At 62.3% G+C, this 56941-nt stretch carries 56 protein-coding genes and 1 tRNA gene (1 of these 57 running past the window's edge); 37 read left to right on the forward strand and 20 right to left on the reverse strand.

The window, feature by feature from the left end; genetic code table 11:
* The first annotated feature begins 66 nt into the window (after positions 1–66).
* Both glpK and ACERJA_RS08825 read left to right on the forward strand, forming a co-directional pair.
* The gene (gene glpK / locus ACERJA_RS08820) at positions 67–1602 is read left to right on the forward strand and encodes a glycerol kinase GlpK (RefSeq protein WP_373607836.1); all 1536 of its coding nucleotides are present in this window, start codon (positions 67–69) and stop codon (positions 1600–1602) included.
* Between the two features lie 3 nt (positions 1603–1605).
* On the forward strand, positions 1606–2679 hold the full coding sequence (locus ACERJA_RS08825; RefSeq protein ID WP_373607837.1) for a hypothetical protein: 1074 nt from the start codon (positions 1606–1608) through the stop codon (positions 2677–2679).
* Between the two features lie 124 nt (positions 2680–2803).
* On the opposite strand, the gene ACERJA_RS08830 is transcribed toward ACERJA_RS08825, so the two are convergent.
* On the reverse strand, positions 2804–2947 hold the full coding sequence (locus ACERJA_RS08830; protein ID WP_373607838.1) for a hypothetical protein: 144 nt from the start codon (positions 2945–2947) through the stop codon (positions 2804–2806).
* A gap of 139 nt (positions 2948–3086) precedes the next feature.
* Here ACERJA_RS08830 and ACERJA_RS08835 point away from each other — a divergent pair, with 139 nt between their 5' ends.
* From ACERJA_RS08835 to ribB, 6 genes are all read left to right on the forward strand, one after another.
* Entirely contained in the window at positions 3087–3770 is a 684-nt protein-coding gene (locus ACERJA_RS08835) for an HAD-IIB family hydrolase (protein ID WP_373607839.1), read from the forward strand.
* A 40-nt stretch (positions 3771–3810) separates the two neighbouring features.
* Entirely contained in the window at positions 3811–4110 is a 300-nt protein-coding gene (locus ACERJA_RS08840; RefSeq protein WP_373607840.1) for a hypothetical protein, read from the forward strand.
* A 130-nt stretch (positions 4111–4240) separates the two neighbouring features.
* A complete protein-coding gene (gene twy1, locus ACERJA_RS08845) occupies positions 4241–5275 on the forward strand; it encodes a 4-demethylwyosine synthase TYW1 (protein WP_373607841.1) in 1035 nt (344 codons plus the stop codon).
* A 173-nt stretch (positions 5276–5448) separates the two neighbouring features.
* Complete coding sequence (locus ACERJA_RS08850) at positions 5449–6234, forward strand: DICT sensory domain-containing protein (RefSeq protein ID WP_373607842.1); 786 nt, start codon at positions 5449–5451, stop codon at positions 6232–6234.
* A 223-nt stretch (positions 6235–6457) separates the two neighbouring features.
* Positions 6458–7165, forward strand: coding sequence for a DUF120 domain-containing protein (locus ACERJA_RS08855; RefSeq protein WP_373607843.1), 708 nt, complete (start codon positions 6458–6460; stop codon positions 7163–7165).
* A complete protein-coding gene (gene ribB / locus ACERJA_RS08860) occupies positions 7162–7866 on the forward strand; it encodes a 3,4-dihydroxy-2-butanone-4-phosphate synthase (protein WP_373607844.1) in 705 nt (234 codons plus the stop codon). Before ACERJA_RS08855 ends, ribB begins: the two co-directional genes overlap by 4 nt.
* 88 nt (positions 7867–7954) lie before the next feature.
* Here the strand turns inward: ribB and ACERJA_RS08865 are convergent, their stop codons facing one another.
* Positions 7955–8335, reverse strand: coding sequence for a hypothetical protein (locus ACERJA_RS08865; protein ID WP_373607845.1), 381 nt, complete (start codon positions 8333–8335; stop codon positions 7955–7957).
* A gap of 236 nt (positions 8336–8571) precedes the next feature.
* Between ACERJA_RS08865 and ACERJA_RS08870 the strand changes: the two genes are divergently transcribed.
* The 5 genes from ACERJA_RS08870 to ACERJA_RS08890 all read left to right on the forward strand — a co-directional run bounded on the left by ACERJA_RS08870 (position 8572) and on the right by ACERJA_RS08890 (position 14342).
* Entirely contained in the window at positions 8572–9099 is a 528-nt protein-coding gene (locus ACERJA_RS08870) for a winged helix-turn-helix transcriptional regulator (RefSeq protein WP_373608469.1), read from the forward strand.
* 127 nt (positions 9100–9226) lie between these two features.
* The gene (locus ACERJA_RS08875) at positions 9227–10438 is read left to right on the forward strand and encodes a hypothetical protein (protein ID WP_373607846.1); all 1212 of its coding nucleotides are present in this window, start codon (positions 9227–9229) and stop codon (positions 10436–10438) included.
* Positions 10439–10441: 3 nt separating this feature from the next.
* Positions 10442–12460, forward strand: a complete 2019-nt coding sequence (locus ACERJA_RS08880) for a FixH family protein (protein WP_373607847.1) — start codon at positions 10442–10444, stop codon at positions 12458–12460.
* Between the two features lie 124 nt (positions 12461–12584).
* Positions 12585–13514, forward strand: a complete 930-nt coding sequence (locus ACERJA_RS08885) for a branched-chain amino acid transaminase (RefSeq protein WP_006064592.1) — start codon at positions 12585–12587, stop codon at positions 13512–13514.
* A 120-nt stretch (positions 13515–13634) separates the two neighbouring features.
* Complete coding sequence (locus ACERJA_RS08890; RefSeq protein ID WP_373607848.1) at positions 13635–14342, forward strand: phosphoglycerol geranylgeranyltransferase; 708 nt, start codon at positions 13635–13637, stop codon at positions 14340–14342.
* Positions 14343–14397: 55 nt separating this feature from the next.
* Here ACERJA_RS08890 and ACERJA_RS08895 read toward each other — a convergent pair whose 3' ends face one another.
* A complete protein-coding gene (locus tag ACERJA_RS08895) occupies positions 14398–15168 on the reverse strand; it encodes an NAD-dependent deacetylase (RefSeq protein WP_373607849.1) in 771 nt (256 codons plus the stop codon).
* A gap of 110 nt (positions 15169–15278) precedes the next feature.
* Positions 15279–15959: a helix-turn-helix domain-containing protein gene (locus ACERJA_RS08900; RefSeq protein WP_373607850.1), complete on the reverse strand. Its 681-nt coding sequence runs from the start codon at positions 15957–15959 to the stop codon at positions 15279–15281.
* 154 nt (positions 15960–16113) lie between these two features.
* On the opposite strand from ACERJA_RS08900, the gene ACERJA_RS08905 reads away from it, so the two are divergent.
* The 4 genes from ACERJA_RS08905 (at position 16114) to ACERJA_RS08920 (ending at position 20907) form a co-directional block, all read left to right on the forward strand.
* A complete protein-coding gene (locus ACERJA_RS08905) occupies positions 16114–17460 on the forward strand; it encodes a cytochrome P450 (RefSeq protein ID WP_373607851.1) in 1347 nt (448 codons plus the stop codon).
* A gap of 147 nt (positions 17461–17607) precedes the next feature.
* Positions 17608–18912 (forward strand): aspartate--tRNA(Asn) ligase, encoded by a 1305-nt coding sequence (aspS, locus tag ACERJA_RS08910; RefSeq protein WP_373607852.1) that lies wholly within the window; start codon positions 17608–17610, stop codon positions 18910–18912.
* Positions 18913–19227: 315 nt separating this feature from the next.
* Complete coding sequence (locus ACERJA_RS08915) at positions 19228–20013, forward strand: hypothetical protein (RefSeq protein ID WP_373607853.1); 786 nt, start codon at positions 19228–19230, stop codon at positions 20011–20013.
* 60 nt (positions 20014–20073) lie between these two features.
* Positions 20074–20907, forward strand: a complete 834-nt coding sequence (locus tag ACERJA_RS08920) for a pantoate kinase (RefSeq protein WP_373607854.1) — start codon at positions 20074–20076, stop codon at positions 20905–20907.
* A gap of 24 nt (positions 20908–20931) precedes the next feature.
* On the opposite strand, the gene ACERJA_RS08925 is transcribed toward ACERJA_RS08920, so the two are convergent.
* Positions 20932–21120, reverse strand: coding sequence for a hypothetical protein (locus tag ACERJA_RS08925; RefSeq protein WP_373607855.1), 189 nt, complete (start codon positions 21118–21120; stop codon positions 20932–20934).
* A 113-nt stretch (positions 21121–21233) separates the two neighbouring features.
* Between ACERJA_RS08925 and ACERJA_RS08930 the strand changes: the two genes are divergently transcribed.
* Positions 21234–24122: a DUF1508 domain-containing protein gene (locus tag ACERJA_RS08930; RefSeq protein ID WP_373607856.1), complete on the forward strand. Its 2889-nt coding sequence runs from the start codon at positions 21234–21236 to the stop codon at positions 24120–24122.
* 21 nt (positions 24123–24143) lie between these two features.
* Here ACERJA_RS08930 and ACERJA_RS08935 read toward each other — a convergent pair whose 3' ends face one another.
* The gene (locus ACERJA_RS08935) at positions 24144–25103 is read right to left on the reverse strand and encodes a hypothetical protein (RefSeq protein WP_373607857.1); all 960 of its coding nucleotides are present in this window, start codon (positions 25101–25103) and stop codon (positions 24144–24146) included.
* Between the two features lie 83 nt (positions 25104–25186).
* On the opposite strand from ACERJA_RS08935, the gene ACERJA_RS08940 reads away from it, so the two are divergent.
* On the forward strand, positions 25187–25834 hold the full coding sequence (locus ACERJA_RS08940) for a helix-turn-helix domain-containing protein (protein ID WP_373607858.1): 648 nt from the start codon (positions 25187–25189) through the stop codon (positions 25832–25834).
* A gap of 4 nt (positions 25835–25838) precedes the next feature.
* Here ACERJA_RS08940 and ACERJA_RS08945 read toward each other — a convergent pair whose 3' ends face one another.
* A complete protein-coding gene (locus ACERJA_RS08945) occupies positions 25839–26537 on the reverse strand; it encodes a class I SAM-dependent methyltransferase (RefSeq protein WP_373607859.1) in 699 nt (232 codons plus the stop codon).
* A gap of 253 nt (positions 26538–26790) precedes the next feature.
* On the opposite strand from ACERJA_RS08945, the gene ACERJA_RS08950 reads away from it, so the two are divergent.
* The 3 genes from ACERJA_RS08950 (at position 26791) to ACERJA_RS08960 (ending at position 30090) form a co-directional block, all read left to right on the forward strand.
* Positions 26791–27147, forward strand: coding sequence for a hypothetical protein (locus ACERJA_RS08950; protein WP_373607860.1), 357 nt, complete (start codon positions 26791–26793; stop codon positions 27145–27147).
* Positions 27148–27160: 13 nt separating this feature from the next.
* Positions 27161–28960 (forward strand): hypothetical protein, encoded by a 1800-nt coding sequence (locus tag ACERJA_RS08955; protein ID WP_373607861.1) that lies wholly within the window; start codon positions 27161–27163, stop codon positions 28958–28960.
* Between the two features lie 350 nt (positions 28961–29310).
* Positions 29311–30090 carry a 4-phosphopantoate--beta-alanine ligase gene (locus tag ACERJA_RS08960; protein WP_373607862.1) on the forward strand — a complete coding sequence of 260 codons (780 nt, stop codon included), beginning with the start codon at positions 29311–29313 and terminating at the stop codon, positions 30088–30090.
* A gap of 18 nt (positions 30091–30108) precedes the next feature.
* On the opposite strand, the gene ACERJA_RS08965 is transcribed toward ACERJA_RS08960, so the two are convergent.
* Complete coding sequence (locus ACERJA_RS08965) at positions 30109–30765, reverse strand: hypothetical protein (protein WP_373607863.1); 657 nt, start codon at positions 30763–30765, stop codon at positions 30109–30111.
* A 155-nt stretch (positions 30766–30920) separates the two neighbouring features.
* Here ACERJA_RS08965 and ACERJA_RS08970 point away from each other — a divergent pair, with 155 nt between their 5' ends.
* Both ACERJA_RS08970 and ACERJA_RS08975 read left to right on the forward strand, forming a co-directional pair.
* Positions 30921–31901: a tyrosine--tRNA ligase gene (locus tag ACERJA_RS08970; RefSeq protein ID WP_373607864.1), complete on the forward strand. Its 981-nt coding sequence runs from the start codon at positions 30921–30923 to the stop codon at positions 31899–31901.
* A 666-nt stretch (positions 31902–32567) separates the two neighbouring features.
* A complete protein-coding gene (locus ACERJA_RS08975; protein ID WP_373607865.1) occupies positions 32568–33506 on the forward strand; it encodes a biotin--[acetyl-CoA-carboxylase] ligase in 939 nt (312 codons plus the stop codon).
* Positions 33507–33619: 113 nt separating this feature from the next.
* On the opposite strand, the gene ACERJA_RS08980 is transcribed toward ACERJA_RS08975, so the two are convergent.
* Positions 33620–34093, reverse strand: coding sequence for a universal stress protein (locus ACERJA_RS08980; protein WP_373607866.1), 474 nt, complete (start codon positions 34091–34093; stop codon positions 33620–33622).
* A gap of 82 nt (positions 34094–34175) precedes the next feature.
* On the reverse strand, positions 34176–35198 hold the full coding sequence (locus ACERJA_RS08985; RefSeq protein ID WP_373607867.1) for an amidohydrolase family protein: 1023 nt from the start codon (positions 35196–35198) through the stop codon (positions 34176–34178).
* Positions 35199–35473: 275 nt separating this feature from the next.
* Between ACERJA_RS08985 and ACERJA_RS08990 the strand changes: the two genes are divergently transcribed.
* Both ACERJA_RS08990 and ACERJA_RS08995 read left to right on the forward strand, forming a co-directional pair.
* A complete protein-coding gene (locus ACERJA_RS08990; protein WP_373607868.1) occupies positions 35474–35920 on the forward strand; it encodes an SRPBCC family protein in 447 nt (148 codons plus the stop codon).
* A gap of 178 nt (positions 35921–36098) precedes the next feature.
* Entirely contained in the window at positions 36099–36734 is a 636-nt protein-coding gene (locus tag ACERJA_RS08995) for a DUF6735 family protein (RefSeq protein WP_373607869.1), read from the forward strand.
* On the opposite strand, the gene ACERJA_RS09000 is transcribed toward ACERJA_RS08995, so the two are convergent.
* Positions 36731–38563: a DNA mismatch repair protein gene (locus ACERJA_RS09000; RefSeq protein ID WP_373607870.1), complete on the reverse strand. Its 1833-nt coding sequence runs from the start codon at positions 38561–38563 to the stop codon at positions 36731–36733. The genes ACERJA_RS08995 and ACERJA_RS09000 overlap by 4 nt on opposite strands.
* Positions 38564–38849: 286 nt before the next feature.
* On the opposite strand from ACERJA_RS09000, the gene purF reads away from it, so the two are divergent.
* On the forward strand, positions 38850–40322 hold the full coding sequence (gene purF / locus ACERJA_RS09005) for an amidophosphoribosyltransferase (protein ID WP_373608471.1): 1473 nt from the start codon (positions 38850–38852) through the stop codon (positions 40320–40322).
* A gap of 119 nt (positions 40323–40441) precedes the next feature.
* On the opposite strand, the gene ACERJA_RS09010 is transcribed toward purF, so the two are convergent.
* Together ACERJA_RS09010 and ACERJA_RS09015 are read right to left on the reverse strand one after the other, a co-directional pair.
* Positions 40442–41005: a DUF420 domain-containing protein gene (locus ACERJA_RS09010; protein ID WP_373607871.1), complete on the reverse strand. Its 564-nt coding sequence runs from the start codon at positions 41003–41005 to the stop codon at positions 40442–40444.
* Between the two features lie 375 nt (positions 41006–41380).
* Positions 41381–41465: transfer RNA gene (locus ACERJA_RS09015), tRNA-Leu, on the reverse strand.
* Positions 41466–41579: 114 nt separating this feature from the next.
* Here ACERJA_RS09015 and ACERJA_RS09020 point away from each other — a divergent pair.
* The 5 genes from ACERJA_RS09020 (at position 41580) to ACERJA_RS09040 (ending at position 47093) form a co-directional block, all read left to right on the forward strand.
* Positions 41580–42131: a multiprotein-bridging factor 1 family protein gene (locus ACERJA_RS09020; RefSeq protein ID WP_373607872.1), complete on the forward strand. Its 552-nt coding sequence runs from the start codon at positions 41580–41582 to the stop codon at positions 42129–42131.
* A gap of 179 nt (positions 42132–42310) precedes the next feature.
* Complete coding sequence (locus ACERJA_RS09025; RefSeq protein ID WP_373607873.1) at positions 42311–43168, forward strand: alanyl-tRNA editing protein; 858 nt, start codon at positions 42311–42313, stop codon at positions 43166–43168.
* 295 nt (positions 43169–43463) lie between these two features.
* Positions 43464–44117 (forward strand): bifunctional 4-hydroxy-2-oxoglutarate aldolase/2-dehydro-3-deoxy-phosphogluconate aldolase, encoded by a 654-nt coding sequence (locus ACERJA_RS09030; RefSeq protein ID WP_373607874.1) that lies wholly within the window; start codon positions 43464–43466, stop codon positions 44115–44117.
* A gap of 619 nt (positions 44118–44736) precedes the next feature.
* The gene (locus ACERJA_RS09035; RefSeq protein ID WP_373607875.1) at positions 44737–45804 is read left to right on the forward strand and encodes a glucose 1-dehydrogenase; all 1068 of its coding nucleotides are present in this window, start codon (positions 44737–44739) and stop codon (positions 45802–45804) included.
* A gap of 50 nt (positions 45805–45854) precedes the next feature.
* Positions 45855–47093 (forward strand): mandelate racemase/muconate lactonizing enzyme family protein, encoded by a 1239-nt coding sequence (locus ACERJA_RS09040; RefSeq protein ID WP_373607876.1) that lies wholly within the window; start codon positions 45855–45857, stop codon positions 47091–47093.
* Between the two features lie 63 nt (positions 47094–47156).
* On the opposite strand, the gene ACERJA_RS09045 is transcribed toward ACERJA_RS09040, so the two are convergent.
* Positions 47157–49103 carry a glycoside hydrolase family 15 protein gene (locus ACERJA_RS09045; RefSeq protein WP_373607877.1) on the reverse strand — a complete coding sequence of 649 codons (1947 nt, stop codon included), beginning with the start codon at positions 49101–49103 and terminating at the stop codon, positions 47157–47159.
* 240 nt (positions 49104–49343) lie between these two features.
* Between ACERJA_RS09045 and ACERJA_RS09050 the strand changes: the two genes are divergently transcribed.
* Entirely contained in the window at positions 49344–50447 is a 1104-nt protein-coding gene (locus ACERJA_RS09050) for a S1C family serine protease (RefSeq protein WP_373607878.1), read from the forward strand.
* 229 nt (positions 50448–50676) lie between these two features.
* Here ACERJA_RS09050 and ACERJA_RS09055 read toward each other — a convergent pair whose 3' ends face one another.
* Complete coding sequence (locus ACERJA_RS09055) at positions 50677–50895, reverse strand: hypothetical protein (protein WP_373607879.1); 219 nt, start codon at positions 50893–50895, stop codon at positions 50677–50679.
* A 152-nt stretch (positions 50896–51047) separates the two neighbouring features.
* Here ACERJA_RS09055 and ACERJA_RS09060 point away from each other — a divergent pair, with 152 nt between their 5' ends.
* Together ACERJA_RS09060 and ACERJA_RS09065 are read left to right on the forward strand one after the other, a co-directional pair.
* On the forward strand, positions 51048–51221 hold the full coding sequence (locus ACERJA_RS09060) for a protein translocase SEC61 complex subunit gamma (protein WP_006064555.1): 174 nt from the start codon (positions 51048–51050) through the stop codon (positions 51219–51221).
* Positions 51221–51658 carry a transcription elongation factor Spt5 gene (locus tag ACERJA_RS09065; protein ID WP_373607880.1) on the forward strand — a complete coding sequence of 146 codons (438 nt, stop codon included), beginning with the start codon at positions 51221–51223 and terminating at the stop codon, positions 51656–51658. The genes ACERJA_RS09060 and ACERJA_RS09065 overlap by 1 nt, the downstream gene beginning before the upstream one ends.
* A 187-nt stretch (positions 51659–51845) precedes the next feature.
* Here ACERJA_RS09065 and ACERJA_RS09070 read toward each other — a convergent pair whose 3' ends face one another.
* Both ACERJA_RS09070 and ACERJA_RS09075 read right to left on the reverse strand, forming a co-directional pair.
* Positions 51846–53216 carry a TIGR00341 family protein gene (locus ACERJA_RS09070; protein ID WP_373607881.1) on the reverse strand — a complete coding sequence of 457 codons (1371 nt, stop codon included), beginning with the start codon at positions 53214–53216 and terminating at the stop codon, positions 51846–51848.
* Between the two features lie 156 nt (positions 53217–53372).
* Complete coding sequence (locus ACERJA_RS09075) at positions 53373–53660, reverse strand: hypothetical protein (protein WP_373607882.1); 288 nt, start codon at positions 53658–53660, stop codon at positions 53373–53375.
* Between the two features lie 212 nt (positions 53661–53872).
* Here ACERJA_RS09075 and ACERJA_RS09080 point away from each other — a divergent pair, with 212 nt between their 5' ends.
* Together ACERJA_RS09080 and ACERJA_RS09085 are read left to right on the forward strand one after the other, a co-directional pair.
* Positions 53873–54685, forward strand: coding sequence for an enoyl-CoA hydratase/isomerase family protein (locus ACERJA_RS09080; RefSeq protein ID WP_373607883.1), 813 nt, complete (start codon positions 53873–53875; stop codon positions 54683–54685).
* Between the two features lie 81 nt (positions 54686–54766).
* Positions 54767–55537 carry a PHP-associated domain-containing protein gene (locus tag ACERJA_RS09085; RefSeq protein ID WP_373607884.1) on the forward strand — a complete coding sequence of 257 codons (771 nt, stop codon included), beginning with the start codon at positions 54767–54769 and terminating at the stop codon, positions 55535–55537.
* Positions 55538–55569: 32 nt separating this feature from the next.
* Here ACERJA_RS09085 and ACERJA_RS09090 read toward each other — a convergent pair whose 3' ends face one another.
* The 3 genes from ACERJA_RS09090 to ACERJA_RS09100 all read right to left on the reverse strand — a co-directional run.
* A complete protein-coding gene (locus ACERJA_RS09090) occupies positions 55570–55725 on the reverse strand; it encodes a hypothetical protein (protein ID WP_373607885.1) in 156 nt (51 codons plus the stop codon).
* Positions 55726–56208: 483 nt separating this feature from the next.
* Positions 56209–56676 (reverse strand): hypothetical protein, encoded by a 468-nt coding sequence (locus ACERJA_RS09095; RefSeq protein WP_373607886.1) that lies wholly within the window; start codon positions 56674–56676, stop codon positions 56209–56211.
* Between the two features lie 102 nt (positions 56677–56778).
* Positions 56779–56941, reverse strand: partial view of a Mut7-C RNAse domain-containing protein gene (locus ACERJA_RS09100; protein WP_373607887.1) — the 3' portion only. 302 nt of this gene lie beyond the right edge of the window; 163 of the gene's 465 nt are visible here — the last part of the coding sequence; the start codon falls outside the window, past its right edge — the gene reads right to left on this strand; the stop codon is at positions 56779–56781.

Here is a 56941-nt window from a genome sequence, read left to right on the forward strand (position 1 = left end):
GTTTACCAGTAGCACGCAACCGTCGATAAAGACATCGCGTGAGCAGTACGATACGGGTGACTACTAGTGACAGAACATACCTACGTCGGTGCAGTAGATCAGGGGACGACTGGGACACGATTCATCGTATTCGACCACGGCGGACAGGTCGTCGCGAACGCATACGAGAAACACGAACAGGTGTATCCGGAACCCGGCTGGGTCGAACACGATCCGATGGAGATCTGGGCGAACACCAAACGCGTCATCACGCAGGCGCTCGGGCAGGCGGGCATCGCTCCCGACCAGCTCGAGGCGATCGGCGTGACCAACCAGCGCGAGACGACGCTGCTGTGGGACGCCGACTCCGGTCGGCCGGTCCACAACGCGATCGTCTGGCAGGACCGGCGCACGACCGACCGCGTCGAACAACTCGAAGACGATGAGATGGTCGACACCATCCGCGAAAAGACCGGCCTCGAGGCCGACGCCTACTTCTCGGCGACCAAAGCGGAGTGGCTGCTCGACAACGCCGATCCGATCAAACTCGAGCGGTCGCGGCCGGACGACATTCGTGACCGGGCGGAGAAAGGCGAGGTGCTGTTCGGGACGATCGACACCTGGCTGATCTACAATCTCACGGGCAACCACATCACCGAGGTGACGAACGCCTCGCGGACGATGCTCTACAACATCCACGACCTCGAATGGGACGATGAACTCCTCGCGGAGTTCTCGATCCCTGAGGCGATGTTGCCCGAAGTGCGCCCCTCGAGCGACGAGGCGACCTACGGCACGACCGATCCAGAGGGCTTCCTCGAGGCCGAGGTGCCCGTCGCGGGCGCGCTCGGCGACCAGCAGGCGGCCCTGTTCGGCCAGACCTGTTTCGACGCCGGCGACGCCAAGAACACCTACGGGACGGGCTCGTTCTTCCTGATGAACACGGGTAACGAGGCCGTCGAGAGCGACCACGGGCTGTTGACGACGATCGGCTTCCAGCGCTCGGGTGCGGACGTCCAGTACGCACTCGAGGGCTCGATCTTCATTACTGGCGCAGCGATCGAGTGGCTCGAGGATATGTCGTTGATCGACAACCCCTCCCAGACGGCCGAACTCGCCCGCAGCGTCGATACAACCGACGGCGTCTATGTCGTCCCCGCATTTACGGGCCTGGGCGCACCCCATTGGGATCAACGCGCACGCGGGACTATCGTCGGGATGACCCGCGGCACGCGGAAAGAACACGTCGTTCGAGCAACCCTCGAGTCCATCGCGTTCCAGACTCGTGACGTCGCGGAGGCGATGGAGGCTGATTCAGGCATCGAGATGACGAGCCTGAAAGTCGACGGCGGCGCGGTCAAGAACAACTTCCTCTGTCAGCTCCAGTCGGACATCATCGACTCGGAGATCGTCCGCCCGGTCGTCGACGAGACGACAGCGTTGGGGTCGGCGTACGCAGCCGGGCTCGCCGTCGGCTACTGGGACGACGTCGACAGTCTGCGCGACAACTGGCAGATCGATCGCGAGTTCGAGCCACAGATGGGGAGAGAGACGGCCGACAAGCGATATGACCGCTGGAGCGACGCCGTCGAGCGGTCACTGAACTGGGCGACGGAGGAGTGATCGATGTTTCAGGCACTCCTGCAGCTGCCGGTTATCGGGCTAGAGGTCGAGCAGTTTCTGCTCCTGTTGATCGCCGCCCTCGCCGGTGGCGCGTTCGGCGCGGCGATCGGTGCGTTGCCCGCGTTCATCTTTACGGGCTTTGTCGTCTTCCTCGGTGAAGGCGTCGCGATCCTCCAGCGAGAACTCGGCACACTCGATGCCGTCGAGACCGGTGGCCTCGCCACCGACATCACCGGCGTGATCGGCTTTGGTATGGTGACTGGTCCGCACGTCGCGTTCGCCGGCGGTGTCGCCGCAACGGCCTACGCCGGCCGGAAGTACCCCGAGATGGAGCCCGCGGGCTGGGACTACCACTTCGGGAAGAACATCCTCTACGCGTTCGGGACCAAACCCGACATCCTCGCCGTCGGTGCGGTCTTCGGCGCGGTCGGGATGCTCATCACGCAAGTCATGAACGGCGTCGGCTTCCCGACGGACAACATCGCGCTGTCGGTCGTGGCAACGGCCTTCCTGGCTCGCATCGTGTTCGACTACCCGATCGTCGGGAAAGTGGCAGGATCGAACATTCTCGACATGTCGCCGTTCGAGAACGGTGAGAAACGCGTGGCAACCGACGGCGGCACCGAGACCAGCCGACTGGCGACCGAGCCGTGGCTGCCCCACCAGTACAAGTGGTCCGGCATTATCGCTATCGGCCTCGTCGGTGGCATCCTCGGCGGCTACATCTGGCTCGAGACGGGAAGCATCTTCCTGGGCTATGCGATCTCCGCGATCAGCCTGCTGTTTCTCAACCTCGGCGTCGAGAAGATCCCCGTCACCCACCACATCACGCTGCTCGGCGCGGTGGGAGCGATCCTCGCCATGCCAGCCATCGGGAGCGAGCCGGTCGCGTTGCTCGCCGCCGGCGCGTTCGGCGCGATCAGCGGCTTACTCGCAGAAGTGACCCAGCGGATGTTCTACTCCCACTCCGCGACCCACGTCGACCCGCCGGCGATGGCGATTGCGATCTTCATGCTCGCCCTCGGTATCCTCTATCTGCTCGGACTGCTGCCCAACGCGGGCTACCTCGCGCTCTGAGCGGTCTGGGGGGTTCTTTCTCGAGGACGTACTCGCCACGGTCTCCGGCGATCCGTTTTGTAGCACTCCCGAACGAACCGCATGTGATGAGACGCATCGAGTGTCGACCACAACCGACCGACAGTCACCGGTCCGGTGGTGAAACCGTATACGAGTCGGCGTCTTCTTGCTGCCCGAAAAACGCCTCTAATGCTTTCAACACTCCGAAATAGACCGCGTACGCTGTGAGGGCGACATAAATCATGGGGACGATAATAATTTCAATCATATCTGGAATAGTATTCACAAAAACAAGTGTGTTCTGCTCGCTGGCATTCGATGGAGTGAGCGACAGTCGCGGTTGCTGTCCAGCGCTCTTGCACTCTCGAACCGACTCTTTTAGGTCACCAAGCCCTCGAGTGACGGCTATGACTGCTGATCCACCGCTCGTGCTCGATATCGACGGCACGCTGACCCGGCCCGACGGGTGGGGCATCGACCCGCGCGTCTTCGACCCGATCCGCGACTGGGAGGCCCCCGTCGTCATCGCGACCGGGAAGGCGTTTCCCTACCCCGTCGCCCTCTGTCATTTCACCGGCATTCCGGAACTCGTCGTCGCCGAAAACGGGGGCGTCGTCTACACCGGCAACGACGTCTTCTTCACAGCCGACCGTGAGGCCGCCCAAGCCGTCACCGAGGAGTACCGCGCCGCCGGCTACACGCTCGGCTGGGGCGCAGAAGACACCGTCAATCGCTGGCGGGAAACCGAGATTGCCATCAACTTAGAGCAGCCAATCGAGCCGTTGCGCGAGATTGCCGCCAGACACGGCCTCGAGGTGATCGACACCGGCTACGCCTACCACGTCAAAGACACGAACCCGACCAAAGGCGCCGGTCTCGAGACGATCGCTGACCACGTTCCGATCGACCTCGAGGCGGCCGTCGCCGTCGGTGACTCGATCAACGACGTCTCGTCGTTCGACACCGTCGGCCGGAGCTTCGCCGTCGGGAACGCCGACGAGATGGCCAAAGCAGCCGCTGATGAGGTGCTCGAGGAGGTCCACGCGGATGGGACGCTGGCGGTGCTCGAGCGTGTCCGGGGCTCGGTCTGAAACGCAGAACGCTTTTGCGGTGGCTCACTAACCACTGTGTATGGTCGTTGACTCCCTCGTCGCTGTTTTCGGACTCGTGGCGACGGGTGCGCTCTTCGGTGCGATCTACTGGGACGCCATCCGTGTCGACGTCTCGCGGCCGCTGCTGTGGGCCGCGCTTGCCGCAGGGACGTTCGCGGTTGGGGTCGGACTGTATCTGTTCGTCCCGACAGCCCCGATGACAGGCATTCTCCTGACCGCCAACACGGGGTTGGTCCTGTACGGCTTCGAGCGCGAAGTGTCGACCGAGGACGACGAGCCCGCCGAACCGGGCGAACTCCCACACAACTCCGGCAAGTAACGCAGACGGGCTGTTGCCGTTCGTGCCAGTGCATCTGCGATCGGCCTGCGGAGACAGCAAAACGGGGGCAACAGCTCGCATCAACCCACACCACACGGTTTTTGTCTGCGCCCACCCAATCGAGGGCAACATGAGCAATTCCGCCGAGACAGGCGTCGATACCGGATCCGACGCCGAACAGAACGAGGGCGACGGCGACGGCGGTGCGATGCAGGTCTCGAGTCCAGATTATCACAGCGAGAACCACACGGCTGCCCAGACGTGTGGCTGGACGGCCAACGCCCTGCGCGGCGAGGGGAAATGTTACAAGAACATCTACTACGGGATCGAGTCCCATCGCTGTATCCAGATGACGCCCGTCGTGCGGTGTAACGAGCGCTGTGTCTTCTGTTGGCGCGACCATCAGGGCCACTCGTATGAGATGGACGACGTCGAGTGGGATGACCCAGAAGCCGTCGTCGACGCCTCGCTCAAACTCCAGAAACGACTCCTCTCCGGTTTCGGTGGCAACGAGGAGGTCCCACGCGAGGTGTTCGACCAGGCGATGGAGCCTCGCCACGTCGCCATCTCGCTCGACGGCGAACCGTCGCTGTATCCCTATCTGCCCGAACTCATCGAAGCCTTCCACGACCGCGATATCACCACATTCCTCGTCTCGAACGGGACCCGACCCGAGGTGCTTCGAGAGTGTGATCCCACACAGCTGTATGTCAGTGTCGACGCTCCCGAACGCCACACCTTCGATCAAGTCGTCGGCGCGATGGAAGACGACGCCTGGGAAAAGCTACTCGAGACGATGAATGTCCTCGCCGAAAAGGACGAGACCCGCACCGTGTTGCGGACGACGCTCGTCAAAGGCGAAAACATGCACCACCCCGACTGGTACGCCGGCTTCTTCCAGCAGGCCGATCCGGACTTCATCGAGATGAAAGCCTACATGCACGTGGGTCACTCGCAGGGACGACTGGACCGCTCGGCGATGCCTGACCACGAGGAAGTCGTCGAATTCACCGAGCAAGTCCAGGAGTACATGCCCGAGTTTACGGAGTGCAAAGGGGTGCCAGCGTCCCGCGTGGCGCTCCTTTCGAAGACGAAAGACACGTGGGTTCCAAAGCTGAAAAAAGACAGCGAGTTCTGGGCGCGCGATTCAGTGACCGGTAACTGACAGCAAAACTCGGAGTCACACCACTTGCAGGTGCTTTTTTTGAAACAGTTGAGACACCGATCACACGGGAGTCCTGCCGATGGATGTGTTCAGCTATCAAGTCGTCACCACAGGTGTCAGATAAATCGGTTGAACGAACTCTTTAGCTCTTCTAGCCGCAACGGTCCCCGTAGATGACCCTGCGATCGTTCATCGAGGACACTGGCCCTCCGACGGCGACGATTGCCGTCGTCGGCGACGACCAGCCCGGCCCGCTCGAGGCGATGCTCGACGAGACGTTCGAGACACAGCCGATCACCGTCGAGACGGCGGCCACCGACACGTTCGAACTCACTGACGATCTCGATCTCGAGGCCGGTGACGGTGACGTCGCTGTGCTCCTCGAGGACGGCGTCCTCGTGGCTATCTCGCCAATGGCCGACATCTACGAGTCGCTTCTCGCGATCAACTCTGATCTGTTCGTGACCGGCACACGCGGGCTCGGCGAGATCGAGTTTCCGGACGTGCTCGCGAATCTCGACGAGACCCAGCTCCGGCTGCGTGGCTATCCGCTCGCTCACAAGGAGAAGCTGCTGTTGATCATCGTTTCCCGCCGCATCGAACAGTTGGCCTGGAACGGTGGCAGTGGCACGCTACGCAGTGCGTTCCAGCACCTCTCTCGGATCACCGACGAGATCGGCACCCACGAGGTGTACACGGAACTGGCGACGAGCGACGTCGATGTGCACGTCTATGGCGTCGACGATGCGACAGTCGATCTCGACGTCACCGTCCACAGCGGGACGGAACAGCGGTATCGAAACGCCTGGTTCGTCGTCTATCGCCCTGACGACCCTGCCGACGGCGACGGATCTGCCCTGGTCTGTCTCGAGGACGAGCCACGCGTCTGGGACGGGTTCTGGACCGACGATCCAGAGCGTGTCGTCGCGATCGACGAGGCCATCGCACGCGAATTCTGATACTGCTAGCTGTCCTGTGTCCCAGCAAAATCACACCACGGGTCGCGGTTGTGCCGGAACTGACAGCCCACCGGACGTTTGAGACAACGCCGTGACCGATGGCTTTTTGCATTAACTCTCCAACGAACTGGTACTGCGGATAAACGCTCGAGAACTCTATCACAGTTTCGTTACGCATGCCACATTCGGTATGCTTTTGAGCGATCCCCCCAAACTCACTGGTATGCCAGTGTCAGCTGAGTCCGCTGTTGGGCACGACGAACTCGCCGTGCTCAAACTGCTCGCACTCGAGGGCGGACTCGAGGGCGACGTCAAGATCTCCTGTTCTCACCTCGCAGATCGTCTCGATGCATCGAACCAGACCGCTTCACGACGCCTCCAACGGCTCGAGAGTGCGACACTGCTCGAGCGCGATACGGTCAGCGACGGCCAGTGGGTGTCGATCACCGACGACGGCGAACGAGCGCTCCACGCCGAGTACGAGGACTACCGTCGCATTTTCGAGACGGAGTCGGAGATCGAACTCGATGGCACGATCACCAGCGGTATGGGAGAGGGACGTCACTACATCTCGCTGCCGGGGTACAAACGCCAGTTCGAGCAGCGACTCGGCTACGAGCCGTTTCCCGGCACGCTGAACGTCGACCTGCGCGACGACAGCGTCCGTCGACGAAGCGCCATCAGCGCACTCGAGCCAGTGCCGATCGACGGCTGGGAAGACGAGGAACGAACGTACGGGCCAGCAGTCTGTTACCCGGCGACGATCGAGACAGTCGACGGTGACCGGTACGAGACGGCCCACATTATTGCTCCCGAGCGAACCCACCACGATGAGGACCAACTCGAGGTCATCGCGCCGGACAAACTCCGCACGCAACTCGAACTCGAGGACGATGATCACGTCGTCGTCTACGTGGGTGATCGCCAATGACTGGCCACCATGTCGGACCGCGGTCGAACGCAAACGCAGACAGTGCCACCACGGCGACAGACACGTTCGAGACGGCCCTCGAGTCGCTACGGGCGGGTGAACCCGTGCTCGTCCACGATGCGGCCGACCGGGAGGGAGAGACGGATCTGATCTATCACGCTGACGCCGTCACGCCCGATGCGGTTGCCCGACTGCGAAACGACGCTGGTGGACTGGTCTGTGTCGCACTCGGCCACGAGGTCGCCGAGGCGTTCGAGCTCCCGTTCTACAGCGAGGCGATCGATCATCCTGCAACGGGCGACCACGAACTCGGCTACGACGAGCGCTCGTCGTTCTCGCTGACGGTCAATCACCGCGACACGTACACCGGGATCACGGACGTCGATCGATCGACGACGATCCAGGCACTCGGGAAGGCTGCGGCCCACCCTTCAAAAACGGTGTTCGCCGAGGAGTTTCGCGTCCCCGGCCACGTCCACCTGCTGAAAGCCGCACCCGACCTTCTCGCACAGCGAGAGGGACACACCGAACTCGGGGTGGCACTCGCCGACGCCGCCGACCTCTCGTCTGCCGTTGTCGTCTGTGAGATGTTAGACGACGAAACCGGTGAGGCACTGACGCCTACAGACGCCCGCGGCTACGCCGCCCGCCACGAGTTCCCGTATCTCGAGGGGCGAGACATCCTCGAGCGACTGCAGTAGCCGCCGTCAGACGGTCTGCTGTCCGTCAGTGCCGGCGCGACCACGACCGTTCTGTGGTTGTGCCGGTCAATCGGTACAGCAGACCGTATCAGTCGCCGTTCGAGTCCGACAAGGCGGCACCGGAGTCGGTGTCGCCCTCAGCGTTTTGTCCTGAGAACGGCCCGCTGCGATAGACCGCATACAGGATGAGCACGGCAATCGTGAAGTCGACGCCGTGTTCGACGAGATGGTGGACTGTCATCGGCACGACACCGAAAACGGTCCCGAGACCGACGAGCGATCGCCCCACGAGCAGTCCGAGGACGATCGTGATCAGCAGATATCGAGTTGATCGCCGTCGCAAATAGGCCACGATCCCACAGCAAAAGAGGATCGTTGTCCCGATGACGGCAAGGATGATGACGCCGAGAAGCACTGGGGCCAGTTGTGGGTCCAGCCACGCGATCTCGAAGGGGCTCGTGTGATCCATCTCCGCTACCGTCTTTCGGAGCGAGAGTTACCTATGTGCTTCGGTCGATCGGTCCGGAATCGTCGTGGCTGGGCGGCGCTGACGGCATCTCTCTGCTGGTACTCAATGCGGGTCATATGACCCGTTCTCACTCGTCGGGAACGATCAGAACCCGTTATGAGGCCAGCATTACTAGCCACAACTATCAGCAGGCTCCCGATCACGGGGGCATGACCACGGATCAACAATCGATTCCCATGAGCGACACTCGACAACAAATCAGGGCGCACGTCCAGGCGAACGCTGGTATCCACTTCAACGAACTCGTCCGGTCCTCGGAGTTCGCACCGGGACAGATTCAGTATCACATCCGTCGGCTGATCGACGCTGACGACCTCGTTCGCGAGGAGCGCTACGGCCAGACCCACTACTACACACCACAGTACGACAAGTGGGAACGGGGTGCGCTGGCGCTGTTCCGTCGCGAAACGGCTCGAGAGATCGTCGTCTACCTGATCGAGCACGACCCGAGCCGACCCGCCGCAGTCGCGGACGAACTCGGAATCGCCCGAAGCACACTCGAGTATCACCTCGATCATCTGGTCGAGTGTGAGATCGTCGATAAACGCTACGACGAGCGCAACAGGGTCACGCTCTCGCTTGCCGACCCTGAACGGACCGCACCACTGCTCTCGGAGGTCACCCCAACGGTGCCCGACCGGCTGGTCGATCGGTTCACCCGACTCGTCGATGGGCTACTCGAGAGCGGCCACGACGCGCGATAACCGTACTCGAATTTTCAGTTGTTACGATAGGAACTGACGGTCTGTTTTGGACACATCTTGCTCGAGTGAGATCTGCGTTCGCCAATCGAACCAGAATCAAGATACAGAAGAGATAATTATTGCCGATATGGGCCGACCCGTCAAACGACGGCGTGTTGTACAGGCAATAACTGGTGGAATCGCGATCAGTCTGGCGGGTTGTCTCGGTGACGACGATGACGACGGTGCCGATACCACCGACGGGAACGGTGACAACGGCGATGGCAGCGAGGGACTCGCCTATGCGTTCGCGCCGAACACGATCTCGATTGTCGATCCGGCCGATGGGGCGGTCGTCGACGAGATTACCGATGGGATCGACGACAACGACTGGGGCGATCCGCAGATCACGGCAGATTACAGCGAGATCTACGTGATCGAAGGCTCGCTCGATCAGGTGCTCGTGATCGACACCGAGTCCCGCGAGGTCGTCGCGGAAGTCGACATTGGCCCCGATGCAACCCACATGTATCATCCAAACGACGACGAGATCTGGGCACACGCCGACGGGGAGGGAGCGTTTTACGTCATTGAGACGAGCTCACACGAGGTCACCGAGATCGTCGATTCAGGCCTCGAGGGCGAGGGCCACGGCAAACTGCTCTACCACGACGACCTCGGCTCGACGGGCTATGCGACGAACGTCAACGATCCGGGCGCGCCAGTCATCGATCTGGACAGCTACGAGCGGTCGGACTTCCTCGAGTTCGGCGACGACGGCGGCACACACTACAAAGCCTACAGCCCACAGACCGGGCTCGCCTACTTCGAGTACGGCGACGAGACCGTCGTCGTCGACACCGACACCAACGAGATCGTCGACGAACTCGCGTTCGCGGGCGGCATGTATCTCACGCCCGACGAGGAACTGCTCGGTGTGCTCGACGGCGACGAGATTCGCTTTCTCGATGCGACGAGCGACGACAGTACGGAACTCGACTCAGTCACGGTTGCGGGCGGCCCCGACGCACTGCGGTACTACGACGACGACGGCACAATCTACGGCTTCACCGCTAACACGATGAACGACGAGGCGGCAGTCATCGACCTCGACTCGTTCGACGTCGTCGATACGCTTGCCGTCGGTGACATCGAACGACCCGAGGACGCTCATCATCTCCACCGAACCGGCGTCGCCGGTGACGAGTACTTCCTCACCCCCGCCGACGCCGACGGGTTCGTCGCCGTCGTCGATATGTCCACGCAGGAAGTGGTCGACCACGTCGACGTCGAGGACGGTGTCGATACGATCCAGTACGTCGGAGACTCGGGCACTGGCTACACCGGAACCATCCGATAACCGATGCATTCGACCGAATCGTCCGATCGTCGTCGTCCATCCCGGATCGCGACTGTGGCCGCCGTGGTCCTCATCGCCATCGTGCTGGCTGCAACCGTCGCAACGCCCGTTGCCGCCCACGCCTATCTGAGCGACGCCGATCCAGCAAACGGCGAGCAGGTCGAAACGCTCCCTGAAGACGTCACGCTCTTTTTTTCGGGCGATGGCGTTCAGGTCGCCGACGTCACCGTCACCGGACCCGACGGCGAAGACGTCAGCGGCGACGCGATGATCGATCCGGACGACAGTCAGATCGTTCGGACTCCCCTCGAGGCCCCAACCGAGCGCGACGACGTTGACGGGATGTACACCGTCGAGTGGGAGGTGTTCGCCGATGACGGCCATACGACATCCGGCACGTTCTTTTTCAGCGTCGGCGACGGCCCGCTTGACCGTGACGCCGTCCTCGAGGCCTACGACGACGAAGACGACGCGGACGAGTCGGCTCCGCCGGTCGAAACCGCCGCGAAGGGGCTGTTGCTGGTCGCTCTCGTCGCCCTCATCGGCGGGCCGTTGACGGCTTCGATTGCGGTCTACCCGGCTGCCGGCCGCGTCGGTGCGTCGGCACAGTCGGTCGATCGGCGTCTCACGCGGCTGCTCGCCGGAGCGAGTGTCCTGCTGTTCGGGTCGGTGGTCGCGCTCGGTCTCGTGCAGGCGCGATCAGTCGGGCCGCTCGTTCCCGGGACGCTCCTCGAGTTTGCTGGGTTGCCCCTCGGCCAAGCATGGCTGGGACAGCTCGCGTTCGCTGCCGCGGTCGTGGCCGTCCTCGGGGCAGCCGTCGCTGGCTCGCTCTCGCGTCGTGGCTGGCTCGCCGGGACGGTCGTCGGCGCAGTCGGCGTTGCCGGGACTGTAAGCTGGACGAGCCACTCGGCGACAGCGATCGGCCGTCTGCAGGGGTTTACCGTCGATCTGGCACACATTGCCGGGGCGGGCCTGTGGGTCGGCGGTCTCGTCGTTCTCGCACTCGTCGTGCCGCCGCTACTTCGCGATACGCTCCCCGCTGATCGCACGGCCCTCGCCGCCAACACGATCCGTCGCTATTCGGTGCTCGCCCTTGCCGGCGTGACACTCGCCGGTGCGACCGGACTCATCCTCGCGGCGTGGCACGTCCCGACGCTCGAGGCCCTCGGCGAGACCGTCTACGGCACTGCCCTCTCTGCGAAAACGCTGCTGGTCCTGCTGGCGCTCGGACTGGGCGGGTTCACCCGGTTCATCCTCCTTCGCCGCCTCGAGTCCCCCACGGATGCGGGTCGCACCGGATTCGGTGGCCGACTGTTCGGGAGCGGGTCCGAGTCTGGGGTCCGCGAGGACGGCGGCCAGCCGGGACGGGAGACGATCACCACGTTCAGGCGCGCCATCGTCCTCGAGGTCGGCGTTCTCGTCGTCGTGCTCTTGCTTTCGGGACTGTTGACCTCGGCACCGACGGCAGCCGTCGCCGGGGACGACACGCTTGGCTCGGCGACGATCGAACGGGAGGGGGATGTCGATCTCGCGCTGACGGTGACCCCCGTCGAAGGCGACGACGGAGACGACCGATTCCTCGTTGCGGAAGGTGAGCCGGTCGTCTTCGAGCTCGCGTTCTTCGACGATCACGGGGAGTCGGTCGCCTCCGACCGCACTGTCAGGCTCTCGGCAGCTGGCCCGGACGACACGTTCGATGTCGACCTCGAGGAAACCGACGACGGGACCTACGCGACCGTCCAGACGCTTCCAGCCGACGGCGACTGGGAGCTTCGCGTCACTGGCTCGCCCGATGGCGAGTTCGTCAGCGAGTGGTTCGACGCCCACGCGAGTCCGGCGTCGGATGCACACGAGCACGATCACGACGAACACGATCACGACGAACACGATCACGACGGCGGGCCGGACGAATCGCCATCGCCGTTCGTCACGCTTCTCCAGTTTGGCGCCGTCGTTGTCGGCGTCGTCGGTACCGTCGCCGTCGCACTCGAGGCGACACGGGATCGCGACCGTAGCGAGTAGCGCATCGATTTGATCGAGGGCGGTCTACGGGGATGTGTCCGTGACGGCGATCGCCCGTGTCAAACAGCGGTCTCGTCCCGCAAATCACGAATACTTACTACAGTGGGTTTCCTCACAGTCGAGCATGGGATTTGACGAGATGGATGTCGACACGATCTGGATGGACGGCGAGTTCGTCGACTGGGACGAGGCGCAGGTCCACGTGCTCACACACGGCCTTCATTACGGCACCGGCGTCTTCGAGGGCGCACGCTGTTATGACACCGAAGAAGGGCCGGCGATCTTCCGCTGGGAAGAACACTTAGAGCGGCTGTTCCAGTCTGCAAAGCCCTATGAGATGGAGATCGATCACACCAAGGAGGAACTCACCGAGGCGACGAAAACACTCATTCAGCGCCAGGAGCTTCCTTCCTGTTACATTCGACCGATCGCCTTCTACGGCTACAACTCGCTCGGCGTCAGCCCGAAAGACTGCCCGACCCGGACCGCCGTCGCTGTGTGGCCGTGGGGGGCCTACCTCGGCGAAGAAGCACTCGAGGACGGCATCGATGTGATGATTTCCTCGTGGCGCAAACATGCCTCGAGCCAGATTCCGACGAACGCGAAGACGACGGGCCTGTACGTCAACAGCATGCTCGCTGGCGAGGAAGCCCGACGGAACGGCTACGCCGAAGCGATCGTGTTGAACAAGGAGGGCAACGTCGCCGAAGGTCCCGGCGAGAACATCTTCCTGGTTCGTGACGACGAGATTTACACGCCCGGCCTCTCGGAGTCGATTCTCGACGGCATCACCCGCGACAGCGTGATCAAGATCGCCGAGGATCTCGGCTACACCGTCCACGACGATGTCTCGATCTCCCGTGGCGAACTCAACACGGCCGACGAGCTGTTCTTCACCGGCTCTGCGGCCGAAGTGACCCCCATCCGGAAAGTCGACAACGTCACCATCGGCAACGGCTCCCGTGGTCCCGTCACCGAGGACATCCAGTCGCGGTTCTTCGATATCGTCGAGCGCAAAACGGACGCGTACGACGAGTGGTTCGAGTACGTCTAAGCTGACGGTCGAGCGCAGTCGACGGAACCGCTCGACGGCCGAGAGCGCGTCCCTCGAGCCCGTTTCTCGAGAGGGGGCCGATTCGTAGCGTTTTTGCCGGTTGTCGGGAAACGGAGCGGTATGACTACCGCTTGCCCCTGGGACGACTGGAACCACATTCTCAAGATCGATCCCGACAAGGAGCTTCCCGAGGGCGTCACCTACGGCGACCTCTGTGCGACCGGCACCGACGCGATCGAGGTCGGCGGCACCATGGGCATCACCGAGGAAAACATGGAAGCCGTCGTCGAGGCCTGTGCCGAACACGACGTGCCGCTCTATCAGGAGCCGTCGAATCCCGAGGTCGTCATCGATAACCGGGCGCTCGAGGGCTATCTCATTCCGACCGTCTTCAACGCCGGGTCGCCGTTCTGGATCACGGGCGCACACAAAGAGTGGGTCCGACTCGATGGCGACATGGACTGGAATCGCACGTGGACGGAGGCGTACATCGTGATGAATCCTGAGGCGGACGTCGCGACGTACACCGAAGCTGACTGTGATCTCGACGCCGAGGACGTCGCCGCCTACGCAGAGGTCGCTGAACGGATGTTCGGCCAAGAGATCGTCTACCTCGAGTACTCCGGCATGCTGGGTGACGAAGCCATCGTCCAGGCCGCAAGCGAGGCAACTGAGGAGTCGACGCTGTTCTACGGCGGCGGCATCCACGACTACGATTCGGCCGCGACAATGGCCACGCACGCGGACGTCATCGTCGTCGGTGATCTCGCCCACGACGAAGGTGTCGAGGCCGTCCGTGAGACGGTCGAGGCGGCACGCGACGCCTGAGACGGACAGACGCGACCGCAACCTGTTCAGCTCCCTTTTCGACTCGCGCGCTGTTTTATGCCTCGAGTAGCTCACGAAGCCGTGGCAACACAGTCGTCACGTCCTCACGGTAGACGATATCAGCGGTCGAGTCGACCGGTGTCGACTCGAGGTTGACGATCCCCACAGTCGTCTCTGGTGACGCGGCGAGTCGGGGCAGCGACGCGGCGGGTTCGACCACCAGCGAGGAGCCGATCGCGAGGAAGACGTCGCTCTCGCGGGCGAGGGCTCGAGCGCGCTGGATGACCGCGCCCGGAAGCTGCTCGCCGAAGAGGACGACGTCGGGCTTGTAGACGCCGCCACAGTCGCAGGTCGGCGGCAACTCGCCGTCGGCAGCGCGTTCGAAAACCGGATCGCCGTCGGTACGTCGCCCACAGTCGGAACAGCGCACGCGTCGAGCGTTGCCGTGGAGTTCGAGCAGTGTCGTCTCACTCGAGTCGCTCGCAGCCGAGTCGGCGGCATCCGCATGCAGCCCATCCGTGTTCTGGGTCAGAATCGCCTCGAGGTGTCCGTCCGTCCCCATCGCAGCCAGCGCCTCGTGGGCTGCGTTCGGCTCGAACTCGCCGTCGAACATCGCCCGCTGCAACTCGAGGCGATCCGCCCAGAACCCCTCCGGATCGCGCTGAAACCGCCCGTAGGTGAACTGGCCCTCGTCGAAGTGCTCCCAGACGCCGTCGTCGCCGCGAAACGTCGGCACACCTGAGGGGGCAGAGATCCCTGCGCCAGTAAACGCAACCACAGTGTCTGCACGCCGAATGTCGGCGGCGAGTCGCTCGAGGTCATCCATACTGGTCGATTATCGGTGAAGGACAAAAACGAGAGTGGTGCCAGCCAGCGCAGGGTTAGACAGCTGATCAGGGTCAGCGACTGACTCGAGTCAAACCGTCGTCGTCTGGGTCAGCGATTCTGAGAGTGGATCGACGCAGCGTAGGCGCTTGCGAACGCCGATTCGATGCGCTGGAGGTGTTCGGCGACGGTTCCGGTCGCACAGTCGAGTTTGTCGGCGAGGTCGCGCTGGGTCGTCTCCCGTGGCACCTCGTAGTAGCCCTCCGCGAGTGCCAGTTCGAAGACCGCTTGCTGGCGCTCGGTGAGCGTCGCAGACTGCCGCGCTGTCTGCGGGCGGTAGCTGCCGAGTCGGTGGAGTTCGAGGCCGACGCCGTCAGGCAGATCCGTGGCCGCCTGTTCGATCGCCCAGTCGGTCCCGACCACTGTCAACTCGAGTCCGCGGTCGGTCTCGGTTTCGACGGCCGTGATCGGCCAGTCGATGACGATCTCGCGCTGATCAAGGATCGAGAGGAGATCGCCGACGAACCCGGCAGTGTGCCACTGGACGTAAGCGACGCCCCGATTGTCATCGCCGACGAGGTCGTATTCGATCGCCTCGGGCGCGTCCTCGAGCAGCGTCCGCGCCCGCTCGAGGTCGCCACGCAGATCGAGGAGTTCGACGTATCGGCCGTCACCAATAGGGTTGACGTAGCGGATCGACTCGAGGGAAACCGCGTCATCAACACCGAAGACGTCGGGGATCGGGTTCTCGTGGCTGTGGTTCCACGAGAGCGTCACCGTCGCGGCTCTCATCTCGATCCCTCGAGTCGCGCGTGCATCGGTGGGGTTCGTACCCGTTCGCTCGAGTGTGCGTGCATGTCGGGAGACCGGGGCGGGTTGTAATTAAGCGTGCCGAGGATGCTCGGCCGTAGAGATAGGTGGCTTGCGTCCGTCGAAACGAGTAGCAATGAGCAGCGACACCCCCGAAGTCCGTGACGAGCAGCCGCCCGGTCCCAGCGGGCTGCCGATCGTCGGCAACCAGCTCGCTTTTCTTCGCGATCCGTACGATTTCATGACGACGACAGCCCAGGAGTACGGCGACATCGCCCAGTGGGAAGAGCCAGGTGGCCCCGTCTACCAGCTCAACCACCCTGACTACATCGAGCAGGTACTCGTCCAGAACAACCAGAACTACGTCAAAGGCGAACGGTTCCAGACCATTCTTGGACCGGTCACGGGCAACGGCATCTTAAACAGCGAAGGCGCGGTCTGGCGACGCAATCGCCACCTCATCCAGCCTGCGTTCCACCCCGACCGAATCCAGGAGTACGCTTCGATGATGACCGAGTTCACCGAGGCAGGACTCGAGGAGTGGGACGACGGCCAGACCCGGCTGTTCCACGAGGACATGATGGAGATCACGCTGAAGATCGTCGCCCGGGCGCTGTTCGGTGTCGACATCGACGACGCTGTCGACACCGTCGGCGACGCGCTCGAGGAGTTCATGCTGGCGAGCGAGAGTCTCTCGCATCTGGTCCTCCCGCCGACGATTCCGACGCCGTCCCGACGCCGGATCCAGCGCGCACGCGAGGAACTCGACGCCGTCGTCTACCGATTGATCGAAGAGCGGCGGGCGAACCCCACAGATCAGGACGTCATCTCGAAACTTCTCGAGATGAGCGACGAGGAGGGAGCCACGCTCTCGGACGAGCAGATCAGAGACGAGGTCGTGACGCTGTTGCTCGCCGGCCACGAAACGACGGCGCTCTCGCTGACGTTTACGGCGTATCTCCTCGCGACGAACCCGGCCGCCGAGCAGCGACTCGTCGACGAACTCGAGGAGGTACTCGACGGCGAGACGCCGACGATGGCGGATCTCTCGGAACTCACATACACCGAGCAGGTCGTCAACGAGTCGATGCGTCTCTACCCGCCGGTGCCGGGAATCGTCCGCGAACCGGTCAAGCCGGACATCATCGGCGGCTACGAGATTCAGCCGGGATCGACGGTTCGGATGCATCAGTGGGTCGTCCACCGCGACCCGCGCTGGTACGACGACCCGCTTGCGTTCCGGCCAGAGCGCTGGACCGACGAGATGGAGTCCGATCTCCCGAAACTCGCCTACTTCCCGTTCGCGGCGGGGCCGCGCCGGTGTATCGGTGACCGGTTTGCGATGCTCGAGGCGCGGCTCATGCTCGCGACGATCTACCAGAACTATCACCTCGAACTCGTCCCCGGAACGGATCTCGATCTGATGGCGACGATAACCGCGCGCCCGAAACACGAGATTCCGATGACCGTCCACGAGCGCTGAAACCGCTGGCTGGTCACGGTCCACAGCCCGTTCATCGGCCGGTCACTCCCTCGAGTCTCTCTCGTATCGCGTCAGTAATCGGTCTCGAACGCCGTCGTCCGGCACAGAACGATTGCGCTTAAGTTCCGGCGACGGGAATCGGGTGGTATGCAGGACAGAATCCATACTGCCGACGCTGAGCCGGGCGACGACGTAACCGTCGCTGGCTGGGTGCACGAAATCCGCGACCTCGGCGGCATCGCCTTCTTAATTCTCCGTGACAGCACGGGCAAGATCCAGATCAAGTTCGAGAAAGACGAGATGGACGAGGAGCTCGTCGAAACCGGCCTCGGCGTCTCTCGAGAGAGCGTCGTGTCGGTTTCGGGTGCTGTCGAAGAGGAGCCGCGCGCGCCAACGGGCGTCGAGATCACGCCCGAAAGCGTCGAGGTCGTCGCCCCTGCCGACCCCGAACTGCCGCTTGACCCCTCGGGGAAGGTCGACGCTGACCTCTCGACGCGACTCGACAACCGCACGCTCGACCTTCGAAAAGACGACGTGCAGGCGGTCTTCGAGATCCGCTCGGAGATCCTGCGTGCCGTCCGCGAGCAGTTCCGCGAGTTCGAGTGTACGGAGATCAACACGCCGAAGATCGTCGCCACCGGAACCGAAGGCGGCACCGAACTCTTCCCGATCACGTACTTCGGCGAGGAGGCCTTCATGAACCAGTCGCCACAGCTGTTCAAGCAGCTGATCGCCGGCTCGAACGTCGAGCGTGTCTTCGAAATTGGCCCGATCTTCCGCGCCGAAGAGCACAACACGCCGCGACACCTGAACGAGGCGACCTCGATCGACTTCGAGGGCGCGTTCTGTGACCAGAACGACGCGATGGACGTCGTCGAAGGCGTCGTCAAAGCCGCCTACGAAGCCGTTTCCGAGAACTGTGCCGACGAACTCGAGGCGCTCGGCCTCGAAGACGAGTTCGAGGTGCCCGAGGAGGCGTTCCCACGCATCAGCTACGAGGACGCCATCGAGCGCATCAACGCGACGGGCGAACTCGACGAGCAGCTCGTCTGGGGCGACGACCTGCCAACCGAGGGCGAGAAGGCACTCGGCGACGACGTCGGCGGCCACTACTTTATCACCGACTGGCCGAGCGAGATCAAGCCGTTCTACATCAAAGACCACGACGACGACGACCAGCTCTCGACTGGCTTCGACCTGATGCACCCGCGGATGGAACTCGTCTCCGGCGGCCAGCGCGAACACCGCCACGAGAAGCTCATCGAAGGCTTCGAACAGCAAGGGCTCGACCCCGAGCAGTTCGAGTACTACACGAAGATGTTCAAATACGGCATGCCGCCTCACGCCGGCTTCGGCCTCGGTGGCGAGCGCCTGATCATGACGATCCTCGGACTGGACAACATTCGAGAGGCTGTGTTGTTCCCACGAGATCGACAGCGACTCTCGCCGTAGACGAGGTCGCTGTTCGCCGAGCGGGAGCTCGTTGGACGAGCAACGCGAGTCCAACGGTGTTCCCGCGAGATCGCCAGCGTTTGTCGCCGTAGGCGGCAAACCTGGGTGCCAGCGAGACGCTCGCGTGCGAGCGCCTCGCCGGACCGGCAGCGTCTGAGCCCGTGCGGGCTCGCCGCTTGCTGACGACTCGAGTCGATCACGAAAACCGAATTTTCACTGCCGGGAACGGTCCGATACCGCTACCAATCCACCGCTCGTATCGACCGCTAGTGGCCGGTATCTCGACTTGCGAGGATCGCCCGCTCGAGGAACACGATGAGAGATAAACGCACGCTCGGGATCATACTCGTGGGATTGGTCGTCGTCGCTGCGCTCGTGGTCGGCGGACTCGCCCTCTTCTCCGACTCGCTCGCCGAGGACAGCTACACGAGCGAGTACAGCTACGACGTCGAGGTGTCGACGAACGGGACGCTGACGAACGCGACGATTCTGGTCCCGGTGCCGGTCGCTGACGGAGAGGTATCCGTCGCGGGCGCACTCGAGGACGGCGACTACTACGCCCAACCCGAGGCGTTCTCGAGCCGGCTCGTCGAGACCGACCGCGGCCCGATGCTCGAGGTGACCGTCGACGAGTTCGTCGTCGAACCCGAGTACTACCGATTCGTCGAGGAGGGTGACCTGGGTCGGACAGAACGGATCACGGCCGAGGAGTACGATCCGGACGACCCCGAGATGTTCGTCCGCGACCGCGAACAGTACGAGCTGCATCTCCGACTCGAGAGCGACAAGCCGATCGAGACCCGCGACCCAGTCGGTACTGAGCCAGTGCTCGAGCCACGCGCCGACGTCACCGAGACAACGTGTCTCGACGGAACGGATCGCTGTCTCGAGTACGCGAGCGTCGTCTACGCGGAGTACGACGCGAACCCGTCCACCGAGGTTTCGATCCGGGTCACCCACCGTGGCGAGAACTCGTGGTGGGTCGGCGGCTGGAACAGCAACCGGTACACGGACGAGTTGACCGTCGACCTCACCGGTCCGCAAGCGGACTGGATCGTCGTCTCTGGCGGCCTCGAGGCGGAGCAGGGATCGTACCGGTGAGGGTGACTGAATCTGTGACGAATCTTCACTGTTATATCGCCGCGGTCGCAAGCATCCCCAATGCGTGAGGAGGCGACCGCGTTCGTACCGGGGCATATCACGGGCTTTTTCAGCGCGCACCCAGCCGAGGATCCGACAAAAGCGGGCTCTCGAGGGGCCGGGCTGACACTCACCGACGGTGTCGACGTAACGGTCACACCCGCACCCGAAGGCGAGTCGACGATCGTTCTCGATGGCGAGGAACTCGAGATCGATCCCGTCAGAACCGTCCTCGAGACGCTCGAGACGCCGGCCCACGTCGAGGCCGAATCCGAGATTCCACTCGGCTCCGGCTTCGGCGTCTCGGGGGCGATGGCGCTTGGCACCGCGCTTGCGGCCAACCGCGTGTTCGAGCGGAAGCTGTCGCGAAACGAACTCGTCACGATCGCCCACGGGGCCGAAGTACAGGCTGGAACCGGACTGGGAGACGTGGTCGCGCAGGCCCACGGCGGTGTGCCGATCCGTCTCGAGCCCGGCGGGCCACAGGAGAATAAACTTGATGCGATTCCCGAGCGGGCGCGCGTAGAGTACGTCTCGTTCGGCGAACTGTCGACGGCGGAGGTCCTTTCCGGTGAGACTGACCAGCTGTCTGCGGCCGGGAAACAGGCGCTGTCCCGCGTTGTCGAGGAGCCGACGCTGCTGTCGTTCATGTACGCCTCCCGGCTGTTTGCCCGCGAGGCAGGGCTGTTGACCGACGAGGTTACAGCGACGATTGCGGACGTTGCAGACGCCGGGGGGCAGGCCTCGATGGCGATGCTCGGCGAGACCGTCTTCGCACTCGGGACGGGTCTGTCAGACGCCGGCTACGAGCCGACCGTCTGTGCGACCCATCCGGCGGGTGCAATGTTAAAATAAATTACATACGTCGACTTTTCTCAGCTATTCGACTGGTTTGGTTCCGAATCGCCTGACTGCGTCATGAGCCGTCGGCCCGTCACCGATCACCCGACTCTCGGCTGCCCGTGCCGCTCGGCGGTGTTGATCGCCCGGATACAGCGGTGCTGTCCCGTCTCGAGTGCCGTTCCGCGTGCCGGTGGCCGCCACGTCAGAGAGGTAACTGGCCGTCATCACTCGATTAGTCTTCGCTACTGATCAGTCATAGTTTAACGAATACATCTAGAATTTGTACTGTGGCCGGAGCTTTATTATGGTGTATTTCAGTTATCGAGTCAAGTCCACGAATGTCCTCAATAAGTGAAATTCACCACAAGCTGTTTCGACTGTACGAACACTACGTTGGCGAACCCGACTCGAGCACGGACGTCTACGGCTACTGGGTGTTCATCTTCGGCTACATACTCGGCGCGGCGGGCGTGTTCGTGTTCGTCGTCGGCTACGCGGGGAGCGCTGACTCCTATACGCTGATCAGGGGATCAGGTGTGACGGCGGCGGCAGGGCTTGCACTCTGTCTGTTCGGCATCGTGTTGATGTTGCCAGTCCGTCGGATCGGGATCTACGCGAGCGTGCTCGGACTGCTCATTGCGCTTTCCGGCGTCGTCTTTTTCGGCTGGGCGTATCCGTACAACTGGCGGGAACTCGGCGTCGACTACAGTGTGCAGGTCATCACCGTCTATACGATCGGTGTCGGACTTATCGCGGGTGTCACCGCACTCGTGCCCGTGCTAACAGGACGGAAAGGGATGTTCGTCGATGAAGAAGGCGCAACCGACGACCCGGCTGTGCTAACCGGCGACGCTATCGAAGGGGCACAGTTCGCTGTTTTCCGAGACGAACACGGCGACTGGCGGTGGCACGTCTTACATCTCGAGGCGCTCGCTGCGAGCAACGGAAGTGCCGTCACGCGACCCGACGCAACCGAGAGTATCGAACGCGTGCAATCGCAGATCAGCTCGGCAGGGCTGATGGAGTTGACGACCTCCGCGTTTCGACTCTACGAGGATCGAGACGGCACGTGGCAGTGGACCCTCGCCCGCGACGACGGGAGCGTCGTCGGTGCCAGCACTGGAGCGTTCGCCGACCGCGACGGCGCCGAAACGTCGGTGAGCTTTCTGAAAGACCGCGGCCCCGACGCGGACGTTATCGAAATCGATGGCGCCGCGTTCACCTACGCCGAGCGACGGGACCTGTGGTACTGGCAACTGGTCGACGACAACCGAACGCCGCTGGCCGGAAGCGAGACGGGCTACGAAACGCAGGCGATGGCCGAGGACGCTGCCCACCAGTTCGCCGAACGGTTCGGCCGCGCACGACTGCTCGACGTCGAACACGTCGGGATCGAACTCGTCGAGCAACTCGAGGGCTGGACGTGGCGGCTCGTCGACGACCGCGACAATGTCGTCGCCGCCTGCTCGGAGACGTTCGACAGTCGCCGCGATGCCGAAGCCGCTGTCGAGGCGTTGCTCCCCGCGTTCGAATCCGCGTCGGTGACCGTCGCCGGCGAACCGGCCTACGAGCTGTACGACTCGGGCGACCAGCGACGATGGCGACTCGTCGACGAGACCGAGCGTATCGTCGCGCGGAGTCCCCGTGGGACGACGGCAGACGCAGCTGTCGAGCGCAGTGCCGACCAGTTCGCAGACCACGCCCTCGAGGCCGACGTCGTCGAAATCGAGGACGCGGCGTACGAAGTCTATCCTGACGACGCGACAGCCGCTGGCGAACCCGAAGACACGCTGCCGGTGACGGCCGACGAGCCCGCGGCGAAACCCGACGGCGGCACCACACTCGAGTACGACGGCGAGCCCACTCCCGACTGGCACTGGCGGCTCGTCACCGATGACCGCGAGGTGGTCGCCGCGAGTACCGAGCCCCATCCCGACGCCGACACGGCGACTGAGGCGATTCAGCGGGTCCGCGAGCAAGCCAGCGAGGCCGAACTCATCGAGTTCGAACACGCGGCGTTTCAGGTCTACGAGGCCGACTCCGGCGAGTGGCGCTGGCGACTCATCGACGAGGACGGCAACGTCTTGGCCGACAGCGGCGATGAACACACATCGCGTGGCGAGGCCGCAGAGACGATGATGACGCTCAAAGAGCAGGCCCCCGACGCCGAGTTGCTCGAGATCGAGACCGCGGCGTTCGAACTGTTCGTCGACGAAGACGGCGGCTGGGGCTGGCGGCTCATCGACGAGGGCGGGCAACTCGTCGCCGAAGACCCCGAGACGCATCCGACCCGCGGTGCCGCCCGACAGGCAATGAACCGGCTGCTCGAGCATCTCGACGCCGACGTGCGAACGATGGATCGAGCGGTGTTCCAGACGTACGCCGACGACGACTGGCACTGGCGGTTCGTGCTGCCATCGGGCGAGGTCGTCGCGGACGACGCGATAGCACACCCGACCCGGGACGAACTCGTCGATAGTCTCGAGGACATCCGCGTGGCGGCCGCTGGCGCAGCCACGCACACCATCGGCGACGTCACTGTGCAACTGTACGAAAGCGGCGACTGGCACTGGCGACTGCTCGACCGCGACCGCGAGGAGATCGCCGACTCGACTGTCTCCTACGCCAACCGCGGGGCAGGGATGGCCGCTGCCGAGACCCTGCAGGCACACGCTGGCGACGCGCCGATCTTCGCGATCGAGGACGCGGTCATCCGGCTGGACGGCAGTGACGACTGGGCGTGGGAACTCGTCGACCGTGACCGCGAGGTGATCGCAAGCGCGGCCGAGACAGCCCCGTCGAAAGCCGCCGTGCGCTCGACTATCAACACTGTTCGCCAACTCGCACCGATGGCCGGCCGGGTCGACTTCGACGTCGCCTCCTTCGAACTGATCGCGGACGATGACGACCGCTGGCGCTGGCGGCTCATCGACGAAGACGGCCAGACGGTCGCCACCGGCACCGAAACCCACGCCTCGAGCGAGGCCGCACGCGCTGCCCTCGAGGACGTTCGGTCGCTCATCGAGGACGCGAGCATTCTCGAGATCGATAGCGTCTCCTTCGAACTCCACACCGCAGCGGACGGTTGGGTGTGGCGGCTGGTTGATGAGTACGGCTCGACGATGGCCGAGAGCACCCAGTCCTACGAGAGTCGCACCGAGGCCCGCGAGGCGATGAACAACGTGAAATCTCAGGCTCCCGACGGCTGGATCACGTTCACGGAATAAGGTCGCCCTCGAGCCAACCGTTCACCGTTTTTCCGTCTCGAGACAGTCCTTGATCCGCCGGGGACGATCCGGGGCGATTGCGTGTGCCAGCAGTTCGAAATCAGTTTCGAGCGGATACTCGAGGATGCACGCCGGATTCTCGAGCAGTCGCCCCATCAGGTGTTCGGCCCCCCGGGCGACCGGGTTCCAGGTATCGTAGTAGGCGTCGTACACCTGTTGCATCTCGTTGGCTTCCATGTACTGATACAGCGTGTAGCCGTTGCGCCGGTCGAGAACGATCGACTCCGTGTACATCCGTTCTTGCTCGAGCATCTCGGCGCTCCAGGATTCGAGTCGGTCGAGCGTTCGCTTACCGGAGATCACCTGCTGGGTCAGGCGTTCGAACCAGTCTGCGAGCCGTTCAGGAAACCCGGGCTTGAGACGCATTCGAACCAGCTCGACGTCCACGGCTGGCTGGGTGGAGACACCTAACTCCTCGAGAGTGCGTGCAGTCCCGCTTCGTCCGGGTTCGATCGTGCGCGGTCGCCGTGGATGGACGGCGTGGACGAGCACCGTCCGTTCGTCCGGGTCGTCGACTGGCTCGAGCACGTCGTGATCGACGGGAAACGCGTCCGCCACTGTCGACTGTGGATCGTCCCACTCGTCGACGACCGCGCGTGGGAGTTCGACGTACCAGACGAGTTCGGGGGCGGTTTCGCTCCGGTCAATAAAGAGCGATGCCGTACTCGCCGCCTCGAGTCCACGCACGCGGTTCGGATCGGATCCGAGACACGTCCGCGAAATCTCGTCTTCGATCGTCTCGACGTGACCGGGGTCGATCCGTCGACTGACGAGAACGGCGGTCGCGTGACGTTCCGTGATGATCGTCCCCTCGTCAGGCAAGCGCTCGGCTCGAGACCGATCTCGAGCGTACACACCAGCGAGGCCCGCCCCGAGAAGGAGGCCACCCCAGCACACTCGTCGAAGTCGTTGGCTGTCCATACGTAGACTCGTCTCGGGAGCGCTGTCGGAATACCCCCGATAGCTATCGGGAATTTAACTTCATTGACCCGGATTCTCGAGTCATGAAGTCGATGCGAATCGAGCTTCGATACACGACCGCTGCGCTCCCGCCGCTCCACGAGGGGATCTGTGACTCGCCGGCGCTCGAACGGGAGGTGATCGTCGGCGGGCAAGCCGTCGATGGCGTCGAAACGATCACGTCTTTTGTCTACGGCGATCCCGAGGCCTACGAACCGCTGTTAGACGACCTCGAGGCGGTTCTCGAGTACGAGATAACGCCAGCCGACGACGGCTTCTTTCTCTATCTGCGTCGTGATCTCGGGCCGGACGGGCTGTCGCTGTTGAACGCACTCGCACAGGACACCGTCGTAGTCGTCCCCCCCATCGAGGTCAGATCCGACCGAACGATTCGACTGACGCTCGTCGGGCATTCGACGGCGCTCACCGACGTGATGGCGGAGATTCCCGACGGGATGGCACTCGACGTGCGCTGGGTCAGTCAGGCGATTACGACCACTGACACGGCGGTTTCGGATCGACAGCTGGCCGCATTGCAGGCCGCTTGGGACGTTGGCTTCTACGAGGTGCCGCGCGAGGGTGGTATCGAGGCCGTCGCCGACGAACTCGAGTGTGCCGTCTCGACAGCATCGGCACTCATCCGTCGTGGCGAAGCAAACGCGGTCGAACGTGTGCTCGAGCGGGGCCCGTAGGGCATTACTTCTCCTTCTCGCAGACGACAGTGTAGAGAGTCCCGGCCAGCGAGGTGTCGACGAGTTCGTGGGTGTCGAAGACAGTTGCGAGCGCGTCCACGACGTCGTCGTCGGGGTTCCAGTTCGCGTACCAGCGAAGAAACCGCCACAGCAGCGGGTTCAGAAGACGAGCAGGGCCGTCAGGGACTGGTCGAATATCGACGACCACGAACGTCGCGTCGGGGACCAGCGACTGGGAGACGGTTTCGACCGCACGGCGGATGTCCGGCATGACGGACAGCGAAAGCGTCGCGATCGCCGCATCGAACGGTTCGTCGAACTCGGCCGTCGTCGCGTCGGCGCGGCGAACCTCGACGTTCTCCCAGCCGTGATGGTCGATGCGTGCTCGTGCCGTTGCGATCATCTCCGGGCTGTAGTCGACGGCGACGAGTTCGCCCTGCTCGCCGATCTCGCTGCGAACCCGCTCGAAGTTGACGCCCGGCCCACAGCCGATCTCGAGGACACGATCGCCCGGCTGCAACTCGAGTCGGTCGATCGCCGCCTCACGCATCGGCTCGAGGTCGGTCTCGCTCATCGTGTAGTAATCGCTCCAGCGGTCCCAGACGGTTCGGCTGCGCTCGAGGTGGGCAGCATACTGGCTGTCGTCTATGTCGCGTGTCTCGTTCGTTGGCGTGTGTTCTCGATCGGGTGTCTCTGTGGCCATAGTTGCAGTTGGCTCGAGAGCGGCGAGTACCTCATCACGAACCGTATCGTGAATTTATATGTCCCTCGAGGATAGCAGTAGACAGTATCGCGATTTCTTCACCGATAACTATGCCTGAAACTGAATCAGGCAGTTCGATACCTACAGTCGCTTACAGGACGCTATATGCATCCAAATTCGATCGAAACAAGTATCGGTGGTCATGTGGTCCACAACCGAAAAATTAACAGTATTCATTCTGTTCATCTATCCGATGAGTTCGTGGATTCGCGTCACGTTCGACTCGGGCGACCGATCCGTGACAACGGTGGAAGAGCAGCTCCGTGAAGCACTCGAGGATCCAGACACAGTCCGGTGGCCTGACGCTCTGGTCTGGAAAGCCCAGGAGGAAATCGACGCCGAACGGCTAACCGACCTTGGCGTCGAAGCCCGACGGGCGCTCGTCGTGTGGGCGAACGATACTGCGATGGCAGGCGACGGTCGGCTGTACGAGCGGATCGATGGGAGATTCGTGCCGGTGGACGCCATGTCCGGTGTGGAGGGGTTCGTCGGTCGGGACGTTACCTCCTATTTCCAGCGCGAATATGGCTTGCTGGCGGAGCACCGATGACGTGGGCAAGACGATGACGGATCCGCTGGTCTCGTTCGTCGGTCGATTCGCCGACGCAGACGATCGAGCGCAGGCAGTGGCAATCCTCGAAGAGATGGGTGTCCCAGACGCCGAGGACGCCGGCCCCGATTACGTGGACGACGAGTTCGCTCGAGCGTTCACCGATGCGCTCGACGACGTGGTCGCGGAGCTGAAGTGCGAGGACGAAACGCAGCGTCGAGACGCCGCCGAAATTCTCTACGAGGTGTCGCAGTTCGTGCCGACGCCGTTGTGTCTTCGAGGCCCGACGTTGGTCACGTCGCTTGACGATCCGACGACCCGCCCGTATGTCGCCGGCGTCCTGACGACTGTGATCGACCATCGGGATTCGGTGGTACTCGCGGTCGAAGCGACTCGCTCGGACATCGAACGGTCACCGTCGGGCGTCGCTGCCCTTCCGTTCCTCTCGCGGATTACAAACCGACGAGGCAGCACCGACGAGCAGTCTTCACTGGACGTTGCCACCCTTCGGTTTCTCTCGTGGATCGCAAAGGCGCACGACAACGCCGTCGAGCCGGTCGAGCCTGCGGTCACAGCCGCTCTCGAAGCCGACGATCCGGCGGCACGCGAGTATGCGAGTCGCTTCTTCGCCGTCACCTGGGATCACTACGTCGGTGGGAACGACGCGGCGGGGCCACTGTTCGCCCTGACCGACGATGATAATCCGCGGACGCGGGCGAACGCACTCACTGCACTTGGCCACCGATCGTTCACGCAACTCGAACGAGATGAGCGCCAGCAGCCGGTCGACGTGGAACGAATCGTCGAGGCAGCTGCTGATCATCTTGCCGACTCGAACGATCGGGTTCGGTCCAACGCGGCGGCCGTCCTTTCGGAGACCGAGCACGAAGTCGTGGACGAGGGAGTCCAGTACTGGCCGGACTACGTCGACGAGAAACTCGGTGAGCGCGTCGTCGAACGACTGATCGACGGCCTCGAGTCCAACCACTGGGGGCTCCAGCGCCAAGCGGCCCGAGCGTTCAGCGGTCTCGAACAATCCTGTCCCGATCTCCTCGCAACACATGCCGATTCCCTCGTCGAGTACGGGTGGACGACGGATCGACCGAACCGGGCCCCGGTCAAGAAAGCGGTCGCCAAGACGGCCAAACACCATCCTGACGCCTTCCTCCGACACGCTCGGACGTTCGTCGATTCCCTCAATGATCGGCAGGGAAGATGGTCACTGAGCGTCATCGAGCACATCGGGACCGTCGATTTCGATGCCGTTGCCCCTGCTGTCGAGTTGCTCGTCAATCAGTTCACGGCACCACAGACGAACAGGCTCAGACGCCAACACGTCGCCGAGGTGCTCGGGTCACTCTACGACGGGAGACCAGACGCGTTCCCCGACTGGGTGGACCACCTACATGCGGCAGTCGAAACGGGTGGACGAAGGGGCGTTCGAAAGCCATTCGTGGCCATCGCACAGCGGGAGCCGGCTGCAGCGGCGTCCGTATTCTACGAGCTATGCAACCGGCTCACCGAACCCGACGTCTCGATCTCGTGGACGACTGCGTATTCTCTCGGCCAGGAAGACCCGGCGGTGATCGAACCCGCGCTCGATGTACTGGTCAAGCACGTGCTCGACGGAGACGGGACGACCGCCGCCAACGCGGTGGACGTACTCTACGGGATCGTGAAAGTCGAGGCCCATCTCGATCTGCTGGAACCAGCACGCGAGCCGATCGAGCGCCGACTCGACGAGTTCGACGGGCGGACTCGAGATAACGCACAAATAATCATCGAATCGGTCGAAGGGACGAACAGGGGATAGATGGTAGAAAACAGTTGGATCAGATCAACTTGAACCAACGTTCGCACCACCGACCATCCTGATTCAGGTCGCGAGGAAGCCAAACGGGCAACCAAAGCGGTTGGCTCGTCAGATATCAATTCGAGTGAGCGAGATCCTAACAGGAGTCGAGAGTAACTCCCGAACACAGTCGGTGTGTTGGACCGTTATCAACCTGTACTAACCACGAGTTTTACGAGCAACTTTGAACAACAAAACCGTATAATAAACTACTGATCGGACCGATTCCGGGCACCGCTGCCCCACGGCCCACGGGAGTCGATCGTCGACCAATCGGGCCGTTTTTTATTGACCAAAGCCAGTGATCGATCGTGACCGACTACGACACCGTCTCCGCCGACGTCGAACACGAAGAGGAGATTCCGGAGGATCACCCCAGATATCAGGACCTGCTCACCCGCCACCGAATCGAAAAGGGTGTCGAAAAGGGGATTACCCACTTGCAAGGAATGCACGCCGAAGGGCGCGGGAGCGCGTTCGACTACCTGCTGGGCGAGGCAACGATTCCCAGCGCGGACGACGCCGAACGCGCAGCCGCTGCCCATCTCCTGCTCGCCGATCACCCTGTGCTCTCGATCAACGGCAACGTCGCGGCGCTGGTCCCCAGCGAGATGGTCGCCCTCGCCGAGGCCACCGGTGCGGACCTCGAGATCAACCTCTTCAATCGCACTCCAGAACGGATCGAAGCCATCGCGGACCACCTCCGCGAGCACGGTGCTGAGGACGTCAAGGGACTCGAGGCCAACGCGCGGATTCCGAACTTAGACCACCAGCGCGCAAAGGTGGACGAAGACGGCATCTACGATGCTGACGTCGTGCTTGTGCCCCTCGAGGACGGCGATCGCGCGGAGGCGCTCAACGAGATGGACAAAACCGAGATCGTTATCGACCTCAATCCGCTCTCGCGGTCGCCACAGGTCGCGGACGTCCCGATCGTGGACAACATCATCCGTGCCGTGCCGAACATGACCGAGCATGCCCGGGTGTTGGCCGACGAAGACGAGGCCGTGCTGCGATCGATTATTAACGAGTTCGATCGTGAGGCGGCACTCGAGCAGGCAGAGGACCGAATTCGATCGGGCGAGCTGTGAGTGAGCGACGGCAGCTGATCAGAACTCGTCCGTGATCGTCGGTGAGACGGCGTCCCGTTCTCCGTCGCGGTCGGTAATTTTGTTTGTGTCCCCGTCGAGAACAGGGAGCCAAGATCGAAGCGTTGTCAGGCGTTCTTCGATCTGATAGTACGACACCGAGAGATACTCGCTGGCGCGCCGTGACAGCGAGCCGTCGATCTCGTACTCGATGCCACTGGAGCCGTTGAGCCGCTCGTCGCCGGCATCGACGAGCCAGCGGCGGGCCAGTTCGACACCTTTCTCGGCGTCGTAGCCGCGTGCGACGTAGTGTTTGTACGGATGGCGGATCCACGAACACTCCCAGTGAGCGTAGACGTCGACTTTCTCGGCATCCTCGAGTTTGTGGAGAACGATATGAAGCTGGTTGTCGGCGAGTGGAGACGCACGCCAGACCCACGAGCCTTCGGCGGTGTTGCCGTCCATCCGAACCTTCAGCGACGCGATAGGGTTGCGCGAAAAGCCCAGTTGCTCGAGAATCTCTTCGATCGTCGCCTCCGAACAGTGGGCGGTCAGGGCGTACTCGTCGGCCGTGGTGTGGCTAACGGCGTAGCCGCCGAAGCTACCCTTGAACAGGTAGTGGAGCTGTGGAATAATGGTTCGGCGGATGGCGTTGATGGCATCCTCTCGATAGCCCATGGAATCAGCTAGCGTAGGGCTGTCCGCAACAAGTGTGTTCGGCAGGCACTCGCCACGGGGCACACACGAGCGCCGCCAACTGACGCCGCGACTGTGCTCGTTCGCTCGAGGGTCTTTCATCGACTATAAATTCCTGCTCCGGTTTCAGTCCACATATGGATACGTACGACCTGATTATGCGAAACGCCGAGGAGGTCGTCACCGACGAGGAGGTACGCGAGCTCGCGGACGATCCCGAGGGCAAGCGCGTCTACGTCGGCTACGAACCCTCCGGCGTCCTTCATCTCGGGCACCTGCTGACGGCGAACAAACTCATCGATCTTCAGGAGGCGGGCCTGGAGGTCGTCGTCTTGCTCGCGGACGTCCACGCCTACCTGAACGGGAAAGGCACGTTCGAAGAGATCCGCGAGACGGCCGAACAGATGAAAGCCCAGTTTATCGCCTACGGCCTCGAGGAGGACAACACCGAGTTCGTCTACGGCTCCGAGTTCCAGCTCGACGAGGAGTACACCCTCGACCTGCACCAACTCGAACTCTCGACGACGATGAACCGCGCCCAGCGCGCGATGGCTGAACTCCAGGGCGACGAAACCGCGAACGTCAGTCATCTCGTCTACCCGCTGATGCAGACGTTAGACATCGAGTACCTCGACCTCGATCTCGCCGTTGGCGGTCTAGACCAGCGGAAGGTCCACATGCTCGCCCGTGAGAAACTGCCGGAACTGGAGTACGAGGTCCGGCCATGTCTGCACACCCCCATCGTTGCTGATCTTACCAGCGGCGAGGGGAAGATGTCCTCGAGCGAGGGCGTGACGATCTCGATGGAAGACTCGACCGCGGACGTCGAGGAGAAGGTCAACTCGGCGTTCTGCCCACCGACCCGGGACCCCGAGGGCGACCTCGAGAACCCCGTCCTCGAACTGTTCGAGTATCACGTCTTCCCACGCTTCGAAGACGTCGTCGTCGAACGGCCCGAGAAGTACGGCGGCAATCTCACCTACGAGGAGTACGAGAACTTGGCCGACGACCTCGAGTCCGGCGAACTCCACCCCGCCGACGCGAAAGGGACGCTCGCGACCTACCTCGACGAACTGATCGAACCGGGCCGCGAGAAACTGCTCGAGATTCGAGACTGAGCGATCGGTCTGACAGCGTCGATCACGGCAACTGGTCGTCTCGGTGTTGTCGATCCGACATTTCGAACGACCAACTTCACCGAATCCGTTCTCTCGGGTGTCCACTCGAATGGCTCGAGGACCGCCGAAAGCGGCCGTTCGGATCGACGCCTGACGACGGGAGAAACCAGACCTGGTGTCGATAACCGCTGGCGCCTATAGTAACAACTGCAACGATTTACACACTGATCGCACAGCCATCGTGCGATCAGGTGTGCATTGACTTGCAGTGGCTACTATACTGTTGGCGGCAAAAAATCGCGTTCAGAATTCTACTGCGCCGATCCACGGCTCCTCACCACAGTAGCGACACTCGTAGGTCGTCTCGTACGTCTCACACTGTTCGTGTACGTCTCTGCCGCACGTGTTGCAGTGTATGATCGCGTCGTCCTCGATACGCGCGTTGCAAACCGTACAGGTCGATCCGATCTTCATGGTATTTGTTACTCCCTCACACAGTTGGATGTCCACCAACCACCGACAAAAATCTGTGGAGTAGCCAGCGAACGAACGTGTCCGTGACAGTGACACTCGAGACGACCGTTCCGCCACGCTCTGCGTCACCGTGGTCCGGTCAGCCGGAGACGATCCCGCCGATTGAAGTACGAGCGTGCCCCTCTCGAGGGCATGAACGAGACGCGACGATCGATTCTCAAGGCGCTTGCAGCGGGACCAGTCTCGGGGCCGGAGCTGGCCGACAGGCTGGATATCTCGCGAGCAGCAATCTGGAAACAGATCGACGGGCTTCGCGACGATGGCTTCGAGATCGAGAGTGGGTCTGACGGCTACGAACTGGTCGACGTGACAGCCTACACCGGCTCAACCGTCGAGTACGGACTCGAGGCCCCGTTCTCGGTCGAATACCACGAGTCGATCGGGAGTACGAACGCTCGAGCACGTGAGTTGGCCACCGAAGGGGCGTCGAACGTGGCCGTCCTGGCAGACGAACAGACCGGCGGGCGCGGCCGCCTCGAGCGTGCGTGGTCGGCTCCCTCGGGTGGCGTCTGGGTCAGCGTCGTCACCCGTCCCGAGATCACACCGGCGCAAGCGCCGCTGTATACGCTTGCGGCGTCGGTCGCGATGGCGCGGGCGGTCCGCGAAGCCGGTGTTGACGCCCGAATCAAATGGCCGAACGACGTGGTTATTCCGGTCGGAGAGGACGGCGACTATCAAAAACTCGCGGGGATTCTCACCGAGATGGAGGGCGAAACGGATCGCGTCGAGTGGATCATCGTCGGCATGGGGATCAACGCGAACATCGACGCTGAAAGCCTCCCTGAGGGGGCCACGACGATTCGCGACGAAGCGGGCGACGTCGACCGGCGACTGTTCGTCCAGCGGGTCTTAGAGGAGTTCGACGCCTATCGGAACGACCTCGAGGCAGTCGTGCCAGCCTGGCGTGAGCTTGCGTTGACACTCGGTCAGCGGGTCCGAATCGAACGCGCCGCAGGCGATATCATCGGCGAGGCGGTCGACGTCACGTCCTCGGGCGCGCTCGTGATCGAGACTGAGGAGGGAGAGAAGACGGTCTCGGCGGGTGACTGTGAACATCTGCGTCCCGTGTAGTCGCTGATTAAAGAGATTTTCCCGTGGCAGTCTGACGGGCTGTTGTACCGTTCGACTGGCGCAACCGCACCCCGTCCTGCGGTCGCGCCGGAACTGACGAACAGCAGACCGTCTCATTCGACGGCAGCGTGTTGTTCCGATCGGTCCTCACTGTTCTCCGGATCGACGTGTACTGTCAACACCGGGACGGGGGCCTTCCGAACGACGCGCTCGGTGACGCTGCCGAGTAAGAGCCGATCGATCCCGCCACGGCCGTGTGTCCCCATCACGACGAGATCACACGCCCCCGGCTGTGCCTGCTCGACGATGACGCGGCTCGGCGTTCCATCGACGATTTCCGTTTCGAGTTCGATGTCGTCCGGCGCGAGCTCCTCGACCCGTTGCAGGGCTGCCTCCCCTTCATCTCGAAGCGCACCGCTGATCCCCTCCAGCGCGCTCTCCATGGGCAGGCTCCCGTAGCCAGCGACGTTGACGACATAGAGTGCCCGGATCGTCGCGTCGTGTGCGCGTGCCAGCTCGAACGCGTGCTCGAGAGCCCGCTCGACTTCCGGCGATCCGTCGGTCGGAACGAGGATACAGTCGTACATACGATGTATGCTAGCGTACGTCAGTAAAATATAATAGCGTTGCTGTGAGTGGCGTTGACACTCGGCTATCCTCGCTCCGTCGTCAGCCTCCGAAACAGACGTCAGTGACGTCGCTGACGCCAGCCCGTCGAACCACGGCTCGAACGGGGTCCCGCACGCCTGCGAGATTGCTCGAGTCACCATCGAGCACCAGCAACCGAGCCTCCCGCCCCGGCTCGATGAGTCCGTACTCGAGGTCGGCAATCTCGGCCCCGTTTATGGTGGCCATTCGGAGGATTTCTGCAGCCGACAGCTCGGTGAGTTTGGCGAGGAACTCCATCTCCCGGAACATCGAGGGAGAGTTGAGCATCACGTTGTCCGTCCCGAGTGCGAGCGTCGTTCGCTCGTTTAGTTCCGCGTAGGGCGAGAGACCGACATCCGTAACGAGGTTCGAGCGTGGACAGACGACGATCGGGATCTCGCTGTCGGCAAGCCGGTCGAGATGGACCGGTTCGGGGTGGACCATATGTACCAGAAAGTCCGGCTCGAGATCGAGTGCCGGGTGGATGTCGCTCGCGTCAACCTCGCCGGCGTGGATCCCGAACGGCTTCCCAGCGCGACGGGTTGCCCGCCGTTCTCGGTCGAACGTTCCGTCGTTCGCACCGCTTGCGCCGAACCCATCGCCCGCTTCCATCGCCTCGACGGAGCCGCGGGCGAACGAGTACGCATCGATCTCGAGGCCGGACGCGGCGTCTGCGAGCATCTCGACGCCCTCGACGTCATTCTCGCGGAAATCGAGACAGGCCGCGGTGCCGGCCTGTTGCATGAACTCGAGCGATGTGCGCATCCCCGCGACCAGTTCTTCACGCGAGGCCGCCCGGAGCAGGCGATGTTTCAGTCCATCCGGCGGTGCGACCAATTCCTCGAGCGAGAGGCCGCCACCGGCCTCTTTGGCGATCGAGTCGCCAATATGGGTGTGGGCGTTGACGAAGGCCGGCACGATGATCTCCGAACTGTCGACTGACGTCTCTTCGATCGCTTCGATTCGACCGTCGTCGCCGATGACGACCCGTCCCTCGACGGGCTCGAACTCGCGACCGCGAAGAATCGTCCCCGTTCGTTCCATACGACTGTCTTCGTCGTCGTCGTCTTCAACCGTTCGGCGTCGACCGCACATCGGAGCCGACCATCACGCACAGACAGACAATCCACATCTATGGTGGAAAAATCAGTTGTTGAGTGTCGTGAGAGGCCACGGTTGCGATGACCGACGAAAGCGACGTTCTGGTCGACGAGTTGTCCGCGGAGGCATTGCTCGAGGCTACACGCTGTGCGATCGACCGTGGTCGGAGAGCTGTGACACCGGCACAGGGATGGTGCTCAAGAACGTGTCTTGCTAGCATGAATCAGATCGAGGTGTTCGAAGAGATCGATGCCCCGCCCGAGGTCGTCTGGGATGTCCTCCTCGAGTTCGACAGCTACCCCGAGTGGAACCCCTTCGTCCGCGCGATCGAAGGGGAGCCAACCGAGGGCGAACAGCTCCGGGTTCGGATCGAACCACCCGACTCTCGAGGAATGACGGTCAAACCGGAGGTCGTCGCCGTCGAGGAGCATCGCCGGCTCGTCTGGCTCGGTCGACTCGTCGTTCCGTTCGTCTTTGACGGCTACCACGAGTTTCATCTCGAGCCGATCAACAACGGCGAGCGAACGCGGCTGCTCCATCGCGAAACGGTCCGCGGCGCGCTCGTGCCACTGTTGTTCGATGCGGAGGCGCTCGAAGACGGGTTCGAAGCGATGAACGTCGCCGTAAAAGAACGCGCCGAGGCACGGGTTGAAGCGGCGAGCTAGCGAACCGTCCACCGATTCTCAACTGAAGGACCAGGTCAGTGGGTCGTGTCGTGCCGGTACCTGTCCGTAGGTTCAAGTACGGATGGGCAACCAGCACCAGCGATGGCACGCCAGACCACGACCTGTCGTCGCTCGAGAGACACACACAGCTATCGGGTTCGTTCGAGACGAGAGGCCGATGGGGCATAGAGCACTCGTCGCCTACCGACGGCCGGATCGCCTCTACGATCTGCGATACAGCCATTGGGGCGGCGAAAACGCCGCTTTCGGGAGACAGATCACCCCCGAAACACCGCTCGCATCGGGTTCGGTCACTGCCGACCTGCTCGCGGATTCGGTCGCCCGGGATCGCATCCTGACGGATTTCCTCGACCCCTGTATCCACGAGGCGTTGTATCTCGTCGACCCCGATGCCGACTACGACGTCACCGCCTACCGCGTCTGCTGGCTTGAATGGGGTGATGGCCGCAATGGCGGTCGTGGCGCGATCATCGCCGTCGAGAGCGACGCTGCCGACCGCCGCGTGCGAACGTGGTTCCGTGCGACCAAGACGGCGCTCGGCGATCTCATCGAGATGGGGGCTCTCTCACGGCGTGCGGCACAAGCGTATCTCGAGTCGCGGGTCTGTGCGGACGAGGACGGAACGGTCTACACCTACGTTGGCGACGATCCGGAATCGGACGCCACAGCGTATACGCCGACGCCGGACCGCTGGCTCGAGGACGACTGGTGGCAGGATGTGACCGACGACTGGGAGACGAGCGAGACGGATGACGACTGGGAGACGGGCAACGACACCGACGACCCCCCTTAGTCGCGTTCGCGCCAGCGCGCGTCGGCAAGCGTCTGCTGGACGACGTCGCTCCCGACCGCCTCCGCGAGCGTCTCGAAGCCCGCTTGCTCGCTTCGGTCGTCGGCGTTCGCGATAAGTCTCGAGACGATGAACTCCGGTGTCGACCGCCCGACGGTGTCAAACCGGGGTTGGTAGTCGACCAGTAGCTCCAGTTCGGAGTCCAGCCCCTCCGCGAAGATGCCGTCGACGCGCGCTTCCGACGGCAGCGGCGCGAGGTCGTCGGCCAGATGCGTGACGAACACGCCAAGAGCGTCCTGCTCGACGGCGAGTCGGACGAGTCCGTGCAGCAACTCCGCCGCACTGCCAGGTTCGGTGATCGCTTCGAACTCGTCGACCAGCATCAGGGTGCGCCCGCCGGCCGACAGCGGCGGCACGATCGAGCGCAGTGTCGCCTCGAGGACACCCGCGTTGAAACTCGCGTGTCTGCGGTGGAAGACGAGCGACTCAACGGGTGTCACCTCGGCCCGCTCGGCAGGGACGGGAATCCCCATCATCGCGAGCAAGACGACCTGACACAGCGTTTCGAGCAGCGTCGTCTTCCCACCGCTGTTGGCGCCGGTGAGGACCGAGACGCGTTCCGTGCCGGGAACCGCGTTGACGTCGGCGGGCACGGTTTCGATCCCGTGCGCGCCCAGCGCGTAGGTGATTGGCTGAATCGAGCCGTTAGTGTCCTGAGAGGCGAGCGTGAGGTTGTGTGCATTGACGACGGAGACTGCGCCAGCCTGTTCAGGTGTGCGCTCAGTTGGCTCGCTCGCAGGCCTCGAGACACGATGCGCTTCGTCCTCGACGAACGTCGGCCGCGTACAGTCGTAGGCGAGTGCAAAGCGTGCAAGCGATAGTGAGAGAGCGATGTCGTCGACCGACGTGACAGCTCGGTCGATGGCTGTTCGAGAGGCTTCGAGGGTGTTCTCGAGGTCGCTTGCGACCGTTTGTTCGCGCTCGTCGATCGCAGCAGTGAGATCGGTCCGCAGCGCTCGGAGCGTTGTTCTGATGAAATCCGTTGCGTCGGCCGCGTCGGTCGCCATCGCTTCCCGAACCCGGTCGACCGTGACTGCCGTCTCGGTCAGCAGGTGATCTTCGACGGCCTCGCGGAACTGACCGACGTCACGCACGCCATCCGAGCGGAGTTCCGCGAGCAGGTCGGATGCGTTGGCGTCGATATCCTCGATCGCCCCCAGCGTCTTCCGGAGCCGGTCGAGTTCCGCGTCTGCGCCTTCGTTGACGCGCCCGTCGTCGAGGGCGGCGAGCGCGTCGGCAGCGTCAGTCAGTCGGTCCCGCTCGAGGTCAGCAACCGCCGCGAACGGCCCGGAATCGACGCCGACCTCGAGCAATGCGAGTGCGGCCTCGACAGCGGCGTGGTCGCTGCCATCGCGCTCGTCGTAGCGTTCGTAGGCGGCGAGGACGGTTTCGCGGTCGTCGTCTGCAAGTGCAGCCCAGGCGTCACGAGCTTCGAGGACGTCGTCAAGCCGATCGTCCATCGCCTCGCGGCTCGAAAGTGGCGTGAGCACCCGAATTCGGTCGGCTGAACGTTCCGTAACGGCGTGTTCGACCACGATCTCGAGCAGTTCCTTGTACGCCGCGCGAGCATCACTCGTTGCCAGCGTGTCCATCTCACCGCTGCCCGTCGCCCGCCGAAGGATACGTGTTGCTCGCCCGCGCGCGAGACCGGCATTCGAGAGTGTACGCACATCTCCGTTCTCAATTGCCTCGATCGCCCGCGTTTCGCCCAGTTGTTCGACTAGCGTCGCTCTCGTCTTCGGACCGACTCCCCAGTACTCCTCGAGTCGCATACACAGAGACTCGAGGCAACGGTCTTGAACACGTGGGGATTTGCGTCGCCACCTGGTTTGGTGCTGTCCCGTCGGCGACTTACAAGCCGATCGGTTGAGTCACATGGGGGCCCACCACATGGGAACCGAGTGCCGTCGCCCGAATATCGAAATAGTATGCACGAACATGGATAGTAATGAACTCCGACGGCTAGCTGAAAAGCACAAACACGGGGATTTTTATCGACTGGGAGCCCTACTGACTTCCATGACTGATGGGCGGGGCGAAACTCCCCGGCGAACAGGGATGACCGAAAAGTGTGGCGTCGTCGGCGTCTCACTGGACGGTCGAGACGCGGCACGACCGTTGTACTATGCGCTCTATGCACTCCAGCACCGCGGCCAGGAGTCCGCTGGAATCATCACCCACGACGGGTTCCAGCAACACAGCCATGTTGATATGGGTCTCGTGGGCGACGTCTTCGATGAAAGAGACCTCGACACCCTCAACGGGTGGGCAGGGATCGGCCACGTCCGGTATCCGACGGCTGGCTCCGTCGACTCGTCGTGCGCGCAGCCGTTTTCCGTCTCCTTCAAGAGTGGCTCGCTTGGCCTCAGCCACAACGGCAATCTCGTCAACGCCGACGAGATCCGCGAGGAGCTCGCGGCGGTTGGCCACGCCTTCACCAGCGATGGTGACACCGAGGTCATCGCTCACGACCTCGCGCGCAACTTGCTCGAGGAGGACCTCGTCCGCGCGGTCAAGCGGACGATGGGGCGGATTCACGGCTCGTACGCGCTGACGATCAGCCACGACGACACCGTTCTCGGGGTCCGTGACCCACAGGGGAACCGACCGCTCTGTATCGGGAAACTCGAGGATGGCTATATCCTCGCCTCCGAATCGGCGGCGATCGACACGCTCGATGGCGAACTCGTCCGCGACGTGCGGCCGGGTGAGCTCGTCGTCCTGCAGGAAAACGGCGACGGATTCGACTCGTATCAGCTCGTCGAGAACGACAACACGGCCCACTGCTTTTTCGAACACGTCTACTTCGCCCGGCCAGACAGCGTCATGGACGAGACGCTCGTCTACGAGGCACGCCGGAATCTGGGCCGGAAGCTCTGGGAGGAAAGCGGTGTCGAGACCGACGTCGTGATGCCGGTTCCTGACTCCGGACGGGCGTTCGCATCGGGCTATGCCGACGCGGCCACGGAGACGACGGCCGATGGCGAGCCGCGTGCCGAGGACGACGACGGCGTCGAGTTCGCAGAAGGGCTGATGAAAAACCGCTACGTCGGCCGGACGTTCATCATGCCGACTCAGGACGAACGCGAACGCGCCGTGCGGCTGAAGCTCAACCCGATCAAATCCACCATCGAAGGCAAGACCGTTACCGTCATCGACGACAGCATCGTCCGCGGGACCACCTCGACACAGCTGGTCCAACTGCTCAAAGACTGTGGGGCCAAAGAGGTCCACGTCCGAATCGGTGCGCCGGAGATCGTCGCCCCGTGTTACATGGGGATCGACATGGCGACCCGTGAGGAGCTCATCGCCTCGGACAAGACGACCGAGGAGATTCGTGACGTTATCGCCGCCGACAGTCTCGCGTATCTCTCGACCGACGCCGTCGCCGAGGTCCTCGGCAAAGAGCGTATCGACCTCTGTCTGGGCTGTGTAACTGGAGAGTACCCCTACGATATCGACGGCGAGGAAACCGACCGCGACGTCAGCCGACCGGATCTCGGCGGACAGACGTTGCAGGCCGACGACTGATACGGATTGCTGTAACTGTTTACCGCCGATCGCCGACCCGTTCTGGCGATCGGCGGTAATTGATTACAGTAAACCGTATGAGACACGTTTCGGTATCGATTTTCGGTTTCTCGAGCGAGCTAGTAGCCGACGTGTAACAGCACGTAGACGACGATTCCTAGCGAGAAGGAGATCAGCCATAGGCTCGCCGCGAGCCGGCCGACGCGAGCGTGACTGGTCTGATACAGCTCTTCGGTCGGCCGCGAGGTCGCAAGCAACAGCACGTAGTAAACCAGCGGGACACAGATGACCGCCAGGAAGATGTGAATGGCGAGCACTGGCAGGTAGACGAACTGGTAGACGGTATCGGGGCCGGGGAACGGGTCCGGCCCGCCGGTCGCGATCAGCCGGTAGAGATAGAACGTCAGGAAAGCCACGAACAGTCCGAACGAGGCGACCATCGCGAGACGGTGTCTGTCGACGTTCCCGCGACGGATCGACCGCCAGCCCAGCGTGATCGTCCCGATTGCCGCCACGCTGATCGCGACGTTGAGGTGTGGGATTGCGTCAAGAAACCACTGGGGCGCAGCCGGCACCGTCGAGGCTGGTATTCGGCCCCCTGCCGCCGCAAACACCACCGCGAGCGAGACGATACTCAGGACCGCAGTGAGAGCGTTGACGCGCTCTCGAGGAACGTACTCCATATCTCATCGTTTGACCGAGACAGGAAAGGGGTTGCTGTCTCCTGACGACACTGCCGGCTTGCGGAACTGTCGGCCGTCGCTCGGGGACTGTGGGCCGACTCGAGCGAAAGCGCTGTTGCTGTGTGGTGTCGTTTCTGTAGGAGTTGTGCGCGGGACCGGATTCGAACCTCCGTCGTGTCGCATCGCTCACGGCTACGCCGTTCGCATTCCCGTGGCGCTTCGCGCCACGCGTCGCTCATCGGCGGACCCAGACGGGACAGCGCCCGGTACCGAGCCATCGCTCTTGGGAAGTAGTTTCCTCAGAAGTTATGCGTGGGTGATGTCCGCGAAGGGAAATCACCTGCATCGTTAGTGGCGGGAATCCCGCCCATGCGATGCGTGGGACCGGATTTGAACCGGCGGACCCCTACGGGACAGCGCCCTCAACGCTGCGCCGTTGGCCTGGCTTGGCTACCCACGCTCGCGGTCTTTGTCTTACTGCACTCAATCGTAGCCACGGGTATTACAAAAGCCCTTTCTTTTCACTCCGCCCTGCGCTCGGATGACACGGGACCGATTGGAGCGGAGATTTGAAATGCGACAGTTGCCAAAGGATACCATGGCTAAGTATTCGACGGGTTCGTCCTCCGGCGGCGGCGGGACGAACTGCGAACTCTGCGGTGCCGAGAGTGATTCGCTCCGACTCGCCTCTGTGGCGGGTGCCGAACTCGAGGTCTGTCCGGACTGTGCCCCACACGACGACAACCAGAGTCGCTCGCGCGGGAGCGGCCAGCGCGGGTCACAGGGCGGCCACACTGACTCGAGTGACGGACCGACTCGCAAACAGAAGGCGGCCCAGAACGTCGCCAAGGCAAACCCGGTCTGGGATGGCGACTCCAAACACTGGGAAAAAGAGGGGACGAACTACAACGAGGATCCGCTGCCGTATCTCGTCTCCGGCTACGGCGAGGCGTTGGTCGACGCTCGTCGGGACGCCGGCCTCCAGCGTGAGGAACTCGCCGAGGAACTCGGCGCACGCGAGAAAGACATCCTCGCGGTCGAACAGGGACGAGCGACCCAGGCTGGCGTCGGCGGTGGATTGATCGACGCCCTCGAGGACCGACTGGATGTGACACTCGCGGAGTAACCGTCACTGAGACGGTCTGCGGTCCCTGTTTCCCGATGCTAGCAGGGCCGCGCCGGAACTGCCCGACAACAGTCCGTACGACACGTGCGTCGTCGCCAACAACACGTCGCGACCGACCACGGCGCTGGCTCCCGATCGCAGCGAGCAGACTTTTGTTGGCTGCCGAGAGAGTCCAATCGATGACCGGACAACGGGCGGCACGGGAGCCGTACGCCACGCGATTCGAAACGGAGGTGACGGCTGTCGATGGAGACTGCGTCTGGCTCGAGACGAGCTACTTTTATGGTGCAAGCGGCGGCCAGCCGGCCGACCGCGGGACGATCGGCGGCCTCGAGGTTGTCGACGTTCGGCTGGTCGATGGAGAACAGCGCCACGTCTTAGCCGAGGAGCCGTCGTTCAGACAGGGCCATCGGGCCCTCTGTTCGGTCGAGTGGGCGTTTCGAATGTACTGTATGCGGGCGCATACGGCCGGCCACATTCTCGCCGGTGCCGTCAGGCGAACGCTCGGAGAGGGGACCGTCGCTGGCCTCGAGATCGGTCCGGAGGTGGTCGGACTCGACCTCGAGACAGAGCCAGTCGACGAGGCGACACTGATCGAACTGGACGAACTGGTCAATCGGGTTGTCTGGGAATCTCGGTCGGTGTCCTGGGAAGCGATCCCGGTCTCGAGGGCACGCGACCACGGGCGAATTCGCGTCGACGAACGGGAAGTGGACGCTTTCGCGGGCGATCGTGTACGAGTCGTCACGATCGGTGCGGACGGTACCAACAGCGCCGGCACCACGACATCGAGCGCGCATGGCCAGTGGGACGTGTCGGTCTGCGGTGGCACACACGTTCGGAATACGCGCGAGGTCGGCCCGGTGACGGTGCTCGGTCAATCGAGTCTCGAGGATGGGCTGACTCGAGTCGAACTCGCGGTCGGTCCGAACGCGATCGAGCGGCGAACGGCCGAAAAGCGCGCTGCGTTCGCAACGGCGCGGACGCTTGGTGTCGACCTCAGCGACGTTCCCGACGAACTGGATCGACTCCAGTAGCCACTGGTCGTCACCACGGCAGAGTAACAGTCGAATCGAGTGACGCCGCAACGAAGAGCCGTCGTGCGATTCGATCTGCAGTGACGGTCAGTAGCTACGGTAGCGAGATGCTGGTTGCTCCTCTCGTTCAGTCGGCGACTGGACCGAACAGCGACACTCGTTTTTCAATCGAGAGTAAATTTATTGATCCACGGAGCGAACGGGACCCTATGATGGGACGGCTGTCCACAGACCGGCGATCGAACGGCCAGACGGCGATGGAACCGAACCGACATCTCTCGAGCGGAGGGGACCGATGACCAACGCCCGCAGTATCAGGGATCGGATCGTCGACGGCGGCGTCATTGCCGTCCTCCGTGGTGTCGACGAGGACGATATCGTCCCAGTCGCTCGAGCGATCCACGATGGCGGCGTCGCCGCACTCGAGGTGACGGCCGACGGGAAACGCGCGAGCGAAAAGATCGCAGCGATCGACCGGGAGCTCACCGACACGGACGCGATCGTCGGGGCCGGGACGGTCCTCGATGCTGCAACCGCACAGTCGGTGATCGACGCTGGCGCGACGTTCGTCGTCTCGCCACACACTGACGCCGAGATCATTCGCACCTGCAGCCGACACGGCGTGCTCTGTGCAGCAGGCGTCATGACGCCAACGGAGGCCGTGACCGCGATGGATGCCGGTGCGGACGTGCTCAAACTGTTCCCTGCCTCGTCGATGGGTCCAGGCCACATCGGCGCGCTTCGGGGACCGCTCGGCGATGTCGACGTTATTCCGACGGGTGGGATTTCACGCGAGAACGCCGCAGAGTACCTCGAGGCCGGTGCCGTTGCCGTCGGCGCGGGCGGTGCGATCCTCGACGCCGATGCCATCGCTGCGGGCGATATGGACCGTGTTCGGGAGACGGCCGCTGCGTTCGTCGACGCCGTCGATGACGCCCGACACGACTGATAATTGGCAATTCGAACCGTCATCCTCGTGAATCGGCAGCGTGTCGATCAGCGTTGACTCTCGACGGCGCAGCGTCGATACCCAGCAACCGTTCCCGTACAGCACTACGTTATTGGATGTCAACCGCAGCCGACACGCCAGCGAACGCCGTGCTATGCCCGTGCCGTTCACTGGGTCAGCCGTAAGCATGGGTGATTGGGGCGATACAACCCCATCACAGCCGCGTCCTGACCAATGTTTACTGGCGGTGCGGCACCACTATTCACAAGCCCCTGCTGGGAGTGACACAGCGCAGCAGTGTAGTTGGGTCCCGTCATGGATACTGTCGAGATCGATCACGGGCGCAACGGTCCATCGTCGATGGCTGTCGACGGCCAGAATCTATCAGTGACGATCGCTGCCCCCATTCCAGACACACGAGTGCCGTACCCACCGTACACCCGATAGCACGGGCCTCTTCGATGAGTTCACGAACTGCGTGGCTTCTCACGGCAATACACTCGAGGTCAGTGGTCAATTATGTCACCACAAAGAGAGGTACTGCCGGTAACACAGCCTTGTTCAAATATTTACTACGGATTGGGTAAATCTTTTACCGACTGCCGTCCTTGCTCGAGATATGAACGCGATCGCTGTCGAACCCGGGGCCGGGGAACCCGTCCTCGTCGAGAAACCCCGTCCCGAACCGTCTTCTGGCGAAGCACTCGTCCGCACGCTTTACGTAGGGGTCGATGGGACCGATCACGAAGTCATCGCGGGCCACCACGGACAGCCACCGGACGGCGAGGATCGACTCGTTCTCGGCCACGAAGCCGTCGGCATCGTCGAGGATTCAAACGGTACTGACCTCGAGGAAGGCGAGTTCGTCGTCCCGACGGTTCGGCGTGAACCGAACGGAGCGAACGAGTACTTCGAGCGTGGCGAGCCCGATATGGCTCCCGACGGCCAGTACGCCGAACGCGGTATCGTCGGCGCACACGGGTTCATGGCGGAATACTTTACGAGCCCGGCTGAGTATCTCGTGCCGATTCCCGAACGACTCGCACCGCTTGGGTTCCTCGTCGAGCCGATCAGTATCACCGAAAAAGCCGTCGAACACGCCGTTGCCTCCCGCTCCGCGTTCGAGTGGGAACCCGAGTCGGCGCTCGTCCTCGGGAATGGCTCGCTCGGGCTGATTACGCTCGCGATGTTCGAGACGGTCCTGGACATCGACCGCACCTACTGTCTCGGCCGGCGCGATCGTCCACATCCGACGATCGATCTCATCGAGGACCTCGGCTCGACGTACGTCGACTCCCGCGAAACGCCAGTGCCAGAGATTCCGGCCGTCCACGAATCAGCGGACCTCGTCTACGAGGCAACTGGCTACGCCAAACACGCCTTCGAGACGGTCGACGCGCTCGCACCGAACGGCGTCGGCGTGTTGCTCGGCGTCCCCGAACCCTGGGAGTTCGAGGTCGACGGCGGGCGACTCCACCGCGAACTCGTCCTGCACAACAAAGCATTGCTCGGGACCGTCAACTCCCATCGCGGCCACTTCGAATCCGCAGTCGACACCCTCTCACAGCTCCCCGAATCGTTCACCGACGACCTCGTCACCGGGGTCTACGGCCTCGAGGAGTTCGAGGCTGCGTTCGAAACGGGCGACGACGTTATAAAGACGGCCGTGGAATTCGGCAGCGCATAGAGTCGAAACAATCAGAAATTATTACTACATTCAGAGTTACCATTCAAAACATGGGTGTCGATTACACGCAATTACACGATCCGAACGCGGAGTACACGATGCGAGACCTCTCCGCGGAGACAATGAACGTCACGCGCGAGCGCGGTGGCGGGCGCGACGTCGAGATCACGGACGTCCAGACGACGATGGTCGACGGGAACTTCCCGTGGACGCTCGTTCGAATCTATACTGACGCGGGTATCGTCGGCACCGGCGAGGCCTACTGGGGCGCAGGCGCGCCAGAGCTGATCGAGCGAATGGCGCCGTTCCTGCAGGGCGAGAACCCACTCGATATCGACCGCCTGACGGAGCATCTGGTCCAGAAGATGTCCGGCGAGGGGTCGATCGGCGGCGTCACCGTCACTGCGATCTCGGGTATCGAAGTGGCCCTTCACGATCTAGCGGGCAAGATTCTCGAGGTCCCAGCGTACCAACTGCTCGGTGGCAAGTATCGTGACGAGGTACGGGTCTACTGTGACTGTCACACCGAAGACGAAGCCGACCCGATCGCGTGTGCCGACGAAGCCGAACGGGTCGTCGACGAACTCGGCTACGACGCGCTGAAGTTCGATCTCGACGTGCCGTCAGGCCACGAGAAGGATCGCGCGAACCGCCACCTTCGGGCGCCAGAAATCGAGCATAAAGCCAGCATTGTCGAGGCGATCACCGAACGCGTCGGCTCACGGGCCGACGTCGCGTTCGACTGTCACTGGACGTTCTCCGGCGGCAGCGCCAAGCGTCTCGCAAAACGCCTCGAGGAGTACGACGTCTGGTGGCTCGAAGACCCCGTCCCGCCGGAGAATCACGACGTCCAGCGGGAGGTCACTCAGTCGACGACGACGCCGATCACTGTCGGCGAGAACGTTTATCGAAAACACGGTCAGCGCCGCCTGCTTGAGGAACAGGCCGTCGACATCATCGCCCCCGACATGCCGAAAGTCGGCGGCATGCGCGAGACTCGCAAGATCGCTGACCTCGCGGATATGTACTACGTCCCTGTTGCGATGCACAACGTCGCCTCGCCGGTTGCGACGATGGCCAGTGCCCACGTCGGCGCGGCGATTTCGAACTCACTTGCCGTCGAGTACCACTCCTACGAACTCGGTTGGTGGGAAGATCTGGTCGAGGAGGACGTCATCGAGGACGGCTACATCGAGATACCCGAGCAACCGGGCCTCGGCGTGACACTCGACATGGACGCCGTCGAAGAGCACATGATCGACGGCGAGGAGCTGTTCGACGAGGAGTGATCGCCTCGAGCAAGCCGTGTGTCGATCTGCTCAGGCCGACGAAACTCACCACGCGAACGGTCACTACAGCTCTGGTGGATCGCCACGTCTGAACAGCGTTTCGACGTTTTCGGGATCGAAGTCAGTTGGCGTGACCTCACCGTCAGCTTCGATCGCCCGTGTGAGATAGGTGACGCTGTTGATCAGCCCAAGATGCGAGAACGCCTGTGGGAAATTGCCCAGCAACGTGCCGTCCTCGGGTACAATCTTCTCTGAGTAAAGCCCCAGCGGGCTCGCATACTCGAGTACGTTTTCAAAGTACTTCCGCGCGCGCTCGAGACGGTTCGAGAGGACGAGCGCGTCGATCAGCCAGAACGAACACAGGAAGAACGCCTTCTTCTCGTCCTGGCGGATATCACTGTCGACAAACCGGACGACGAGCCCGTCGTCGGTCGTCAACTGCTCGAGAACGGTGTCGATCGTCGCCTGCACGCGGTCGTCTTCGGGCGGGAGGAACTCGTAGATCGGTATCAACAGCGCAGTCGCGTCGATCGCCGTCTCGGTCTCGAAGTGCTGGACGAAGCTGTTTGCGTCCTCGCTGAATCCGCGCTCCTCGATGGCCTCGCGGAGGGCAGCTCGGTTCTCGCGCCACTCCTCGAGAGGTGCCTGGAAGTCGTTTTCGGTTGCGAGTGCGATTCCCCGATCGAGTGCGACCCAGCACAGCAGTTTCGAGTGAAGGAAGTGTCGCCGTTCGTCTCGAAACTCCCAGATACCGGCATCACGCTCGTTCCAGTGTCGACAGACGTAGTTGACGATGTCACAGATCGCATCACAGTCGTCGCTGTCGAGTGGGACGTCTTCGTCAAACTTGATCGTCTCGTAGATCGCCTGTATGATCGTCCCGTACGCGTCGAGTTGCCGCTGTGGGGCGGCTCCGTTCCCGATCCGGACGGGTCCCGTATTGCGATAGCCAGAGAGATGCTCGAGCGTGTGCTCCTCGATGTGCTCCTCGCCATGGAGACCGTACAGCGGCTGAATCTCCGCCGGATCACGTCGAGCGATGTCCGCAAACCAGTTGAAGTAGTCGCGGGCTTCCTGTCGGTGGCCCGTATCGTGTAACGCCTGCACGGTGAACTTCGCGTCACGAATCCAGTTGTATCGGTAGTCCCAGGTCCGTGGCTCGCCGATTGCTTCGGGAATCGAGGTCGTCGCGGCGGCCGGAATCGCTCCTGTCTCGTGGTGGATTAGCAGTTTCAACAGAAGCTCCGACCGGACGACCATCTCGTGCCAGCGCTCGGGCATCGGCGCTGGAACCTCATCACGGGACCCAACCCATTCGCGCCAGTATCGTTTCGTCTCGTCGAGCGTCGCTTGACGATCGATCGACGCCATCGGCTCTCGGCCACCGTGCTGGACACCGACCCAGCAACGCTCGCCCGCCGTGAGCGAAACCGTTCCCGTCGCCGACGGTTCCGTCTCATCGATTGCGAACTCGAGGTCACCGATCACGTGAAGCTGCTCACTGCCAGTGTCGGCCTCCCTGTCCGTGGCTTTGGCCCTGTCGTCGCCCGCTGGTTCATCACTGCTCGTGGCGCGGACGCCGTCGGCTGTCGGCTCCAGTGTCGCCTCCCTGCGGGCGTAGTCGAACCGCGGTTCGAACTCGAGTCGTAATTCGGTCGCTCCCCGATCGCACTCGAGGCGACGGTAGATCGCCTGCTGAAAGCGCTCATCGCTTGGCATTCCACCGGCTCGAATCGGCATGAAGTCGGTTACGGTCGCCTGTCCGCGCTCAGTTTCGAACGTCGTCTTGAGAACGTTCGTTCGATCGGCATAGCAGTGATTCGACTCGTGGTCGGCGGTCGGGGACACGGCGAACTGACCACCGTGATCGGCGTCGAGAATCCGAGCGAAGACGCTCGGTGACTCGAGGTGTGGGAAACAACACCAGTCGATCGATCCATGACGGCTGACGAGTGCACAGCGGTCGTCGTTGCCGATGAGCGCGTAGTCACGAAGCGGTAGATACTCCATACAGGTAGTGTGGTTGTGGCAGGGGCAGTTAGCGAGCAGTTCGGATGTCTCACTATGGCTCGCCAGCGACAATAAGCGACGGCCGGCAGCGGCCGGGGAGTGGTGATACGGCCTGCTTCACCACCCACCGCGGAGTCGGTGATCGGCGGGACGTGACGACAACAGTCCGTACGAGCCCCCACCGTTCGGGATGGGCGTGCTGGTGAATGTTTTATTGGACTCCTCGGGGTGGCAATGGGCATGTCTTCAGAGCAAACTCGCGTCAGTCGCCGGCGAGTGCTGGGTCTGACTGTCGGCGCTGCCACGGCACTTTGCGCCGGTGGCTCTGCAGCTGCCAGCAGTCACACAGTGATCGGTGACTCGAGCGCCCAGAGCGATGACCTCGACGCGGGCAGTCCGTACAGTGCCGCCTACGAGGAGACCATCGACGACGTCGTCCTCGTCAACGTGTTCGGAGCCGACGAATCGCTTCCCGGCGGGCTCGGCTCTGGGTTCGTCATCGACGACGACCACGTCGTGACCAACCACCACGTCGTCCGTGGGGCAAGCGAGGTCGAACTCCAGTTTCGCGACGAACAGTGGCGAGCGGCGTCTGTCGTTGGGACAGACATCCACAGTGATCTGGCCGTGCTCGACGTCGACGAGATGCCAGATGGCCCTGACGGGCTCTCGTTTGCCGACAGCGAGCCCGAAATCGGGTCGGAAGTGCTCGCGCTGGGCAATCCCTTGGGCCTCGATGCGTCGATTTCGCAGGGGATCATCAGCGGTATCGATCGGTCACTTCCGAGTCCGACCGGGTTCTCGATTCCGGCAGCGATCCAGACCGACGCGCCAGTCAACCCCGGTAACAGCGGTGGCCCACTCGTCGACCTCGAGGGCGATGTCGTCGGCGTCGTCTTCGCCGGTGCCGGCCAGACGATCGGCTTTGCGATCTCCGGGCTCCTTGCTGACCGCGTCGTTCCTGCACTCATCGAGGACGGAGAGTACGACCACGCCTACATGGGCGTCAACGTCCTTCCTGTTGGCCCACTAGTCGCTGACGCCAACGAGATTTCGGAGCCGGGAGGCGTTCTGGTCACAGACATCGTTCCCGATGCACCGGCCGACGGCATCCTCGAGCCAGCAGACAGCGGAACGACCATCGACGGTGATGTCGTCCCGGTCGGCGGCGACGTTATCGTCGCTATCGACGACCAAGAGATTCCCAATCAGGATGGGCTCTCCTCAACGCTCGCACTCGAAACGACGCCTGACGAGACGGTCGCTATCGAGGTCATCCGCGACGGCGAGCGCCAGACGGTCGAGTTGACCCTCGAGCCCCGGCCTGACGTTGACGTGCCGTAGGCGGTCGATTTCATACACGATCACACATCGGCTTCAAACGAGTGTTTCGGGGCTTTCCCGGGGGTTTACGAAGTGTTGCCAGCGGTGCAGTAGACGGTCTGCTGTACCACTGTCCCGGCTCGACTGCAGGACGGCTCGCGGTCACGCCAGAACTGACGGCCAGCAGACCGATGGTCGATCTGAACCGAAAGCCGGCGTCGAGACAGCACAAAAGCGGCTGTCGTCGCGGTCAGGATCCGTCTGCGTCTGCTCGCTCCTCGGTATCCGCTGTTTCCTCGAGGTCCTCCAGGTCGGCCGCGTCTTCCCGTGGTGCGTTCTGGGTCCCGAGGTCGTTGTCACCGGCATCGGCCTCGTCGGGATCGCGGTCGATCCGCTCGAGTTCGTCCTCGATCTCGGCTTCCTGTTCTGCCTCGTACTCGTCTGTCCGGTCGGTATCATCTTCGGCCATAACACGTCCGCTTTGTCCTCGAGTAGTTTGGTCGCCGGGCCGTCGAGTGCAACGTTGGGCTGTTGTCGCTGCCCCATCGGCAGTGATGTCGACCCAGTTATCCAGCAGACACGAAAGACAGATAAAAGAAGCAGCGTTGTGACTAGACATATATGGACGTTCCGTACGACCTGACCTCATACGTTCGGGTGTTGAAAATGGCGACGACACCCACTACTGAGGAATTCCTTCAGGTGTCGAAGATCGCCGGCGCAGGGATCCTGCTCATCGGGCTGATCGGCTTCCTTATCGGGGGTATCATGCTCATCCTGACTGGTGGTTTCTAATGGGCATTTACGCAGTCAAGACCACGGCGAGTCAGGAGCGCACCGTGGCAGATATGATCATCAACCGCGAGGAGCCAGAGATTCACGCTGCACTCGCTCCCGATTCGCTGACCTCCTACGTGATGGTCGAAGCCGAGGGGAACAACGTGTTGAACCGTGTCCTCGAGGACATTCCCCACGCCCAGAGTATCGTCCCCGGCACCTCTGACATTACGGAAGTCGAGCACTTCCTCTCGCCGAAACCGGACGTCGAAGGGATCGCCGAAGGAGACATCGTCGAACTCATCGCTGGCCCGTTCAAAGGCGAGAAAGCCCAGGTCCAGCGCATCGACGAAGGCAAAGATCAGGTGACAGTCGAACTGTACGAGGCAACGGTTCCGATTCCGGTGACAGTGCGGGGCGATCAGATCCGCGTGCTTGACAGCGACGAACGATAGTTCGTCGAAGAGCGAACGGCGCATCGCGCCGTGAGCACAGCGACGAGCGCTAACGCGCTCGTCAAGCAGTCAGCACGGCAGAGCCGCGCTGAATACAGCGACGAACGATAGTTCGTCGAAGAGTGAACGGCACACCGCGCCGTGAGCACAGTGACGAGCGTGAGTCGAATCCTTTTAGACGACCGTTTCACGGAGCAGCGAGCGACGAATCGCTAGACAGAACGGCCCAGTGAGGGTCCGTAACAGCGTGTGCCGTCTCGTCCGTCGTTCGGTGTTCGGCAGCGACGAACCGAACTTCGACGGCAACTGACTCATCAGTGTGGGAGTCGACCCCCGCGACGAGTTGGTCGGTCAGGTTGTCTCCCGAGACAATCCCGGATCCAGAGATGACAATGACGACCCGCTCGACCGATCGGATCGGATACTCATCGTCAAGTTCGGCGTCGACCGATTCGACCTCGAGATGCGCGTATTCTGGATCGGTAAGCACGGCGTCGACGTCGGTTTCGACATCCGACTCGAGTTGCGCGGAGCGAAACTCGACGACTGTCGCGCTGACCAGTGGGACCAGCAACAGTACCATGACCAATCCGAGGATCGCCGCGAACGCAAGCGTCTGCCGGCGGGCAGTAGAGACGGAGAACAGTCCTGCCGGTCGATATCCACCACCCCAGAGCGTTACCAGTGCGGCGAAGTTAATCGACAACGTATTGACCAGCGTCAGTATGAGTGCGCCGGCGGCAGCGCCGTACATCTCCCATGCGAGGGCGATCCCGACAGCCGCAGCTGGCGGGATCAGCGCGGCGGCGATCATGACGCCGACGATCGCCTCGGACAGTTCTCGTGTGAGACTCAAGATACCCGCGACACCGGCACCGAGTGCAATGACGAGCGCGAGCAAGTTCGGTGCGACCCGTTCTTCCAGTTCCGCAATGGCAACGATATCGATTCCAGCTGGCTCGAGGCCGACAATTCGGACGAGACCAGCGAGCATGATCGATCCGAGCACCGCAATACCGAGGCCACTGAACTGGTAAATGAGACCGGTTGATCGAAGCTCGGTGTCGGCGATGACTGTCCCAACGCTGGCAGCGAGGGCTGGGCCGATCAGTGGGGCGATTACCATCGAACCGACAACGACGGCCGGTGAGTCGAGCAACAGGCCGGACGTCGCGACGATCGCGCTGATGAAAGTCATCATCGCGTAGACGGGAAACGAAGGCGTCAGGCCCGCCGCTCTCGTCTGTAACTCCTGTCTCGAGAGCCGATCACCGACCGATCCGTCGCGGCTGTGTTTTGCGTTGAGCTGAGCGAAGTTGGCGGACAGAACGGTCTGGGTGTCGAAAACGACAATGTTCGCGTCGTCGCTGATTCCGGCTTCCGTCAACCGATCGAGTGTGCGTTCGACGGCCTGACTGGGTAACAGGAACCTGACGACGGCGACGTAGTCACGATCGCTGGTCTCGTCGCTGACAATGTAGTCGATATCCTCGTCCTCGAGGATATCGAGCACTGCTCCTTTCCGGCCGGTTGGGATCGTAACCTCGACGTAGCGCACAGACCCAACAGATGTCAACGGGCCATATACTGATTATCGACGGGAAGCGGTGAGTCACGGAGAGACGTATTATCGGCTGTTCGGTATCTCCCGGTCAGAAACAATAGATTGGGGAGCCGACACCGCCTGGGCAGACAAGTCGCGGAGAGATGGCCGCTATCGTTTCAGTTCCGTGGCGATCGTTTCCATATCCGCAACGTCTTCGACTTCCGCTAACAGTTCCTCCCGGTTGCGGACTTCTTCGGAGCTCGCGCCGTAGGCGCGGACGTATTCGGCGCGACTATGCTCGGTGAAGGCGTGTCGAATCGCGAGGTAGCCGTCAGGAACGACGGTACCACAGACCTGACACTCCTGCCGTGTGTGTTCCGTCGCTTGATGGACGATCGTCGACTCGGCGTCCTCGAACACCGCCCCACAGCCGTCGATTCCGCATTCCCAGGCCATTCACTCTCAGTGAATGGTTCGAGTGGCGTGGGTAATGATCTTTTCGCAGCCAAGCAGCGTGCTCAGATACGCAGTTCGTGCGGCGATGTCGTGACGAGAACTTTCGCGTTCCGTCTCGAGGCCCCCGACAGTGCCAACAGAGGGAGCCGCTCTGTGTCCGACCGGTCGATTCATGATGTGTGTTATCCTCATAATTAGATACGCTATTTAATATGACAACCGAGATACCGAACACCGGGGAACTCGAGTCAGTGACAGTTAGCCACGACGGCTACGTCGGACGGATCACCCTCGACCGACCCGAGGCGATGAACACGTTCAGTACAGGACTCGCACGGGACCTCGACGATGCGTTGCACGCGCTCGAGGCGGCGTCCGATATCCGGGCGATCGTCATCGATGGGGCAGGCAAGACGTTTTCGGCCGGGATCGACCTCTCCGAACACGGTGACCACGAGACCAAAGCGGAGTACGAGGACTGGGTCACGATGATGGAAGCGCCGTTCCAGACGGTCGCCGAGATGGGAACCCCCGTAATCGCGGCAGTACACGGACATGCGGCTGCCAACGGCATCGGGCTGGTCGCCGCCTGTGATCTGGCTGTGGCTGCCGAGGGAACCCAGTTCGGGGCGACAGCGCCCAAGGTCGGCCTGTTCTGTATGGGGCCGTCCGTCCCGCTGATGAAGGCACTCCCCAGAAAGCGGTGTCTCGAGTTGGTTCTGACCGGTGACTTGATCGACGCCGAGACAGCGCTCGAATGGGGGCTGATCAACCGTGTCGTCCCGGACGGCGAGCACCGAGCGGCGGCGGTCGACCTTGCCGAGACGATCGCGAGCAAGAGTCCAACGGCCGTCCAGATGGGGAAAAAGGCAGTCTACGAAATGTTCGATCGCGAGTACGACGACGCACTCGAGTACTCGAACGAGCGGTTTGGGGCCCTCTGTACGACTGCGGATGCCCACGAGGGGATCGCAGCCTTCCTCGAGGGCGAGCCACTCGCCGCCGACGAGTGGCCCGGTGAGTAGTCGCTGGTCGCTGAAATCGCGGGACGGTCACGTGGCGACAAAACCAGAATTCATAACTCGAGTGTCCCAAAAGAGGCTCCCGTGAGCGACGGCATAGCAGCGGAGGCTCGAGTTGACTGTCACGTAAAGGTGCTCAACGACGCGGTCGTCGAGCAGGCCCGTGCTGCGGGACTCGACGCGATCGTCTACGCACCGCATTTCACTCGACTCCCCGACATTCGACGACAGGCCGCCAGCTACTCGAGCGATGACCTGCTGGTGATTCCCGCACGGGAGGTGTTCACCGGCTCGTGGCGAAATCGGAAACACGTTCTGGCGATCGGCCTCGAGGAGCCGGTGCCGGATTTCATCCCGCTCGGGGCGGCGATGGACGAGTTCGAACGACAGGAGGCTGCGGTGCTTGCTCCCCATCCCGAGTTCGCCAACGTGAGCCTCACAGAGGCGGATTTACAACAGTACCGAAACGGCATCGATGCCGTCGAAATCTTCAATCCGAAACATCTGCCAACACACAACGAGCGGGCGCGTGGGATCGCTGAACGACTGGGATACCCGCCGTTTGCGTCGTCGTACGCCCATCTTCCGCGTTCTGTCGGGGTCGCACACACTGCGTTCGAGCGTTCCATCGACACCGAAGCAGACCTGGTCGGTGCACTCACAGACGGTGTCGCCAGACGAGTCATCTACGACAACGGCTGCAAGCGGTGGCGGACGACAGCACGCGAACTTGCCCATCTCTGTTATGAAAATACCTGGGAGAAGATCGATCGGCTCTTTCTGTCGGGCACCGAGCCGACACATCCACACCATATCGCCTACGACGGCCGGTTCGACGACGTGTCCGTCTACTGATCGGCCATCCATTCCTCGACGCCGTCGGTTGACTACTCCTCTTCGAGTGCGTCCGCGATTCGTTCGAGTTGAAGCCCGACGTAACAGAGCGCTTGGGTTTGCATGATCGCAGGATCGTTACTCCATTCGTTGGCGATGTACGCTGCTTGTCTCCCTGCTCTGTCGAGGTCGTTGTTACCGTTTGCCATTGCTCCAGTACGTTTGTCGTCGACCGACGAAATCGTTCGGGTCAGTCCACCGCTGTGAAATTCCCGAGTGCGGTCGCAGGTTATCTAGTTACGAATGCGGGTGTTTTGCTGTACGGGATTCCCAGTTTTCGACCAACTCACTCGCCGATCATCCGCCGATCACGGTGAAAATCCACTACATGCCTGTCAAAAACTGGTCTGCGACCAAAATGACGGTGAAATCGAGTAACTGCGTGCTGATGGCCCTACGCGAACCGGCAAATACGGAAAACAGAGAATGGCTATATCAGTGCCGGTTAACACAAGAAGTTCGCCGTCAGGAATGCAGTCTGGGCAGAACGGCAGGGTTGACGTGTCACCATCCCAGTCTACAGCATCTCACGCGTACGTCTCACTGCAGCGGTGACAAGACCAGTTGAACTCATACTGAACCATGATTTGCTGACCGAGATGCATTGTCGATCTGTTAACACCACCGTCCATTTACGAAGAATGAATCAAGAGACTGGCGGCAAGCGCTCCAACAACAACTGGCGTAAGTACGATACCAACGAGAAAGAAAAATTGGATTTCGCCAACTTGAGCGGGTGATACCGGCCAGTCTCTGTCAAACAGAAAGTAAAGAACTCCATTGAGAAGTGCGATAAACGAAGCTCCAACAAGAGACAAAACGACTGCAATCCCAAAGTTGCCAACTTTCACTACCCATGCCTGCTCAGTTTTTGAGGATTCTATTCGGTATACTATTTTCCTAGCAGTATACCTGAGTACAAATAACGAGACGGTTCCAAGTAAGCAGGTGATTGCTAATACCAGAGGAACCTCAGCGATCGGATCATATAGCGTGGACTGACGAATGCCGATCCACAGTCCGAAACCAATCGTTCCGAATATAAGCAACGCAAGAATAGTTCGCTTAACGCGTTTGACGCTCCGACTATGTCTATCCATACCTTTGATTTTGCGTAAATCAATATAGAACCTAAGATAGTTAAATCGAAACCAGAAGTGCGAAATCCCGTTCAGCAATCTTGACATCCGTAACTACAGAGATTACGGCTCGTCGCCGCCTTGCCGGATCGCCGAGAGCGCCTTTGCAACCCGATCCCAGTGGCTGCCGCGCCAAAAATACTGTCCACAGCGTCGACAGCGCCAGCTCTCGACTTCGGCAGGATCGGGCGCATACTCGGGTGTCGACGCCGTCGGCTCGACGCCC

Origin of the sequence: Natronorubrum sp. A-ect3 (genome assembly GCF_041821125.1) — an archaeon.
Taxonomy (GTDB): Archaea; Halobacteriota; Halobacteria; order Halobacteriales; family Natrialbaceae; genus Natronorubrum; species Natronorubrum bangense.

Coding starts and splice junctions, on each gene's coding strand:
- ACERJA_RS08825 (WP_373607837.1), top strand. CDS start 1,606: ATGTTTCAGGCACTCCTGCAGCTGCCGGTTATCGGGCTAGAGGTCGAG.
- ACERJA_RS08830 (WP_373607838.1), bottom strand. CDS start 2,947: ATGATTGAAATTATTATCGTCCCCATGATTTATGTCGCCCTCACAGCG.
- ACERJA_RS08835 (WP_373607839.1), top strand. CDS start 3,087: ATGACTGCTGATCCACCGCTCGTGCTCGATATCGACGGCACGCTGACC.
- ACERJA_RS08840 (WP_373607840.1), top strand. CDS start 3,811: ATGGTCGTTGACTCCCTCGTCGCTGTTTTCGGACTCGTGGCGACGGGT.
- twy1 (WP_373607841.1), top strand. CDS start 4,241: ATGAGCAATTCCGCCGAGACAGGCGTCGATACCGGATCCGACGCCGAA.
- ACERJA_RS08850 (WP_373607842.1), top strand. CDS start 5,449: ATGACCCTGCGATCGTTCATCGAGGACACTGGCCCTCCGACGGCGACG.
- ACERJA_RS08855 (WP_373607843.1), top strand. CDS start 6,458: ATGCCAGTGTCAGCTGAGTCCGCTGTTGGGCACGACGAACTCGCCGTG.
- ribB (WP_373607844.1), top strand. CDS start 7,162: ATGACTGGCCACCATGTCGGACCGCGGTCGAACGCAAACGCAGACAGT.
- ACERJA_RS08865 (WP_373607845.1), bottom strand. CDS start 8,335: ATGGATCACACGAGCCCCTTCGAGATCGCGTGGCTGGACCCACAACTG.
- ACERJA_RS08870 (WP_373608469.1), top strand. CDS start 8,572: ATGAGCGACACTCGACAACAAATCAGGGCGCACGTCCAGGCGAACGCT.
- ACERJA_RS08875 (WP_373607846.1), top strand. CDS start 9,227: ATGGGCCGACCCGTCAAACGACGGCGTGTTGTACAGGCAATAACTGGT.
- ACERJA_RS08880 (WP_373607847.1), top strand. CDS start 10,442: ATGCATTCGACCGAATCGTCCGATCGTCGTCGTCCATCCCGGATCGCG.
- ACERJA_RS08885 (WP_006064592.1), top strand. CDS start 12,585: ATGGGATTTGACGAGATGGATGTCGACACGATCTGGATGGACGGCGAG.
- ACERJA_RS08890 (WP_373607848.1), top strand. CDS start 13,635: ATGACTACCGCTTGCCCCTGGGACGACTGGAACCACATTCTCAAGATC.
- ACERJA_RS08895 (WP_373607849.1), bottom strand. CDS start 15,168: ATGGATGACCTCGAGCGACTCGCCGCCGACATTCGGCGTGCAGACACT.
- ACERJA_RS08900 (WP_373607850.1), bottom strand. CDS start 15,959: ATGAGAGCCGCGACGGTGACGCTCTCGTGGAACCACAGCCACGAGAAC.
- ACERJA_RS08905 (WP_373607851.1), top strand. CDS start 16,114: ATGAGCAGCGACACCCCCGAAGTCCGTGACGAGCAGCCGCCCGGTCCC.
- aspS (WP_373607852.1), top strand. CDS start 17,608: ATGCAGGACAGAATCCATACTGCCGACGCTGAGCCGGGCGACGACGTA.
- ACERJA_RS08915 (WP_373607853.1), top strand. CDS start 19,228: ATGAGAGATAAACGCACGCTCGGGATCATACTCGTGGGATTGGTCGTC.
- ACERJA_RS08920 (WP_373607854.1), top strand. CDS start 20,074: ATGCGTGAGGAGGCGACCGCGTTCGTACCGGGGCATATCACGGGCTTT.
- ACERJA_RS08925 (WP_373607855.1), bottom strand. CDS start 21,120: ATGACGGCCAGTTACCTCTCTGACGTGGCGGCCACCGGCACGCGGAAC.
- ACERJA_RS08930 (WP_373607856.1), top strand. CDS start 21,234: ATGTCCTCAATAAGTGAAATTCACCACAAGCTGTTTCGACTGTACGAA.
- ACERJA_RS08935 (WP_373607857.1), bottom strand. CDS start 25,103: ATGGACAGCCAACGACTTCGACGAGTGTGCTGGGGTGGCCTCCTTCTC.
- ACERJA_RS08940 (WP_373607858.1), top strand. CDS start 25,187: ATGAAGTCGATGCGAATCGAGCTTCGATACACGACCGCTGCGCTCCCG.
- ACERJA_RS08945 (WP_373607859.1), bottom strand. CDS start 26,537: ATGGCCACAGAGACACCCGATCGAGAACACACGCCAACGAACGAGACA.
- ACERJA_RS08950 (WP_373607860.1), top strand. CDS start 26,791: ATGAGTTCGTGGATTCGCGTCACGTTCGACTCGGGCGACCGATCCGTG.
- ACERJA_RS08955 (WP_373607861.1), top strand. CDS start 27,161: ATGACGGATCCGCTGGTCTCGTTCGTCGGTCGATTCGCCGACGCAGAC.
- ACERJA_RS08965 (WP_373607863.1), bottom strand. CDS start 30,765: ATGGGCTATCGAGAGGATGCCATCAACGCCATCCGCCGAACCATTATT.
- ACERJA_RS08970 (WP_373607864.1), top strand. CDS start 30,921: ATGGATACGTACGACCTGATTATGCGAAACGCCGAGGAGGTCGTCACC.
- ACERJA_RS08975 (WP_373607865.1), top strand. CDS start 32,568: ATGAACGAGACGCGACGATCGATTCTCAAGGCGCTTGCAGCGGGACCA.
- ACERJA_RS08980 (WP_373607866.1), bottom strand. CDS start 34,093: ATGTACGACTGTATCCTCGTTCCGACCGACGGATCGCCGGAAGTCGAG.
- ACERJA_RS08985 (WP_373607867.1), bottom strand. CDS start 35,198: ATGGAACGAACGGGGACGATTCTTCGCGGTCGCGAGTTCGAGCCCGTC.
- ACERJA_RS08990 (WP_373607868.1), top strand. CDS start 35,474: ATGAATCAGATCGAGGTGTTCGAAGAGATCGATGCCCCGCCCGAGGTC.
- ACERJA_RS08995 (WP_373607869.1), top strand. CDS start 36,099: ATGGGGCATAGAGCACTCGTCGCCTACCGACGGCCGGATCGCCTCTAC.
- ACERJA_RS09000 (WP_373607870.1), bottom strand. CDS start 38,563: ATGCGACTCGAGGAGTACTGGGGAGTCGGTCCGAAGACGAGAGCGACG.
- purF (WP_373608471.1), top strand. CDS start 38,850: ATGACCGAAAAGTGTGGCGTCGTCGGCGTCTCACTGGACGGTCGAGAC.
- ACERJA_RS09010 (WP_373607871.1), bottom strand. CDS start 41,005: ATGGAGTACGTTCCTCGAGAGCGCGTCAACGCTCTCACTGCGGTCCTG.
- ACERJA_RS09020 (WP_373607872.1), top strand. CDS start 41,580: ATGCGACAGTTGCCAAAGGATACCATGGCTAAGTATTCGACGGGTTCG.
- ACERJA_RS09025 (WP_373607873.1), top strand. CDS start 42,311: ATGACCGGACAACGGGCGGCACGGGAGCCGTACGCCACGCGATTCGAA.
- ACERJA_RS09030 (WP_373607874.1), top strand. CDS start 43,464: ATGACCAACGCCCGCAGTATCAGGGATCGGATCGTCGACGGCGGCGTC.
- ACERJA_RS09035 (WP_373607875.1), top strand. CDS start 44,737: ATGAACGCGATCGCTGTCGAACCCGGGGCCGGGGAACCCGTCCTCGTC.
- ACERJA_RS09040 (WP_373607876.1), top strand. CDS start 45,855: ATGGGTGTCGATTACACGCAATTACACGATCCGAACGCGGAGTACACG.
- ACERJA_RS09045 (WP_373607877.1), bottom strand. CDS start 49,103: ATGGAGTATCTACCGCTTCGTGACTACGCGCTCATCGGCAACGACGAC.
- ACERJA_RS09050 (WP_373607878.1), top strand. CDS start 49,344: ATGTCTTCAGAGCAAACTCGCGTCAGTCGCCGGCGAGTGCTGGGTCTG.
- ACERJA_RS09055 (WP_373607879.1), bottom strand. CDS start 50,895: ATGGCCGAAGATGATACCGACCGGACAGACGAGTACGAGGCAGAACAG.
- ACERJA_RS09060 (WP_006064555.1), top strand. CDS start 51,048: ATGGACGTTCCGTACGACCTGACCTCATACGTTCGGGTGTTGAAAATG.
- ACERJA_RS09065 (WP_373607880.1), top strand. CDS start 51,221: ATGGGCATTTACGCAGTCAAGACCACGGCGAGTCAGGAGCGCACCGTG.
- ACERJA_RS09075 (WP_373607882.1), bottom strand. CDS start 53,660: ATGGCCTGGGAATGCGGAATCGACGGCTGTGGGGCGGTGTTCGAGGAC.
- ACERJA_RS09080 (WP_373607883.1), top strand. CDS start 53,873: ATGACAACCGAGATACCGAACACCGGGGAACTCGAGTCAGTGACAGTT.
- ACERJA_RS09090 (WP_373607885.1), bottom strand. CDS start 55,725: ATGGCAAACGGTAACAACGACCTCGACAGAGCAGGGAGACAAGCAGCG.
- ACERJA_RS09095 (WP_373607886.1), bottom strand. CDS start 56,676: ATGGATAGACATAGTCGGAGCGTCAAACGCGTTAAGCGAACTATTCTT.